Origin of the sequence: Pseudomonas idahonensis (genome assembly GCF_037903935.1) — a bacterium.
Lineage (GTDB): Bacteria > Pseudomonadota > Gammaproteobacteria > Pseudomonadales > Pseudomonadaceae > Aquipseudomonas > Aquipseudomonas danubii.
This window is the reverse complement of sequence record NZ_CP149586.1, coordinates 352,490-409,163: the sequence shown is the minus strand read 5'-3', so window position 1 is coordinate 409,163 and position 56,674 is coordinate 352,490. Positions and strand designations below refer to the sequence as shown.

The following is a 56,674-nucleotide window of genomic DNA, read 5'->3' as shown; positions in this document are numbered from 1 at the left end:
AACGCAGACAGGCGCGGAATCCCGCTTCGACGCAGCCCTTGATGGAGCTGAAGAACACCGTGTTCTCACGCTTGGGCTTGCGCGCGGCACAGGTCAAGCGACAGAACACACCGGTACTTTTCACCCCGACAAAGGCAAAGCCTTCATAGGCCGGGTCGCGATCCAAAAGGGCCTGGTACAGGGTGTCGTCATCGGGGAGCTGGAACAGCAGAGGGGCGTTTTCCATGGCCGCATCCTAAACCTTGAAGCATTAGGTTCGAGCACTTTAAACCCGCTTCCTGACAGCGGCCGCTGAAAAACGGGCGTTGATTCCCACACCGTCGAGCACCGCGCAAGCACCATGCAGATTCATGCACTATATTGGTGCAGCAAGTTGCACCCAGAGACCATTTACAGCCCATTTTGGTTCGAAAATACCCGCCGGGGCTGGCAAAGCGCCACGCAATCGAGCTTCAAACGGCTGTTTCAGGGCTTGGACGCTTCTTTTCGGAGCCTTGGTTTGGTTTTTGCATTTTCTCCACATCAGCGCCTTACCCGCGCGCGCAATTCGGGACCGGCCCCGGATTGTCTTGCTTCAAAAGAGGTCACCACTTACCCATGACCATCAGCGACCCACTGCACCGTCTGCTTCTGGACAACCTGACCACCGCCACCATCCTGCTCAACGCCGACCTGCGCCTTGAGTACATGAACCCGGCGGCGGAGATGCTCCTGGCCATCAGCGGCCAGCGCAGCCATGGGCAATTCATCAGCGAGCTGTTCACCGAATCCGCCGAGGCCCTGAGCTCCCTGCGCCAGGCGGTGGAACAGGCGCACCCCTTCACCAAGCGCGAAGCCATGCTCACCGCCCTGACCGGCCAGACCCTGACCGTCGACTACGCGGTAACGCCGATCCTCAGCAATGGCGATACCTTGCTGCTGCTGGAGGTCCACCCCCGCGACCGGCTGCTGCGCATTACCAAGGAAGAGGCCCAGCTGTCCAAGCAGGAAACCAGCAAGATGCTGGTGCGCGGCCTGGCCCACGAGATCAAGAACCCCTTGGGAGGGATTCGCGGCGCCGCACAATTGCTGGCCCGGGAGCTGCCCGAGGAAAGCCTCAAGGACTACACCAACGTCATCATCGAAGAGGCCGACCGCCTGCGAAACCTGGTGGACCGCATGCTGGGCTCGAACAAGCTGCCGTCCCTGGCTCTGACCAACATCCATGAAGTGCTGGAGCGGGTCAGCAGCCTGGTGGAAGCCGAAAGCCAGGGCTGCATCACCCTGGTACGCGATTACGACCCGAGCATTCCCGACGTTTTGATCGACCGCGAGCAGATGATCCAGGCGGTGCTCAACATCGTGCGCAACGCCATGCAAGCCATCAGCAGCCAGAACGAAATGCGCCTGGGGCGCATCACCCTGCGCAGCCGCACCATGCGCCAGTTCACCATCGGCCATGTGCGCCATCGCCTGGTGACCAAGATCGAGATCATCGACAACGGCCCGGGCATCCCTGCCGAGCTGCAGGACACCCTCTTCTTCCCCATGGTCAGCGGCCGCCCGGACGGCACCGGGCTGGGTCTGGCCATTACTCAGAACATCATCAGCCAGCACCAGGGCCTGATCGAATGTGACAGCCATCCCGGCCACACCACCTTCTCGATCTTTCTGCCTCTGGAACAAGGAGCCCATCGACATGAGCCGTAGTGAAACCGTGTGGATCGTCGATGACGACCGTTCTATCCGTTGGGTCCTGGAGAAAGCCTTGCAACAAGAAGGCATGACCACCCAGAGCTTCGACAGCGCCGACGGGGTGATGAGTCGCCTGGCACGCCAGCAGCCAGACGTGATCATCTCCGACATCCGTATGCCCGGTGCCAGCGGCCTCGACCTGCTAGCGCGGATTCGCGAGCTGCACCCGCGCCTGCCGGTGATCATCATGACCGCGCATTCGGACCTGGACAGCGCTGTCGCCTCCTACCAGGGCGGGGCCTTCGAGTACCTGCCCAAGCCATTCGATGTGGATGAGGCGGTGTCCCTGGTCAAGCGCGCCAACCAGCATGCCCAGGAGCAGCAGGGCCTGGAAGTGGCCCCGACCCTGGCCCGCACCCCGGAGATCATCGGCGAAGCGCCGGCGATGCAGGAGGTGTTCCGCGCCATCGGGCGCCTGAGTCACTCCAACATCACGGTGTTGATCAACGGCGAGTCGGGCACCGGCAAGGAACTGGTGGCCCACGCCCTGCATCGCCACAGCCCGCGGGCGGCTTCGCCGTTCATCGCCCTGAACATGGCGGCTATCCCTAAGGACCTGATGGAGTCCGAGCTGTTCGGCCATGAAAAAGGCGCCTTCACCGGTGCTGCCAACCTGCGCCGTGGACGTTTCGAGCAAGCCGATGGCGGCACCCTGTTCCTCGACGAAATCGGCGACATGCCGGCCGACACCCAGACTCGTCTGCTGCGGGTTCTGGCCGATGGCGAGTTCTACCGGGTCGGTGGACATACTCCAGTCAAGGTCGATGTACGGATCATCGCCGCCACCCACCAGAACCTGGAAACCCTGGTGCACGCCGGCAAGTTTCGTGAGGACCTGTTCCACCGCCTCAACGTGATCCGCATCCATATCCCGCGCCTGTCGGACCGTCGCGAAGACATCCCGACCCTGGCCAAGCACTTCCTCAGCCGTGCCGCCCAGGAGCTGGCGGTGGAACCCAAGCTGCTGAAGAACGAAACCGAGGAATACCTGAAGAACCTGCCCTGGCCGGGCAACGTTCGCCAGCTGGAGAACACCTGCCGCTGGATCACCGTCATGGCGTCGGGGCGCGAGGTGCACATCAGCGACCTGCCGCCGGAGCTGTTGAGCCTGCCCCAGGATTCGGCGCCGGTAACCAACTGGGAACAGGCCCTGCGCCAGTGGGCCGACCAGGCCCTGGCCCGCGGCCAGTCAAGCCTTTTGGACAGCGCGGTGCCGAGTTTCGAACGGATCATGATCGAGACCGCCCTCAAGCACACCGCCGGCCGCCGCCGCGACGCCGCAGTGCTGTTGGGCTGGGGCCGCAACACCCTGACCCGCAAGATCAAGGAGTTGGGGATGAAGGTGGACGGTGGCGACGAGGACGAAAGCGAAGAAGGCTGAAGCCCTCCCCCCAACAACGAGGATGTGCGTGCACCAGGATGGGGTGCATGCACTGCCCGAAGGCGCGATGAACCGCAATCGAGCACCGCGCCATCATCCAAGGCCTGGCCTTCAAATCTGAAAATTATCCCTTCGAAAACGCAAAAGCCCCGGATTCCGGGGCTTTTGGCTTTTTGTCCAGGCAATTCATGCAGCACTAGCCAGAGTTGGCACGGCCCCTGCAATAACCCCATCACTACCCAGTTTAGGGGACCTTGGTACAGGCAGGCCGGGGATTCCCCTCTTTAATACCCGGCCCATCACGCTCACAGCGACGGGCCACGTTTTCGGGAACCTCGGTACAGGCAGGCCGGGAATTCCCTCTTTAACACCGGGCTCATCACGCGCATCGCGACGAGCCCAAGGTTTCGGGAACCTCGGTACAGGCAGGCTGGGGCTTCCCTCTTTAACACCGGGCTCATCACGCTTTGAGCGACGCGCCCACAACCCTTTCGGGGACCCTGGTACAGGCAGGCCGGGAATCCCCTTCTTTACACCGGGACTCATCGCCCCCAAGGCGATCAGCCCCTCCCACTTTTGGGGGCCTTGGTACAGGCAGGCCGGGGTTTCCCTCTTTTATTCCTCCCGCAGGTGGATCGCCAGGCGCCAGCGCCCCTCCACCTCGCTACCCGCCCAGTCGCCCCGCAGCGGCCGGGCGGCCACCAGATTCAGCAGCAAGCCCCGGTCCGCCAGGCGCACCCGCCAGTTCACATTCTTCTGATTGACCTGTAGCTGACCGTTCTGCCCGCGCCCCTGGGCGTCGAACAGCAACGCCACGGCGCCGTCGATATGTTCGCCGTGAACCTTGGGCTCATGGTTGAACCACAGCACCAGGCCATCAGCGGCCACCTCGACCTGCTGCAACTCCACAGGATCGGGCTGGGTCAGGCGGCCAATCATCAGCCCCACCATCACCCCGACAATCGCCAGGGAGCCGAATACCTTCGGCATTAGCTTCGGTCGCGGGTCTTCTTCAGGCGTAGAATGCAGCCTGTCTTTCTCTTCGGAGCCGTGCATGTTTCACGTCATCCTCTTTCAACCAGAAATACCGCCGAATACCGGCAACGTTATCAGGCTATGCGCCAACAGCGGCTGCCACCTGCATTTGATCGAGCCGCTGGGTTTCGAAATGGACGACAAGCGCCTGCGCCGCGCCGGCCTCGACTATCACGAATACGCCACCTTGCAACGCCATGCCGACCTCGCCAGTTGCCTGGAAAGCCTCGGCCATCCGCGCCTGTTCGCCTTCACCACCAAGGGCTCGCGGCCCTTCCATGACGCCAGCTTCAAGGAGGGCGACGCCTTCCTGTTCGGCCCGGAAAGCCGTGGCCTGCCGGCGGACGTACTGGACGCCCTGCCCGGCGAACAACGCCTGCGCCTGCCCATGCGCGAAGGCTGCCGCAGCCTGAACCTGTCCAACACCGTGGCCGTGGCCGTCTATGAAGGCTGGCGGCAACTGGGCTTCAAGTAACCCTTCTCTGTAGCCGCTGCCGCAGACTGCGACAAGGCCCGAAGGGCCTTCTTGCATGCGCGATCACGGCGCCCACTTAGTGGTCGATCGCAGCCTGCGGCAGCGGCTACAGGGTTGGGACAGCTGACGCCCGAGCATGAAAAAAGCGCCGTTACAGGCGCTTTTTTCGTACCGCAACCCGTACTTACTGAACGGTGTTTTCGCCGGCGGACTGCAGGCGTTGCAGTTCCTGGGCGTACAGCGCGTCGAAGTTCACCGGAGCCAGCATCAGCGCCGGGAACGAACCACGGGTCACCAGGCTGTCCAGCGCTTCGCGAGCGTAAGGGAACAGGATGTTCGGGCAGAAGGCACCCAGGGTGTGGCTCATGGAAGCCTCGTCCAGGTTCTTGATCAGGAAGATACCGGCTTGTTGCACTTCAGCGATGAAAGCCACTTCGTCGCCGTTCTTCACGGTCACGGACAGGGTCAGCACCACTTCGTGGAAGTCGGCTTCCAGGGCTTTCTGGCGGGTGTTCAGGTCCAGGCCGACGCTTGGTTCCCACTGCTGGCGGAAGATGGCCGGGCTTTTCGGCGCTTCGAAGGACAGGTCACGCACATAGATGCGCTGCAGGGAGAATTGCGGTGCGCTTTCGTCTTCGGCAGCAGCAGTGTTCTGTTGGTCAGTCATCTCAGATCCTTCTTGATCTTGGGGTCTATAGGGTTAGGAATTTCAGGCCGCCAGCAGCGCGTCGAGCTTGCCGGCGCGCTCCAGGGCAAACAAATCATCACAACCACCTACATGGGTGGCACCGATCCAGATCTGCGGTACGGACGTGCGTCCGGCCTTCTGAGCCATATCGGCGCGCACCTGCGGCTTGCCATCGACCTTGATCTCTTCGAAGGCTACGCCTTTGCTCCCGAGCAGATGCTTGGCCCGCGAGCAATAAGGGCAGTAATCACTGGAGTAGACGATGACCTTGGGCATTACTTCACCAATGGCAGGTTGTCGGCTTTCCAGCTGGACACACCGCCAGACAGTTTGGCCGCGGTGAAACCGGACTTCAGCAGCTCACGGGCGTGGGTGCCGGCGTGCTGGCCTTGGGCATCCACCAGGATGATGGTCTTGGCCTTGTGCTTCTCCAGCTCGCCGACGCGGGCGGCCAGCTTGTCCTGGGGAATGTTCAGCGCGCCGACGATATGGCCGGCGGCGAAGTCCTTGGACGGACGGATATCGATCACTACGCCCTGCTCGCTGTTGACCAGCGCAGTCAGTTCACGGGTGCTGAGGCTGCGGCCACCGCGGCTCAATTCATGAGCGATCAACAGAGCCAGCAGGATGGCGAAGGCGCCGACGAGCAAGTAGTGTTCAGTGGCGAATTGAATCAGGTGAGCAACCATCTAAGGAGGTTCCAGGGCGTTAAAATGTCGGCCAGTATACACAGCCCTCAAGGTCGGCCAAACCCCGCCCGGCGGTGACGCCATTGGAACTTCGCTTTAAACTGCCACTCCGTTTTTCCACACCTCCTTTTTCAACACTTCCCTATCCAGCCACGAGTGGACGCCATGACTACCACGCCTAAACCTTTGGTCCTGATGATTCTGGATGGCTTCGGTCACAGCGAGAGCCACGAATCCAATGCCGTCTATGCGGCCAAGAAGCCAGTCCTGGACCGCTTGTGCGCCAGCATGCCCAACGGCCTGATCTCCGGTTCGGGCATGGACGTCGGCCTGCCGGACGGACAGATGGGCAACTCCGAAGTCGGCCACATGAACCTGGGCGCCGGTCGCGTGGTGTATCAGGACTTCACCCGGGTGACCAAGGCCATCCGTGACGGTGAGTTCTTCGAGAATCCGACCATTTGCGCGGCCGTGGACAAGGCCGTGGCCGCCGACAAGGCCGTGCACATCCTCGGCCTGCTGTCGGACGGCGGCGTGCACAGCCATCAGGACCACCTGATCGCCATGGCCGAACTGGCCTTCAAGCGCGGCGCCGAAAAGATCTACCTGCACGCCTTCCTCGATGGTCGCGACACGCCGCCAAAAAGCGCCCAGTCGTCCATCGAACTGCTGGACGAGACCTTCAAGACCCTGGGCAAGGGCCGCATCGCCAGCCTGATCGGCCGTTACTTCGCCATGGACCGCGACAATCGCTGGGACCGTGTGGCCCAGGCCTACAACCTGATCGTCGACGGCCAGGGCCAGTTCAACGCCGCCACCGCCCAGCAAGGCCTGCAAACCGCCTATGCCCGTGAAGAGAGCGACGAATTCGTCAAGGCCACCACCATCGGCGAACCGGTCAAGGTCGAAGACGGCGATGCCGTGGTGTTCATGAACTTCCGCGCCGACCGCGCCCGCGAGCTGACCCGGGTCTTCGTCGAGGACGACTTCAAGGACTTCGCACGCGCGCGCCAGCCCAAGCTGGCCGGCTTCGTCATGCTCACCCAGTATGCCGCCAGCATCCCCGCGCCGGCGGCCTTCGCTCCAGGCAGCCTGGAAAACGTGCTGGGCGACTATCTGGCGAAAAACGGCAAGACCCAGCTGCGCATCGCCGAAACCGAAAAGTACGCTCACGTGACCTTCTTCTTCTCCGGCGGCCGTGAAGAACCGTTCCCGGGTGAAGAACGCATCCTGATTCCGTCGCCGAAAGTCGCCACCTACGACCTGCAGCCAGAGATGAGCGCTCCTGAAGTCACCGACAAGATCGTCGATGCCATCGAGCACCAGCGCTACGACGTGATCATCGTCAACTACGCCAACGGCGACATGGTCGGCCACAGCGGTGTGTTCGCAGCTGCGGTGAAAGCCGTGGAATGCCTGGACCTGTGTGTCGGGCGCATCGTCGATGCCCTGGAAAAGGTCGGCGGCGAAGCCTTGATCACCGCCGACCACGGCAACGTCGAGCAAATGTCCGACGAGTCCACCGGTCAGGCCCACACCGCTCACACCACCGAGCCGGTGCCTTTCATCTATGTGGGCAAGCGTGCGCTGAAAGTCCGTGAAGGCGGGGTCCTGGCGGACGTGGCGCCCACCATGCTCAAACTGCTGGGCCTGGCGCAGCCTGAAGAGATGACCGGCAAGTCGATACTGCTGGACGCCTGAAACTGAAGCTGGCTGTTTCCTGCACAAACGCCCGATACGCCGTATCGGGCGTTTGCGTATCAGCAGCAGCCTTTGCCTCGCAGCCTCTCCAGCTGATGAGCGCACCCAGGCAGCACCACCCGCAGCACTGCCGCACAAATAGTAATAATTATCAGTTACGATTGTGCAGCATCTGGAGAAACCGAATGAACAAGACCGCTGTATTTTTTTTAGCCTCCGTTCTCGCAGGTTGCGCCAGCCCCGCTCCTGTTGAACACAAACACACAGCTGAAGTGGCTGCGTTCGAAGATCAGCGCCCCTCGGTAGAAATGGACAGCTACACCGCCGAGAAACTGAACGCCCTGCTCAAGGTTCGCCAACAGGCCGGGGCGCAAAGCACGGGCCAACTGAGCGAGGAGATTTCACGGGCGTTCATGCACACGCCTTACGCAGCGAACATGTTGCAGGGCTCGGCGACCCTGGCAGAGAAGCTGGTCGTCGACTTCAGGGGCCTGGATTGCTTCACCTACCTGGATTACGTCGAGGCCCTGCGAAAATCCACCGATCAGGACAGCTTCATCAAGAACCTCATCCAGACCCGCTATACCGGCGACGGCGTGCACTATGCAGACCGCCGGCACTTCTTCACGGACTGGGCGCATGCCGGGCAACCGCTGACCGAAGACCTGACTGCGCAGTTGAGCGCGGATGCGGTGACCGTGACCAAACACCTCAACCAAAAGGCCAACGGGGACCTGTACCTGCCAGGCCTGCCCCTGGTCGACCGCGACATTACCTACATACCCAGCACGTCGATTGACGAGCAGGTGCTCAGCCGCCTGCAGACTGGCGACTACATCGGCATCTACACCCATCTTGCGGGCCTGGACGTCACCCATACCGGGCTCTTCATCAACACCGCCAACGGCCCCGTGCTGCGCAATGCATCGTCCAAGAAGATGCAACGCGAGGTCATGGATTCACCCTTCATGGAATACGTGCAGAACATCCCGGGCATCGTGGTGTTGCGAACCCGACAAGACGGCCAGGCTTTCACACCGCAATCGGCGCCGGAAATCGACGCGCAATCAGCACGGCAACCCAGCCAGGCGCTCACCCACGGCTGATTGCCAACGGCGATCAGCCGCCAGCCACGCCAGCGAACGGGCCTTGCTTGATCGAGGTTTGCGGCAATAACCACCTGCACCCTGATAGCAAATGGCCCAATAACCGCCCGGAAACGGCTTTTTATGACGAACGCCGCAAAGCAGTTGGCTTTGAGGCGTTTTTTTTGCAGCGATGGGCGGGCATACTAGACCGTCCCTTTCCCTGGTGTCGCCCGCCTCTATGCTTCGCGCCCTGATTGCCCTTGCTCTGATCTGCCTGCTCCAACCGGCTTTTGCCGATGAGCGCGCGCAAACCCAACAACAGTTGGACGCCACGCGTCAGGACATTGCCGAGCTGAAAAAGCTGCTGGGCAAGCTGCAGGAAGAAAAGTCCGGGGTGCAGAAAGAACTGCGCGGCACCGAGACCGAGATGGGCAAGCTTGAGAAGCAGGTCGAAGCCCTGCAGAAAGAGCTGAAGAAAAGCGAATCCGAGCTGCAGCGACTCGATGAGGAGAAAAAAAAACTCCAGAGCGCGCGCACTGAACAGCAACGACTGATCGCCATCCAGGCCCGCGCGGCCTACCAGAACGGGCGCCAGGAATACCTCAAGCTGCTGCTCAACCAGCAGAATCCGGAAAAATTCGCCCGCACCCTGACCTATTACGACTACCTGAGCCAAGCGCGCCTGGAGCAGTTGAAGAATTTCAACGAGACCCTGCGTCAGCTGGCCAATGTGGAAAAGGACATTTCCCTGCAACAGGCCCAGTTGCTGGTGCAGAAGAGCAGCCTCGACAGCCAGCGTGAAGAACTCGACAAAGTGCGCAAGGAGCGCCAGCTGGCCCTGGCCAAGCTGAACAACGACGTGAAGGCCCGGGACGACAAGCTCAAGGCCCGCGAACAGGACCAGGCCGACCTGGCCAAAGTCCTGAAAACCATTGAAGAAACCCTGGCTCGCCAGGCTCGCGAGGCAGAAGAGGCGCGTCAGAAAGCGCTGATCGCCCAGCAGGAAGCCGAAAAAAAGCGTTTACGTGAGGCCCAGGCCGACGCCAGCGATGCCCCGCGCAAGCCCGTCAGATCAAGCCCCGGCGCCTTGGTTTCCAGCGCCGGCCCTTCCTTCGGCGGTGCATTTGCTGCAGCCCGGGGAAAACTTCCATGGCCAGTTGATGGTCGACTGCTGGCACGCTTTGGTGAAACCCGTGGCGACGACTCCCGTTCCAAGTGGGACGGGGTGATGATCAGCGCCGCCGCCGGCAGCCAGGTGCACGCCGTACATGGTGGCCGGGTAGTGTTCGCCGACTGGCTGCGCGGCGCCGGGCTGCTGGTGATCCTCGATCATGGCAACGGTTACCTGAGTCTCTACGGACATAACCAGACACTGCTCAAAGAAGCCGGTGATGTGGTCAAGGCCGGAGAGTCCATCTCCACAGTGGGCAATAGTGGCGGACAGGACACTCCTGCGCTGTACTTTGCAATTCGTCAGCAGGGCCGCCCCAGCGACCCGGCACAGTGGTGCCACGCGCAAGGATAAGCGCTGCATCTAAATTAGGAGTTCGTTCGACATGCTGCATTTGTCCCGCCTTACCTCGCTGGCCCTGACGATCGCCCTGGTGATCGGAGCGCCTCTGGCGTTTGCCGCCGAAACCGCTCAATCGGCGACCGCCGCGACCACCAAGGCACCTTTGCCGCTGGAAGAACTGCGCACCTTTGCCGAGGTCATGGACCGGATCAAGGCGGCCTATGTCGAACCCGTGGATGACAAGACCCTGCTGGAGAATGCCATCAAGGGCATGCTCAGCAACCTCGACCCGCACTCGGCCTACCTGGGGCCGGAAGACTTCGCCGAACTGCAGGAAAGCACCAGCGGCGAGTTCGGCGGCCTGGGCATCGAAGTCGGCGCCGAAGACGGCTTTATCAAAGTGGTCTCGCCCATCGACGACACTCCAGCGTCCAAGGCCGGCATCCAGGCCGGCGACCTGATCGTCAAGATCAACGGCCAGCCGACCCGTGGCCAGACCATGACCGAAGCCGTGGACAAGATGCGCGGCAAGATCGGCCAGAAAATCACCCTGACCCTGGTGCGCGACGGCGGCACGCCGTTCGACGTGACCCTGGCCCGCGCCACCATCCAGGTGAAGAGCGTGAAGAGCCAGCTGCTGGAGTCGGGCTACGGCTACATCCGCATCACCCAGTTCCAGGTCAAGACCGGCGAGGAAGTCTCCAAGGCCCTGGCCAAGCTGCGCAAGGACAACGGCAAGAAGCTCAACGGCATCATCCTCGACCTGCGCAACAACCCGGGCGGCGTGCTGCAGGCTGCGGTGGAAGTGGTCGACCACTTCATCACCAAGGGCCTGATCGTCTACACCAAAGGCCGCATCGCCAACTCCGAGCTGCGCTTCTCCGCCACCGGCAAGGACGAAAGCGAAGCCGTGCCGATGGTGGTGCTGATCAACGGCGGTAGCGCCTCGGCATCGGAAATCGTCGCCGGCGCCCTGCAGGACCAGAAACGCGCGGTGCTGATGGGCACCACCAGCTTCGGTAAAGGCTCGGTGCAGACCGTGCTGCCGCTGAACAACGACCGCGCGCTGAAGATCACCACCGCCCTGTACTTCACCCCCAACGGCCGCTCGATCCAGGCCCAGGGCATCGTTCCGGACATCGAAGTGCGCCGCGCCAAGATCACCAGCGAGGCCCAGGACGGCGAGTACTTCAAGGAAGCTGACCTGCAGGGCCACCTGGGCAACGGCAACGGTGGTGCCGACAAGCCGAGCGGCTCGTCGAGCAAGGCCAAGCCAATGCCGCAGGATGACGACTACCAGCTGGCCCAGGCCCTGAGCCTGCTCAAAGGGCTGAGCATCACTCGCGGCAAGTGATTGAACCCTTCGCCGGCAAGCCGGCTCCTACAGGAGCTGGCTTGTGTAGGAGCTGGCTTGCCAGCGAAGCGCCTGCCAGGGCGCCCATTCCCCTATAAGGCCCGACCCCGACCCTCATGATTTCCCACCGCCACACTCTGTTCCGCTCGCTCTTGGCTCCGCTGTTCGCCCTGCTGTGCCTGGCCCCCCTTTCCCAGGCCCGCGCTACCGAACCCGCAGTACCAGCTGCGCCCAAGGCCTACCTGAGCCTGATCATCGACGACCTCGGCCAGAACCTGCCCCGTGACCGCCGCGTACTGGCCCTGCCCGGCCCGGTCACCACGGCGATCATGCCCGACACGCCCCACGCTGCCGAATTCGCCCGTGAGGCCCATCGCGCCGGCAAGATCATCATCCTGCACATGCCCATGGACCCGGCCACCGGCCCCTTCGCCTGGCACCCCGAGCTGCCCATCGAAGAGCTGCAAAAACGCCTGGACGCCGCCTTCCAGGCCGTGCCCTACACCAGTGGCATCAACAACCATATGGGCAGCCGCATGACCGCCCAGCCCCAGGCCATGGCCTGGCTGATGGCCGACTTGCAGCGCCGCCACAAATTCTTCGTCGACAGCCGCACCAGCGCCCAGACGGTCGCCGCCGCACAAGCGCAGAAGATCGGTCTGGCCAGTGTTTCCCGGGATGTGTTCCTGGATGACGAGCGCACCGAGGCGGCGATTGCCCAGCAATTGCAGACGGCGATCAAGCTGGCGCGCAAACAGGGTTCGGCGGTGATGATCGGCCACCCTTATCCCCAGACCCTGGCCGTGCTCGAACGCGAACTGCCCAAGCTCAAGGCCCAGGGCATCGAATGGATCGATATCAAGTCGATGATCAGTCTGCGCAGCAACGAAGCCATGGCCGGGCATGGCAAGAACGGCAAGTACAGATAGGGCGGCGGCAAGCCTCAAGCTGCAAGCCAACGCGCCGCCGACCTGCTGTTACTTGTAGCTTGCCACTTGCAACTTGCCGCTGATCTAGAGATAGCGCCCCATGATCTCCTCCACCATCCCCTCTTTGCGCATCTGCTCCAGGGCAGCCTGAAGCTTGTCCACTACCTCGTCAGGCACGTCCTTGTTCAGGGCCAGGTACAGCTCGGCGCTATTGAAGCGCAGCACGGTCTTGAGACCGGTGATGCCTGCCTGCTTGGCCAGGTAACGTCCGGCCGGGTCGCCAGTGGCCCAGAGGTCGATCTGACCCGCCACCAGCTTCTTGGCATTGTCCTGGTCGCGCAGCACCACCTGGGGTGCCAGGCCCTGCTTGGTCAGCGTCTCGGCAATGGCATCGCCCTTGTAGGCGCCGATCTTGTATTTGCGCGCCTGCTCCAGGGATTCGAGGGTGATCTTGCTGCCGGCCTTGGCCAGCATGATCCAGTCATCCGGGCCGATGGGGCCGACCCACTTGAACAGCCGTTCGCGGTCCGGCAGACGCGCCATGACGAACACGCCATAGCCGGGTTGCTCCAGAGCCATCTTGTAGATGCGTTCCCAGGGGAAGCGCAGGGTCAGGCTGTAATTGACCCCGGCACGCTTGAACATTTCGCGGACGATATCCACGGCAATACCGTCGATATTCTCGCCTTGAGCGAAGTTCTTGCCGTTCTTGGCCATGTTGTAGGGGGGGAAGTTTTCCGTCAGCAGCACCAGGGAGGTGTCGGCGGTTTCAGCGGCGCGGGCCAAGCTGCCAAGGAGCAGAGAAGCGCTGGCGACAACCACAAGAAGACGTTTGAACATGACCGGTTACCAGAATCCATGGCGTGCCCAAGAGTGCCGCGAGCACGCCATGCTGTCCAGTGGCTATCGCACAACAATCCCGCGCTGAGCCATATAGGCCTTGGCCTCGGGAACCGTGTATTCGCCGAAGTGGAAAATGCTCGCCGCCAGCACCGCGCTGGCGTGACCTTCGATGATGCCGTCGGCCAGATGCTGGAGGTTGCCAACGCCGCCGGAAGCAATCACCGGAATCCCCAGCGCATCGCTGATGGCCCGGGTCACGCCCAGGTCAAAGCCGTTTTTCATGCCGTCCTGATCCATGCTGGTCAGGAGGATTTCGCCAGCACCCAGGCCTTCCATCTTCTTCGCCCACTCCACCGCATCCAGCCCGGTGGGCTTGCGTCCGCCATGGGTGAAGATCTCCCAGCGCGGGGTTTCGCCCGGACCGGAGACCTTCTTCGCATCGATGGCCACCACGATGCACTGGGAGCCGAAATGCTGCGCCGCTTCGCCGACGAACTCGGGGTTGAACACCGCCGCGGTGTTGATCGAGACCTTGTCCGCGCCGGCATTGAGCAGGTTGCGGATGTCCTGCACGGTGCGCACGCCACCGCCCACGGTCAGCGGGATGAACACCTGGCTGGCCATGCGCTCGACGGTATGCAGGGTGGTATCGCGCCCATCGACGCTGGCGGTGATGTCGAGGAAGGTGATCTCGTCGGCGCCCTGCTCGTCGTAGCGACGAGCGATTTCCACCGGATCACCAGCGTCACGGATGTTCTCGAACTTGACGCCCTTGACCACCCGGCCGTTATCCACGTCCAGGCAAGGGATGATGCGTTTGGCCAGTGCCATGGCGAGTCCTCAGCCTTGGTACGAATCGCAGAAAGCCTGGGCTTCTGCGACATCGAGGGTGCCTTCATAGATCGCGCGACCAGTAATGGCGCCGATGATTCCCGGAGCCTTGGCATCCAGCAGGGCCTTGATGTCGCCCAGGTTGTGGATACCGCCGGAAGCGATCACCGGGATCTTGGTGGCCGCCGCCAGGGCCGCGGTGAACGGCACGTTGCAGCCCTGCATCATGCCGTCTTTGGCGATGTCGGTATAAACGATGGCGGACACGCCGTCGGCTTCGAAGCGCTTGGCCAGGTCGATCACTTGCACGCTGCTGACTTCAGCCCAGCCGTCGGTGGCGACGAAACCGTCCTTGGCGTCCAGGCCAACGATGACCTTGCCCGGAAAAGCGCGGCAGGCTTCTGCCACGAACTCCGGCTCCTTGACCGCCTTGGTGCCGATGATCACGTAGCTCACGCCAGCCTTCACATAGTGTTCGATGGTTTCCAGGGAGCGGATGCCGCCACCGATCTGGATCGGCAGGTTCGGGTAACGCTTGGCGATCGCGGTAACCACCTCGCCGTTCACCGGCTGACCTTCGAAGGCACCGTTCAGGTCCACCAGATGCAGACGACGGCAACCGCCTTCAACCCACTTGGCAGCCATGCTCACCGGGTCGTCGGAGAACACCGTGGAATCTTCCATGCGGCCCTGGCGCAGACGTACACAGGCACCGTCTTTAAGATCGATAGCGGGAATAATCAGCATCTGGCAAACCTTCAAATTCGATTGTTCAGCTTCACTCGAAAATCAATTTTTCTCGAGCGCCCACAGATCGCTTTCGATGCTCTCGAACCTCTCCTTGAGGTGCGTCTGCACATCGAAAATCGCCCTGTTGTAATAGTGCGGAGCAATTTCGCGAGTAAAGAGTTCAAGAATCTCCGCCGCCTCGAACGAGCCCAGGTCGAGCTCGAAGCGCTCCTCCATGAAGCGCTTGATCTTGTGCGTCGCCTCACTTTCCTGTTCGGCAGTGAGGCGCAGTATCGGCGGCTTGGATTTCTTGATCGCCATTTACCAGCGACCGTCCCAGGCAGCGAAGTTCTGCAGCAACTGCAGGCCGTGGGTATGGCTCTTTTCCGGGTGGAACTGCACGGCGAAACGCGAGCCTTCGGCCAGCGCTGCTGCGAAGTCCACGCCATAGTGACCGCTGCCTACCACCTGCCGGGCATTGCCGGCATGGATGTAGTAGCTGTGCACGAAGTAGAAGCGCGCCCGGTCCGCAATGTTGTGCCACAGCGGATGGTCCACCGCCTGCTTCACTTCGTTCCAGCCCATGTGCGGCACCTTCAGGTGCTCGCCGTCCTCGATCAGGCCCTTGCCGAAGAACTTCACCTGGCCGGCAAACAGGCCGATGCAGTCAACGCCCTCATTCTCTTCGCTGTGGTCGAGCAAGGCTTGCATGCCCACGCAGATTCCGAGGAAAGGACGATCCTGGCTGACTTCGCGCACCAGGGTGTCGAAGCCCAGGCGACGGATCTCGGCCATGCAATCGCGAATGGCGCCCACGCCGGGAAAGACCACCCGGTCGGCTTCGCGAATCACGTTGGCATCGCTGGTGATCAGCACCTTGCCGGCGCCCACGTGCTCCAGGGCCTTGGCCACCGAGTGCAGGTTGCCCATGCCGTAGTCGATAACGGCGACGGTCTGCATTACAGCACGCCCTTGGTGGACGGCATCTGGCCGGCCATGCGCTCGTCCAGCTCCACCGCCATGCGCAGTGCGCGGCCGAAGGCCTTGAACACGGTCTCGATCTGGTGGTGTGTGTTGGTGCCGCGCAGGGTATCGATGTGCAGGGTCACGTTGGCATGGTTGACGAAGCCCTGGAAGAATTCCTGGAACAGGTCAACGTCGAAACCGCCGACAGTGGCGCGGGTGAAGGGTACGTGCATCTGCAGGCCGGGGCGGCCGGAGAAGTCGATCACCACGCGGGACAGGGCTTCATCCAGCGGCACATAGGCGTGACCGTAGCGACGGATGCCCTTCTTGTCGCCGATGGCCTTGCTGAACGCCTGGCCGAGGGTGATACCGACATCCTCCACGGTGTGGTGGTCGTCGATATGCAGGTCGCCCTTGCTTTCGATGTCCAGGTCGATCAGCCCGTGCCGGGCGATCTGGTCCAGCATGTGCTCAAGGAAGGGCACGCCGATATCGAATCGGGCCTTTCCGGTGCCATCCAGGTTGATCGAGGCTTTGATCTGGGTTTCCAGAGTGTCGCGCTCGACAGATGCCTTACGTTCGGCCATCACCAGCTCCGCAAAATCATTGGGCGAAAAAGGCGGATAGTATAGGCCCGACGGCGGCCAAACAGAAACACGCTGGACAATATCCTGACGGGCGCCAGCCAATGGCTACGGGGCTGTACCTGTCATGACAACTGTAGAAACTGACTTGCTGGTGAAGGTGCCAGGCCTACAAGACCGAGGCACCTTGTGCACCGGCAAGCCGGCTCCTGAGCAGGAGCGGGCTTGCCGGCGAAGCCATCAATGGAACAGCACCGCCGTCTTCTGCAAGGTCACCCACACCCCCCAGGCCAGGGGAATGCCCACCACCAGCCAGGCAGCGATCACCACCGGCAAGCTGGCGGACGAAGCTTTCCACTCCAGCACGACACTGCTGTCAGCGCCCTTGTCATGGCCCAGGGCCTGCTCGGCCGCCAGTTGCTCGTCGGTCATGAAGTACTTGTCGGCCACCGGGCGCACCAGCAGGTTGCACAGGAAACCCAGCACCAGCAGACCGGCCAGGATGTACAGCGTGATGTCATACGCCGCGGCGCGTTCAACGCCGATGCTCAACTGATACTCGCGCAGGTAGTTCACCAGCACTGGCCCCAGCACTCCGGCCGCCGCCCAGGCGGTCAGCAGGCGACCGTGGATCGCGCCTACCATCTGGGTGCCGAACAGGTCTGCCAGGTAGGCCGGCACTGTGGCGAAACCGCCGCCGTACATCGACAGGATGATGCAGAACGCCGCCACGAACAGAGCGATATTGCCCAGATGGCCGAGGTTCGGAATCAGCGCGTACAGGGCAAAGCCCAGGGCGAAGAACACGAAGTAGGTGTTCTTGCGACCCAGGTAGTCGGAGAACGACGCCCAGAAGAACCGCCCGCCGATGTTGAACAAGCTCAACAGTCCGGTGAAGCCGGCGGCAATCGCGGCGATCTGCGCCAGTTGCCCGGCGTCCAGCTGGCTGAAGCTCAGATCGTTGCCCAATAACTTGCCGGCGAACACTTCCTGCAACAGCGGCGAGGCCATGCCGAGGATGCCGATACCGGCCGATACGTTGAGGCACAGCACCAGCCACACCAGGCGGAACTGCGGGGTCTTCCAGGCCACGTTCACGTGCACGTGGCGGTGAGTGATCATCGCATTGGCGGCTTTTTTCGCCGGAGCGGTCCAGCCCTCAGGCTTCCAGCCGGTAGGCGGAACCCGGTAGGCCAGGGCGCCACCGATCATGAACACGAAGTAGATGGCGGCCATCACCAAAAAGCTCTGCCACACGCCGACGCTGGTGGGCGTGGCGAAATGGCTCATCAGGGCTGCGGCCAGAGGTGCGCCGACCATGGCGCCACCGCCAAAGCCCATGATCGCCATGCCGGTGGCCATGCCGCGCTTGTCCGGGAACCACTTGATCAGGGTCGACACCGGGGAGATGTAGCCCAGGCCCAGGCCGATACCGCCGATGACCCCGGAGCCGATCCACATCAGCCAGATCTGGTGGGTATAGACCCCCAGCGCCGAGATCAGCAGGCCGCCGCACCAGCACAGCGCCGATACCACACCGGCCTTGCGCGGCCCGGCATGTTCCAGCCAGCCACCCCAGATCGCTGCCGAGCAGCCTAGGAAGATGAAGAACAGGGTGTAGATCCAGCCGAGCATGGAAATCGGCCAGTCACACTGGGACGAAAAGACCTGCTCGATAAAGCCCATGCCCGGCGCGCACGCCACTGGCGCGCTGATGCCCAGCGCCTTGGACAGTGGCAGCCAGAACACCGAGAAGCCGTAGGCCATGCCGATGCACAGGTGAATGGCCAGAGCGGCCGGTGGGACCAGCCAGCGGTTGAAACCGGGCTTGGCAATGATGCGCTCTTTGGACAAGAACGCTGGCTGAGCGGCCGGGCTGGCCACCGCAGTGCTAGAGCTCATGGATGTTTCCCCCAATTATTAGAATTGTTCATCGGCCACTCCCCTGCGACGACCTTGGCACGCAGGCGCGGTCGTTTTATGAGTAAAGCTCCCTTTGGGCAGGCGCGACATTCAGTCGCAGAAGGACGGACGAACCGCGAGAGGTTACCATTTGCGACAAACTAAATACCCAAACTGGCATCACCTTTTTTCCCGCGACTGCTTCGCCCGCAGGCCAGGCCACTGGCAAAAAAATGGCCGTTACAACGAAAAAACCTCTAACAGCAATGGGTGACCAGTCGCCAGGTTCAGAGCGTTATACTCCCTGGCTAAATTTTGAATTCGACACACAAGGACTCGCCCATGAAAGCGTTCGGCAAAATCCTGGGTCTGGTAATTCTCGGGCTGTTGCTGATCATCGTGGCTCTGGGCTTCGCCCTGACCCACCTGTTTGATCCCAACGACTACAAAGAAGAGATTCGCCAGATTGCCCGCGACAAGGCCCACATCGAGCTGACGCTCAATGGCGACATCGGCTGGAGCCTGTTCCCCTGGCTCGGCCTGGAACTGCACGACGCCGGCGTAGCCACCCTGGCCAACCCGACCCAACCTTTCGCCGACCTGCAGATGCTTGGCCTGTCGGTCCGGGTATTGCCGCTGCTGCGCCGTGAAGTGCAGATGAGCGATGTGCGGGTCGAAGGCCTCAACCTGCGCCTGAGCCGCGACAAGGATGGCCACGGTAACTGGCAGGACATCGGCAAGGCCGCCCCTACCGACAAGCAGGCCGACACCCCGGCCACCAGCACCGGCGAAGCGGGCCAGCCCAGCGTCGGCACAGACAAGCCTTCGCAGCCCATCCGCCTGGACATCGACAGCCTGACCGTGAACAACGCCCGGGTTGAGTACAACGATGAACAGACCGGCAAGCAGTTCACCGCCGAAAGCATCCAACTGAGCACCGGGCCAATTCACGAAGCCAGCAACACCCCGGTCAAGCTCACCGCATTCCTGGCCAGCAACCAGCCTGCCGTGCGGGTACGCACCGAGCTCAATGGCGAGCTGCGCTTCGATCGCGCCCTGCAGCGCTACCAGTTCGAAGACATGCGCCTGTCCGGCGAGGCCACCGGCGATCCGCTGCAAGGCAAGACCGTGACCTTCGCCGCCCAGGGCCAGCTGTTGCTGGACAAGGCCGCCAACGTCGGCCAGTGGACCGGTTTGAAAATATCCCTCAACCAGTTGCGCGCCCTGGGCGAACTCAAGGTCAATGATCTGGACAAGACCCCGCAGATCAGCGGCGGGCTCTCCATTGCCCAGTTCGACCTGGCGAAATTCGTCGACAGCATCGGCCAGACCCTGCCGGCCATGGCCGAAGGCAGTCTGAGCAAGGTCGAGCTGGTCAGCCGCCTGCAAGGCACGCCCAGCAGCCTGGCCCTGGAAGACCTGAACCTGAAGCTCGACGACAGCACCTTCAGCGGACGCCTGGCGATCGAGGATTTCGCCAAGCAATCCCTGCGCGCCCAACTCAAGGCCGACACCTTCAACGTCGACCGCTACCTGCCGCCCAAGTCGGCCGAAGCCAACAGTGCCGCCACGGCGCGCAAGGCCGAAGTGCAAAGCAGCGAAGCCGATGCCATGGCCGGGGCCGGCACCACGCCGCTGCCCAGCTCGCCGACCAAGGGCGCCTGGAGCACCGACAAGCTGCTACCGGTGGAACGCCTGAACAAGCTCGACGTCGACGCCGACCTGAGCTTCGGCCAACTGATCCTGGACAAGCTGCCGATTCAGAATGCCGCGCTCAAGGCCAGCGGCCAGGGCGGCCTGCTCAAACTGTCCAGCCTGCGCGGTGAGCTGTACAACGGCAGTTTCGAGGCCAGCGGCAATCTCGATGTGCGCCAGAGCACACCGCAGTTGAGCCTGCAGACCAAGATCAACCGCGTGCCGGTGGAACGCATCCTCGAAAGCCAGGGCCAGAATCCTCCGGTCAAAGGCCTGGTGACCCTGAACAGCAACCTCAGCGGCAGCGGCAACAGCCAGAAGGCGCTGATCGACAGCCTCAACGGTACTGCCAGCTTCGTGATCAACAACGGCGTGCTGCTCAACGCCAACATCGAACAGCAGCTGTGCCAGGGCATCGCGGTGCTCAACCGCAAGAACCTCAGCAGCACACCACGGGGCAAGGACACACCGTTCCAGGAGCTCAAGGGCAACCTGACGTTTCGCAACGGCGTGGCCAGCAACCCGGACCTGAAAGTGCGCATCCCCGGCATGACCGTCAACGGCAATGGTGATATCGACCTGCGGGTGCTGGGCATGGACTACCGGGTCGGCATCGTCGTCGAGGGTGACCTCAGCGATAACCCGGACCCGGCCTGCCAGGTCGGCCAACGCTTCGCCGGCGTTGAACTGCCCCTGCGCTGCCGCGGCCCACTGGAGCTGGGGGCCAAGGCCTGTCGTTTGGACAAGGACGGCCTGGGCCAGGTAGCCGCCAAGCTGGCCGGTGACCGCCTGCAACAGAAGATCGACGAAAAACTGGGTGACAAAGTCAGCCCGGAACTGAAGAACGCACTCAAGGGGCTGTTCAAGCGATGAAAGCCGAGGCCTTTGCACCGGCGGTGCTGGACTGGTACGACCGCCATGGTCGTCATGACCTGCCCTGGCAGCAGGACATCAACCCGTATCGAGTGTGGGTGTCGGAGATCATGCTGCAACAGACCCAGGTCAGCACCGTACTCAACTACTTCGACCGCTTCATGGCCTCGCTGCCCACGGTGCAGGCCCTGGCCGAAGCCCCGGAAGACGAAGTGCTGCACCTGTGGACTGGCCTGGGCTACTACACCCGGGCGCGCAACCTGCAAAAGACCGCGAAGATCGTCATGGCCGAGTACGGCGGCGAGTTTCCCCGGGACGTGGAAAAACTCACCGAGCTGCCGGGCATCGGCCTGTCCACCGCTGGCGCCATCGCCAGCATCAGCATGGGCCTGCGGGCGCCGATCCTCGACGGCAACGTCAAGCGGGTGCTGGCACGCTTCACAGCCCAGGAGGGCTACCCGGGCGAACCCAAGGTGGCCAAGCAGCTGTGGGCCACTGCGGAACGCTTCACCCCGCACAGCCGGGTCAACCACTACACCCAGGCGATGATGGACCTGGGGGCGACCCTCTGCACCCGGAGCAAGCCCAGCTGCCTGCTGTGCCCCCTGGAGCGCGGCTGCGAAGCCCACATGCTCGGCCTGGAAACCCGCTACCCGATTCCCAAGCCGCGCAAGGAGGTGCCGCAGAAGCGCACCTTGATGCCGTTGCTGGCCAACCGCGAAGGCGCCATCCTGCTTTACCGGCGCCCCTCCAGCGGCCTCTGGGGCGGCTTGTGGAGCCTGCCGGAACTGGATGGCCTGGACGACATCCCGCACCTGGCATCGCAGCACTCCCTGGAGCTGGGCCAGCAACAGCAGATGCCCGGCCTGGTCCACACCTTCAGTCACTTCCAGCTGGCCATCGAGCCCTGGCTGATCCGGGTCGAAGAGTCGGCGCTGCACGTCGCCGAGGCCGACTGGCTCTGGTATAACCTCGCCACCCCGCCGCGCCTGGGCCTTGCCGCCCCGGTGAAAACACTGCTCAAACGCGCGGCCGAAGTCTTGAATGCAGGAGAGTCGTCATGACCCGCACCGTAATGTGCCGCAAGTACCAGGAACAATTGCCGGGCCTGGAACGCCCCCCGTACCCGGGCGCCAAAGGCCAGGATATTTTCGAACACGTCTCGGCCAAGGCCTGGGCCGACTGGCAGAAACACCAGACCCTGCTGATCAACGAAAAGCGCCTGAACATGATGAATGCCGAAGACCGCAAATATCTGCAGGGCGAGATGGACAAATTTTTCTCCGGCGAGGAATACGCCAAGGCCGAAGGCTACGTGCCGCCGGCGGAGTAAACCCACGGAAAATCGGGGGCGGAACGTAAGCGGCGGTAATAATTAAACTTTTTTTCAAAACTTGCTTGACGCCCCCCTGAAAAACCCGTTTAATGCGCCCCGTTGCCCAGATAGCTCAGTCGGTAGAGCAGGGGATTGAAAATCCCCGTGTCGGCGGTTCGATTCCGTCTCTGGGCACCACCTTCAGCTTTCAGGTGGTGTTTACATCACGTGAAAGCAACCAAGAAACCCGCCTAGTGCGGGTTTTTTGTTGCCTGGAATTTGACCCTTCCCGCTCCCCGCGCGATACCCCCCGCTTTCTTTTCTGCACAACCAAGCCACTGCGCGACCATCACGCCGCCAATACAGCACATCTCGCCTCAGCTTTTCTCAAACATCCACTTAAATGAAGAACCATCTTGAGATAATCATCTTTTGATATTCGACCAAAACCCCTATAGAACAAGGCTTACAGCAAAAAAATCATAGATAATTTTTTCGGCTTTCGAGATGTTTGCACAATGCCTGCATTCTTCCATCACGATCTTGAGCTGCTAAACCCGTCCTTCGACTCCAATCTGGTGGACGTGCTCAGCGAGCTTGAGCACCTTCGGCGCTTGCGATTGGAAGGCGATACGCCTCCTGCGGTCTTCTATCAGCTGAAAACGATCTTCCACATCCTGGAAAGCCTGGGTTCGGCTCGCATCGAAGGCAACCACACAACACTTGCCGACTACATCGAGAGCAAGGTTGAAGGCACAGCCGAGGACACCGATCAGCTACGCGAAGTGGCGAACATCGAAAAAGCCTTGGACTACATCGAGCAAACCATTGGCCCGGGAACACCGATTACCGAGCTCACCATCAGAGAGCTGCACGCGATGACCGTCCAGGACCTGGAGCGAGAGGGCGATAAGACGCCTGGAGCTTATCGCCAGGGCGCAGTGCAGATCGCTCAGGCCGCCCACCTACCTCCTGATGCCCTGATGGTGCCCAGCTACATGCAAGAGCTGGTGGAGTTCGTCAATCGGGAGGACCTGCCCAAATACGACTTGATGAAAGTGGCCTTGACCCATCACCGGTTTGGCTGGATTCACCCCTTTGGCAACGGCAATGGTCGCGTGGTGCGCCTCCTGACTTACGCACAGCTGATGAAATATGGCTTCAACGTCGATACGGGTGGCCGCGTACTCAACCCTACCGCTGTTTTCTTCAACGATCGGGAACGTTACTACGCCATGCTCGCCACCGCGGACCAAGGAACCAAGGCCGGACTGGAGACCTGGTGTACCTATGCTCTAGAGGGCATTAGGGACGATCTGGAAAAGGTCAACCGCCTCACCGACTATCGCTACCTGACCCGGCACATCCTGGCTCCCGCCATTACCTTTGCTCGGGATCGACAATGGATCACTGCTGCGGAAGAAACTGTACTGACCACGGCGATCAAGTCAGGTGTTGTTAAATCGAGCGATATCGCCCAGGCGCTGCCCAAGCTGACTGCCGGGCAAAGGACCTATCAAATAAAGAAACTGGTGGACCAGGGCATGCTGTTACCCATCAGCACCAACGCCCGGCAGTACACCATCGGTTTCTCCAACAGCTACCTCATCAGAGGAATGATCAAGGCGCTTCGAGAGCAAGGGTTCATACCGGCACCGCTTGAAGCGCCATGACGCCAGCGAGCAGATCAACATCAGCCAGAAGCAAAATAAATCTTGAACGAATAATTGCGGCTTACTGCCAGGCTTCTATTGCGCACTGCACCCCGACAGAAATACCCCGATACCCCATGACCCAACTCAAGTCGTGACTTGCTGGCACTCTCCTCAGTTTGCCCATCCGTCAGGCTGCCCTCCGTGGAGGTTCATATGAGTCAGGCAATTACGGGGAACAATCCCGACATCCACCTTCTTCCGCTGATCGACAGCCTCGGCGAGCTGATCCGTCAATCGCGCCGACAGGCACTACGCACTGTCGATACGTTACAGGTACAAACCTGCTGGCAGATTGGCCGGCATATCGTAGAGTTCGAGCAAGGGGGTGCCGAGCGGGCAGCCTATGGAAAGCGACTGCTGCCAGAGCTGGCAAAAGTACTGAGCGCGGAGTTTGGCAAAGGCTTCGACGCTACCAACTTGCGGCATATGCGGGGATTCTTCCTGAGCTTCGAAAAATGCGACGCACTGCGTCGCGAATTGAGCTGGACCCACTATCGCTTGCTGCTAAGGGTCGAAAGCCAGCACGCTCGCCAGTGGTACATGCATGAAGCCGCGACACAGGGCTGGTCAACCCGAGCCCTGGAACGCCAGATCGGCACGCTCTATTACGAACGCCTCCTGAGTAGCCAGGATCGCGCACCCGTCGAGCAAGAGGCGGCCATCAAGATTCAAGCCCTGGGCAAGACTCCCAGAGAGTTTGTCCGCGATCCGGTACTGCTGGAGTTTCTTGGGGTACCCAACGCCGCCAGCCTGCTGGAGAACGATCTGGAGCAGGCGCTGATCAATCAGTTGCAAGCCTTCCTGCTTGAACTGGGCAAGGGCTTCGCCTTTGTTGCTCGCCAACAGCGCATCAGCACCGAGAGCAAAGACTTCTACCTCGATCTGGTGTTCTACAACTACCTGCTCAAATGTTTCGTGGTCTTCGACCTCAAGCGTGGCGAACTCAGCCATCAGGATATTGGCCAGATGGATATGTACGTGCGCCTTTACGATGAACTCAAGCGCGGGGCGGACGATGGACCTACAGTGGGCATCATTCTGTGCACACAAAAGGACGAATCCGTGGTTCGTTATTCCGTGCTGCACGGGCATGAACAACTGTTTGCCAGCAAGTACAAGCTGGTACTGCCCAGCGAAGAGCAACTGCGCGATGAACTGGACCGCGAGCGGGCCAGGATCGAAGAACACCTACTGGCGCAAACTGACCAAACGCTTCCCAGAAGTTCATAAGCGCCTCAGATGCTCTCAGGCCAGTTTGAAGGCAGCCAGAATCCTATCGATCCCGGCCGCCTTTACGCATTACCTGCATCCGCCAATCAGAAGGCCTTATCCGCCCGCTCCATCGCCTGCCCCTGGGCCACATCGAGCAGGGCCACGCCATCACCGAGCAGCAGCGCGGCGATGTCGGCGATCTGGAACAGGTCGCTGGCGTCAGCCGTTTGCGCGGTCATGCAGGACAGGCTGTTCATCAGTTTGTGAAGGGCACGTATGCGCTGATCGGCACAGGCCAGGAGATCGACCAGCGGCGCATGGGGATTGATCAGCAGGACGGGGTTGTCCGCTGGCGTGTGTTGAAGAGGGATATATCCGTTCATTGGTGTAGCTCCGTGCGTTAGGGAAGCTCCCCCCAAACTCTCCTACAAGCTGGGTGGCAACTGTACGCGGGGTAGGAGACCGGTCGCACAACCCGGCCACGCCGAAGCGTGCCCGCGCACAGCCGCCATAAAACACAGGGCAGCAAGAAGCGCCCAAGAAAAACAGGGCGCCTGTGCACGGTGCGACTCTCGGGCTCCTACACCCGGCCGCTGATTTGGCAGCGACCGGCGCAGAGTAAAGAGCAGGTCCGATCAGCGCAAGCCCTCACCTGGTGACTGAAAGTAACCGGCCCGCCCGCGCTCAAACCAACCCCAAAGAGGGCGCTGCAGCACTTCAGCCGCCCAACCACTTCACTGCGAACCGGCATCCATCAGCACCTTGAGCGCCGCATCGGCCTCGGCGCGTTGTGCCTGGGTGGGTTTGACGGCAAATTGGCTGCGCTGCTTGTTGAGGGTCAGGTAGGCGTTGTCGCCATCGCCCCAAATGTAGGAGTAGATCAGCAGGAAACTGTCGGACCCGGGCTGGCAGTAAGGGGCGACGCTGCGCAGCGGCGCCAGCAGTTGAATCATCTCGCCGTAGTTTTCAGTGAACTGCAGCAAGGCAAACTGCCAACGGCCTGTCTGCGGGTCGTAGTGAGAAGTGGCACCCTCCCCCACCCACATTTGCACCACTTCCTGCAGGCTGCGCGCACCGGAATCCGGCAACCACCCGGCATCGACCCGGGCCGAGCCGTACATGTCCTTGCTGTCGAACCACTTCTGCCAATCGTTGTAGAAGATCGCCGGGCGTGGCGCCGCCGCCATGGCCTTGGCGTACTGCTCGGGCGTCATGCTGCAACGCAGATACACCGAGGAAGGCTCGCTCGCCTGTGCCTGCCCGGTCGCAGCCAAAAGCGCTGCCAGCGCCAGCCCTGTCCATGAGCGAAATTGCATGGTTGTCGTTCCTGATCGTTCGAGAAAAGGCCGCCAGTCTACCGGCGCCGGCGCTAGCCCGAGAGAGGCGCTTGGCGGTAATCCAAGGCCAAGCAAGAACCATTAAAAGCCTGCTCTAGCCCAGCGCACTTGATGGAGTGGGACCGCAGCCCGCTACGGCTGGGCCTAACCGCGAACAGCCAACCGCCAGATCGACAGCAACGCGCAGATCAGGCAAAACGCAATGCGCTGCGCCGAAACAAGCCATACACCAGCCGATTGGACAGCTTCTCCTCCAATGCAAGCCAACGAAAATAGAAAACCTCCCGGCCCACGCAAGATTCTTCGAGCATTTATGAATTTATTAGAATAAACAACGACACTTCAACTATTCCTAATAAAACTTTGCAATTTTAATTGATCCACGCGCTGTTACCATAACTTAGGCAATCCAACGAACCGGATTACACAAACACCTAAAACAATAATTATTCCGTAAAGGAAACATCATGAATCCTAATAAAAAGAAAATACTTGTTACTGGGGGAACCCAGGGAATTGGTGCTGCAAGCGTGCATTTGCTAGTCAAAAACAATTATGAAGTACACATAACTTACAATAGCTCATCCCGTATTGCAGATGAGTTTTGCAGCCAGTATCCAGAACAGGTTTTTGCCTATCAGCTTGATCAGGGCGATCAACAATCCATAAGAAAAGCCAGCTTCCTTACAAAACACTCATGGGATGGAATCATTTTCAACGCAGCACTAGGCTCCGCCACGGTAAATCGCTACATCGACTCAAACACATCTGGCGGAACCAGTAGCGACGAGGCCATGCTCAAAGTCAACGCACTTGGACCACTATGGTTATATGAAACGGTTGAAGAGCAACTATTAAAAAGAACGGAACCTTCCAAGTTAATCTTTATATCTTCAGTAGGCGGAGGCATAGCTGCCTTTCCAAAATTCAAATTAAGCGACGGTATGAGCAAGGCTGCTGTAAGCTTCCTCGCTCGTCAGCTGGCGGTTGAAAACTCCCATACGCTTATCGATGTCTTTGTGATATGCCCAGGTGCTACAGAAACAGCCATGTTTACATCGAGCACTTTAGCTAACCTCAGCTTAGATGAACGAAAAGCATTCGAGAGTGGTATGGCAAAAAAACGCCTTATCCAACCTAAAGAAATTGCCTATTGGCTGCATCAACTTCTTCAGAGCGAATCCACTGTACTGCATGGATGTACCATTGATGCGTCTATGGGGCTGGGGGTTCGACCGGGAATATTGACAGAAAAATCAAACCAATAAACCAGTGCAACCGCCAGACAACCAGTAAAACACTCCATCAAGATAAAAGTTCGCAAAACACATATACAGACCAAGTATGGCTTGAATGCATCAGGACGGGGGTAGTTAACAACGCATTATAAGCCTCCCCTTGGCCTGTGACGCTACTTCATGCATCTGTAGCTTTCATTTAAAGGAGACGAGCCTTGATAACATCTCTGTCAAAACGTGGCCAAGCTAATGTCAAAGACATGCCGCCATTGGTTCACGCGCACTTCAGTACAGTCGGCGACATGTATACTCCCGATGAAAATCCCTATGGCTACATAAATATGGGAACCGCAGAAACACATTTGATTAATGATGAAATCATTGAGCTTTTACAAAAAAGCCATACCCGCACCAAGTTCAATGCAAAGCACATTCACTATGACCACTTCCATGGCAGTGAAGAATTCCGAACCGCTATAGCCAACTACTGGCAGACTGTCATCTTTGCAAAAGGCTCACCTCGCCACCTGACATCTGAGAATATTGTCGTAGGTGCGGGGTGCTCGCTGGCATTGGAAATGCTCGCAACAATGCTCGGAGACCCAGGTGACGTAATACTGATCCCTGCACCTTATTACTCCGGATTTATCGATGATATCAGTGCTCGAGCCGAGCTGACTGCTGTCGGAGTACATTGCTCTGAAAACCTAAGCCGCAACGCATTTGAATCTGCACTTTCAGCACAAAAGAGAAATGGAAAAACCGTTCGCGCGGTCCTTCTGTCATCACCCAACAACCCAATAGGAACGGTATACAGCGCCGCAGCACTGAAGACCCTTATAGATTTCTGCATGACGCATGATCTAGATATTATTTCCGATGAAATTTACGCACAGACAATCCACGATCCGGACACACAATGGACCAGCCTATTAAGTTTGGTTCCTGACGATTACTTGCATCGAGTTCACGTGACCAGCAGTTTCGCGAAAGACTTTGCCCTCTCCGGATTTCGCACCGGATTCGCCATTTCCTTTAACTCCGAACTACTTAAAGGGATGCAAGCACTGGCTTATTACTCTGCCGTATCGACACATACTCAAGCGCTCCTGACAGAATTCTTACAAGCACTAGAATTACCAAAAATCATAGAAAACAGCAAAATACAACTACACGAAGCTTATAAGAAAATAGAAAAAACCCTTAATGAGCTAGGAGTGAAGACATTACCAGCTCAAGGCGGTATTTTTATCCTCGCTGACTTCAGCTCTTTTCTGACGGAATCTACATTCGAGTCAGAAAACCATCTTTGGAAAAGAATATTTCAGGAGCTAAAGATCAATATTTCACCAGGACAATTATTCGATTGTGCAACTCCAGGTTGGTTTCGAATCTGTTATGCACATCCGCTTCCGATCATTGAGGAAGCCTGCAGGCGCCTAAAAAGCTTTGATAAATAACTATTTTCCATCACGTATTTTTTCACAGCACAGCGGTATTTCTTGAAGTAATCGCTTCTCCCCAAATAGCACACGAGAAAAGGAATCCACTATGTCTACTATTCCCTTGCTTTTACCTATCGAGCTCTGGCACGAGCGCCTGTTCACCGGCCACTGGCAACCAGGCATGAAACCTCCTACAGCCGTTACTGAGCCCTCTACTGGATCGGAGCTTGGGCGCGTGGGCAATGCTGATATTGGTCAAGTGTCCCGCGCCAGCCAGAACGCACGTGAAGCTCAGAAAAACTGGTACGAGCAACACTACGACGAACGCGCAGCGGTATTTCGCAAGGCCGCACAATTGGCCGAGATGCATTTCGACGAGATTGTTGACTGGCTTGTTCGTGAAACTGGATCAACTCGAACCAAGGCCAACTACGAAATGTCGCTCACTCTTAAAGCCTTACGCGAAAGTTCCAGCCTGCCCTCTAGCCAGCAAGGCCAAGTGCTTCCTTCAACCCCAGGGCGCTTAAGCATCGCCCGACGCAGGCCAATGGGCGTGGTAGGAGTAATCTCCCCATTCAACTTCCCTCTATACCTGGGCATGCGCGCAGTGGCTCCTGCCCTGGCGACGGGCAATGCCGTGGTCCTTAAGCCAGATCCCCGCACCACTATAAGCGGCGGTTTTGTACTTGCGCGGCTGTTCGAATCTGCAGGCCTGCCAGCGGGGCTACTGCATGTGCTACCGGGTGGGAAGGATATCGGGGCAGCCCTGACATCCGATCCTCATATTGCAATGATCCAATTTACCGGTTCCACAAACGCAGGCCGCCAGATTGGAGAAGCCGCCAGCCGTCATCTGAAAAAAGTTTCGTTGGAGTTAGGAGGTAAGAACTCACTGATCATTCTTGATGACGCCGACCTCGACCAAGCCATCTCCAACACGGCCTGGGGTTGCTATTTGCATCAGGGACAAATCTGCATGTCCTCCGGACGTGTACTGGTACAGCGCAAAATTTACGACAAGTTCCTCACGAAATTGGTGGCAAAGGCAAAAACTCTGACAGTTGGCGACCCAGCCAAAGAAAATGTTGCGCTTGGCCCCCTGATCAACGCAGAGCAACGTGATCGAGTTCATAAACTGATACAGGCTGCTCAACAGGCGGGAGCGCGAGTTGAAACCGGAGGCCAATATGATGGGTTATTTTTCCAGCCAACGGTGCTGACTGGCGTAACCGCAGAGAACCCAATATTTCACGAAGAAGTTTTTGGCCCTATCGCAATAGTGGTGCCCTTCGACACAGATGAAGAGGCCATACAGATGGCCAACAATACCGAGTACGGTTTGTCGGCGGCAATTTTGTCCAACAACGTAGGAAGAGCCTTAAAGCTCGGAGAACAACTGCAGGTCGGACTGCTTCACATCAACGATCAGACGGTCAATGAGGAAGCGATCAACCCACTGGGGGGCGTTGGCATTTCCGGCAATGGTTCCAGTATCGGCGGTACCGCTAACTGGGAAACGTTCACACAATGGCAATGGCTGACCTTGAAAGAAAAAGCCCCGACTTATCTGTTGTGAACACGCCCTCAAACCATGCGCAAGCTTCTGAAATGAGTGGTTATAGAGCTACAACGGCCCGATAAAAAGGGCCGTTGCACCTTCCTCGATCCAGAGTCAGTCACTCAAACCGCCGCCTGCCAATGCTTCATCTCCTCGGCAATAAAATGCTGCACCAGATCGCTGTACAGCTTCTCGATGGCATCCGCGCTCAGGCCCTCGGCCTCGGCCCATTCGCGGCGGGTGGCGAGCATCGCCTTGAAGCGCTCCTCGGCCCGCACCGTGGCCGCCGAGGTCTTGAACTTCGACGCCGCCAGCACGTACTTGAAACGCGCACCCAGCAGCGCGATTACCGTCCGATCCAGGGTGTCGATTTCCCGGCGGATATCTTCCATGCCCTGGCATTGTTCCGGGGTCATTTGCTGCTTCACTTCCATGCTCAACGCTCCATCGGGGTCAGGGGCCCGGCCGTGGCCGGGGCTCGGATTATTTCCACGGGCCGGCGCGGGAGTAAAGTCGCCGGCAACCAGGCATCCCCCAACGAGCGGACGCGCTGGCAGTTGCCGCACCCCGGATGGGCCGGGTATTAATGAACGCACAACAACTTCGTCGCTGAGCGAGGTGGCTTGCCCACTCCACACCAGCCGCCCAGGAACAACCGCCCATGTCCCTGCTGTCCTCCCCCGAACTGCCTGCCACCCGCCCCGCCGCTGCCGGTCCAGATTCAGGTGCAGATCCAGGCCCCAGCGCAACCTTCAGCGAACCGGCGGCGGATGGCGTTCTCCTTGGCGGCTTCACTTGGCGCCACCCATTAGCCGATCCGGCACGGCCGGTGGTGATCATCAACGCCGCGACCTCGGTGCGCTGCCGCTACTACTTTCGTTTCGCCGACTACCTGTTCGCCAATGGCTTCGACGTGATGACCTATGACTATCGCGGCATCGGCGAGTCGCGTCGGGGCTCGCTCCAGGGGTTCAAGGCGTCCTGGTCCGATTGGGGCGCACTGGATTTCGAAGCCATGCTGCAACGGGCCCAGCGCGAGTTTCCCGGACAGCCGATCGATGTGGTGGGCCACAGCTTCGGCGGCTGCGCCGTGGGCCTGGCCGCCTCCGCCGGGGTGATCCGTCGCGTGGCCACCATGGGCGCGCAATTCGCCTACTGGCGTGACTACGAGCCCCGGCTGCGCTGGCGCATGCTGGGCAAATGGCATGTGTTGATGCCCCTGCTGACGGGCCTCTACGGCTACTTCCCCGGCAAGCGCCTGGGCTGGATGGAGGACACACCTTCTGGGGTGGTCCGCGACTGGGCCACCCCGCACCCACGCTACGAAGGCCGCCCCAGCGGCCGCAGGCTGGCCGCAAAGCGTAGTGGGCAGCCCTTCGCCCAGGTCAGCGCAGCGATCCTCGCCATCAGTGTCAGCGACGACCCCTTTGGCACCGTGACGGCCATCGAGCGGCTACTGGGCTACTTCAGCAACAGCCCACGTACACATCTGCGCCTTCACCCCGAGGACATCGGCGAGGCCGAGATCGGCCATTTCGCCTTCTTCCACAGCCGCTTCGAAAGCCGGCTCTGGCCGCTGCTGCTGCACTGGCTGCAGCACGCCAGCCTGGCCCCGAACAGCCCCGGGCAACAGCTGATGCTGGAGCGCTGATCAGGCAAAGGCGTTGATGAACCAGGTGATCAGCGGGATCGCCACGATGTCGATCAACACCGCACCGCACAGCGGCACGATGATAAAAGCCTTGAAGGAAAAGACCTTGTAGTGATCACAGATCGCGCCCATGTTGGCCACCGCATTGGGCGTAGCGCCCAGGCCGTGCCCCATGAAGCCGGCACACAGCACCGCGGCGTCGTAGTTGCCGCCGAACAGGCGAAACAGCAGGAACACACACAGCAGCACCATCACCAGCACCTGCACCACCAGGATCACCAGCAGCGGCAGGCCGAGCTGTTCCAGCTCCCAGAACTTCAGACTCATCATGGCCATGGTCAGGAACACCCCCAGGCATACGTCGCCCAGGGTGTTCACTGCGCTGTCGGGGATGTCGATGATTCGCGCCCGGTCATTGAGGTTGCGCAGGATGATCGCCACGAACATCGCCCCCACGTAGCTCGGCAGCACAATGCCCAGGTGTTCGTTCAATGCGCTGCCGATCCAGAAGCCCAGCACCATGATCAGCAGGACGCAGGTCAGCAGGCGCAGCAAGGTCGGCGCATCCAGAGGCGCCACCGAGCCCTGGGCGGCGCTTTCCAGGTGCTGCAAAGTGCTGACCTGATCGGCCTGGATCTGCAGGCGGTTGCGCTCAATCAGCCAGCGCGCCAGCGGGCTGCCCAGCAGGCCACCGGCAACCATGCCGAAGGTGGCCGAAGCCAGGGCCGCCGTGGTGGCGCCCACCGCCCCGAGGTTTTCCGCGATGGGACCAAAGGCCGCCGCCGCGCCAAAGCCGCCCTCCAGGGACACCGCACCGGCCATGATGCCCAGCAGCGGATCGATGCCCAGCGCCTTGGCCGCACCGACACCCACCAGGTTCTGCAGCAGCGCCAGGGACCAGCAAGCCCCCAGGTAGACGAACAGGATCTTGCCGCCACGACGCAGCAGGCCGAGGCTGCCCCCCAGGCCCACGGTGGTGAAGAACGCCACCATCAGGGGCGTCTGGATCGCGGTGTCGAGCTTGATCGCCAGCAGTTGCTGGTCGCGCAGCAGCCAGACGATCAGGGCAAAGCCGAAACCGCCGATCACCGGCGCCGGGACACAGAGCTGGGTCAGCCAGCGGCTGCGTTTCTTCAGCTGGGCTCCCACCCCCAGCAGGATCAGGGCCAGCGCCAGGGTGGTCAGCGCGTCCAATTCAAAAGTCGGCATGGCAAACATCTCTTCTTGTCATTGTGGTGTTGCGCGGCGAGGGGCGTGCCCCTCAGTGAATCAGGCTGGCCAATAGGCGCGCGGCCACGCGGGCGGTGCGCTGGTCCTGGTCGAGCCCGGGATTGAGTTCGGCAATGTCGGCTACGCGCAATTTGCCGCTGGCCCGAGCGCGGCGTACCAGGTGCTCGACCACTTGCACGTCCACTCCGTGGGCCGAGGGTGCACTGACGCCGGGAGCCTGGCTGGCTGGCAGCACATCCAGGCAAATGGTCATGTACAGCACGTCGATACCGTCGAGAAAAGCGTCGAGGCAAGCCTCGATTGCCGGCAGGTTCCAGCCCTGCATCTGCCGGTCCAGCAGGTAGCGCACATTGAGCTCCCGGGCCTGCTCGAACAGCGCCTGGGTATTGCTCAACTCGCTGACCCCCAGGCAGCAATACTCGAAGGGCATGCCGGCCTGTCGGCAATACTCGGCGATCTGTCGGAACGGCGTGCCGGAACTGCTTTGCGGTGCATGACGCAGGTCGAAGTGAGCATCGAAATTGAGGATGCCGATCCGCGGACAGGGCTGTTGGCGGCGCAGGTAATCGGCCAGGCCACTGAAGCTGGCAAAGGCGATTTCATGACCACCACCCAGGCCCAGGGCCAAGTGCCCCTGTTCGAGCAACTGGCCGAGGCGATTGGCGTAGAGCTGCTGGGCGCTTTCCAGATGGTGGCCGTTACAGGCCACGTCCCCCGCGTCATACAGCGGGCCTTGGCCGTGCCAGGCCAGGTTGGCCAGGGCCGCGCGCAAGGCCGCCGGGCCCTGGCTGGCACCGGTACGCCCCTGGTTGCGCTTGACCCCTTCGTCACAGGCCAGCCCGAGCAAGGCAACACCCGCCGGCTGCTGTTCACACCAGGGTTGTACCCACTGGTGCCAGCGCCGGGCGGCCAGGCCTTCGGCCAGGTCGATACGACCCTGCCAGAGGTGCATGGGGGCGGTAGTGATCATGGTCTTGCTCCAGTCAATTCAATCCAGTCGGGCACTCAGACGCTGAGCGGCTTCGCGGGTCCAGCGAATCAGCCGCTCACTGCGCTGTTCGGCGCGGAACGCCGGGGCCATGAGGCTGATGGCGCCTTGCAGGCGGTCACGGCTATCGAGCAAGGGCGCGCTGACACCCCAGATGCCGTGGTCGATCTCGCTCAGGCTCACGGCATGCCCGGCTGCGCGAATCGTCGCGTAGCTTTCCAGGTACGTGGCCACATCCGCTTCCTCGACGCCGCGCTGGCGCAGGATCGACAAGCACAGCTCAGGCTCCATGTAGGCCAGCAACACCTTGGCCGAGGCGCCCAGCAGCAGCGGCTGCGCCAGGCCCTTCTGGTAGCAGCAGCGCAGGGGCTGCGGGCTGTCCACCAGTTCAATACAGATCGCCTGCCCGTTGCTGGGCACCATCAGCGCGACGCTTTCCTGGCTGAGCTCGGCCAGGCGGTTGAGCTCCGGTTTGGCCAGGGTCACCAGCAGGCCTTCGCGGTCGAACTTCTTCGCCAGTTGCAGGCAAGCAGGCCCGGGCAGGTAGCGGCCCTGGCCATTGTCCTGGGCCAGCCCCCAGCGCAACAGGGTCTTGAGATGGCGATAGGTACTGCTCAAGGGCTGCTGCAAGTTCAGCGACAGCTCCTTGGCGGACATGGCCTCCGGGGATTGCCCCAGGGCCACGAGTATTTGCAGCAGACGGTCAGTGGGCGTGTGGTAGTGCATAGCGGCCTCTTGCAGCCATGGTGCATGGAGTTTCCCGGCAAATGAAATCAGATTCCCAAGCAGTGGGAAAAGACTGCAAAAAACCTTCGGCAAAGGCGCACCGCTGCAATAGCCCGCGGCTCATACAGGATCGGCGGTGCCCGCCAAGAGACCATGGCGGGTGCCAGCGCGGAGATTTACTGGCATCCTCTCCCGCCTGACTGGCCGCTCGCCTGGTATCCGCGAGCGCCACCCTTTTGTGCAACAAGGTAAGACGCCCATGGCATCGATCGACAAACAACACAAACGTGCCGCCCGGGCAAAGGCCAAGGCCAAGCAAAACCGCGCCAAGCGCACAGCCCCCACCTCGGAGCTGGAACTGGACCCCAACGACAGCCGCATCGACTTCGAATCGGTAGACCTGACCGAGCTGTTCGTGAAAATGCGTGACGCTGAGAAAACCAGCCAGCAAGCGCTGTGCACGGTGTTCCTCTCGGACCCGCTGCTGGAGCTGGTCTACGAGCAGGAGGGCGAACAGGGCGCCACGGATTTCATCCTGGCGGCCCTGATCGAATACCGTAACTGGTCCACCGAGGCCGACGAGGCCACGGCCCTGGCCTGGATCGAGTCCGAGGCCTTCCAGGCCGACTACCTGGCCGCATCCCAGGCACTGTTCAGCGCCGAAGGCTGAGTTTCATTCGGGCATGAAAAAGGGCGCATTCAGCAATGAATGCGCCCTTTTCCGTTTCAGCTAAACAGCCTGGCGTGATGCTCAGGCCGCTTCCAGCCGAGGGATTTCCATGCCGATGCGCGAGCTGGCGAAGTTCAGGTCGCCGCTGGCGATGGACTGGGCCTTGAAGCCCGAGCCGATCAGGTCGCGTACATACAGCTTGTTGTAGATGAACATGAACACCAGGTTGCTCAGGCCGAAAGTGAACATGGCCAGCAGGAACATGATGGCGGCCCATTTCCAGTCGGCGCGGAACAGTGCCGGGATGAAGCCGAAGAAGAACACGGTCCAGGAGAAACCAACTGGCGCTTCCTTGATGGCTCCGGTGTTCGGGTTTTTGAAGATGATTTTAGTGAACGCCATGCGCGTCTCCTTGCCGCCCTTTCTTTAAGAGAGCAATGGCCGGGCGATCACCATTGAACCCTGAATGCTCGTTCTTCGAGCCGGGACCGTCAGCCATGCCAGGGGCAAGTGCGGACAATCAGGAGCATGGGCCGACGCAAATGGATCAAGGGAGAGAGACGAAAGGCGGATTCAGAGCCCCGACAAGCATTCAATCCCTTGCAATACAGCGCTATTCCCTAGCTCCTCTCACGCTGGCACGCAAGAGCTCTTATCGAAGAGCGCGCAGGCTACTATTTCGCCAGCGGGCTGTCCATGAAACGCCATGTAACAAGTCACAGATCCGATAAAAAAATCCGCCGTCAATGCTGACAGCAGCCTTTTTACCGTTCAAACAGCCAAATGTTCAGGGTCCCCGGCCAGGTCCTTCGTCGTTGCCTGGCAATACTGCTCGGCACTGATTTCGCTGAGCGTCGCGTAGCCGTCGTAATGGTAAAAACGCTGTTTGTCCCGTGCATAGCGGTCCGCGAGAAACTCCAGGCTGGCCAGGTCGATGCGCTTGGCACTCACCGGGCGCCGGCCACAGAACAGCTTGCGCGTGCCCAGCTGCAAGAAATCCGGATGGGGAACCCTCACTTCTTCCGGGCTGAACTCCACCTCCAGCGCCTTGCCGGCAGAAAACATCTGCGTCGTGCTGAAGGCGTAGCTGCCCATGAAGCGCGTGTGGACCGGGTCGAGGTTCCGTTTTCTTTCGCTGTAGTAGTACACCGCGCCCTTATCCCTGGCCCAGCCATGCCCACAAGACTCGAAGCTGGCCAGATCCGCCTTACCCAGCGGCTCAGGCGCCTGATAAAAGACCCTGTGGCAAAAAACCGTCTGGCCATCGGTCAGGTAGGGCCCACCCAGGGCACGGTACTGGTCGACGGAGGCTGAAGAAAATCGCTCCGGCACCTGGGTCTCGGCACGATGAAAGGGGATCAGGTACAAGCCGTTGGCATCACCGCACAGGTGTGTGTCCAGCAGCTTGAAACTGCCGGCATCCAGACCATTGATAGCGCGACCATGAAAGTGCACCTGGTGCCCCAGCTCAAACCCCAAGCCGATGGAGCGCAGGACGGGCATTGTCGCCGCTGGCTCACAGGGCTTTTGCAAACGGTGCCACCAGTAGCCCTGCAACTGCGGGTGAGCCTCGAAGAACCCGGCCCACTCCTGCAGCATCCCGTCATCAATCACCCCAGCCGAACCGAGAGGGCCGTGCTTGTCGCCCACCAGTACCGGTGAATGGTTGTACTCACCGCGCTCCAGCCGGGCCACCACAAAACTCTGCACATCCACGTCCAGCGGCTTGTTGAACAGATAGGCACGCTGCTCGTCGGCGTAGTAATGAAACCCCAGGTGGCGAAAACTCGGAGCATGGGCCCCGCGCAAGCGGTTGCCATTGCAGTAGACAAACTGGTCGTCCACGGCCACGTACGGGTCCGGTGTTTCACTGCGACTCAAGACTCGCCCCGCAGCATCGAACACCGACTCAACGCGGTTCAGCAAGCGAAAGTCGCCGACATAACGCAGGGTTTTCCCGGTCAGGAAGTAGGCCCGTTGGGCGTCCTTGGCGTAGCGCTCATTGAGCACACAAAACGTCGCCAGATCGGCCTTGTCGATGCGGTAGAAATACTCGTAGGCAATGCTGGAGCCCTGCTGCGCCTGGACGATCACCGAATGCCCGTCGGTGCCCCAGCGCCGGGCCAGCATGTGAAAACCGTCCGGATTGGCAATCGGCAACGGCGAACCGTCCTTCTGGTGCAGCGGCACGCCGCCCCGGCAGACCTGATCATTGATCACCTGATAAGCCGGATGGTTGGTGCCACGCACCCGGTCCTCGGCGCTGGCGATCGCCCGTGCGCCCAGGAAGACCTTGGCGCCGTCACTGAACAGCACCGCAGATGAAGGCCAATCCTCCGGCACCGGGTGCAGCAGCGCCAGACGCTCGGGGTGTGCGTCCTCGATCAGCGCCAGCCCATAGTCGTGACAGAAGTAGGCCCGCTGGTGATCGCTCCAATGGTCATGGCCCAGGCTTCGCAACCCGCGACACACACGCATCGGCAACGCCTGCAACGGGTGGTAGCCGTAACGTTCGAAGTAACGGGGCAAGGCATAGTAATCGGCCCGGGCATCACGCAGCAGGTGCCGATGAACACGATGGCGCCAGAGCGGTTCGCCCTCTACCAGCGGGGAAACCGGGTATTGCTCGGCCGCGGCCTGAGAAGCCTGCTCAGCCGGCGTCCGCCCCTCACGCTGCAGCATGAGGTACACATCCCGGGCCCGCTCCTCCACCAACAGCGCCCCCTCCACGAAAGCAAACCCCTGATGCCATTCAAGGTCGAGCTTTTCCCACTCGGCAAAATCCATGTCCAAGCCCTTCATCGCTGCATCCCAAGCTGACCGAGCGGTGGATTATCAGCAGGCGACCTGCGAGCGTAAAGCGCCCCGACGCCAGACCGCGACTGAGCATCAGCCCGCCACAAGCAGACGTGCCACCTTGCATCCGGACATGAAAAAGGCCGCGGTCATCTCTGAGCGCAGCCTTTTTCCACAAGCAGTGAATCAAACCGTCAGTTCAGCGCCAGAGCCCCACTGCGCTCGGCCTTGCGCCGACGGGCCACCAACAGGCCCGCAGCGATGACGATGACACTGAGCAGGCCAGTGGCGAGGATCTCCACCCGATGCTCTTCCTGGAACAGCATGATGCCCAGGATCGCGACGATGAACACGATCACCGCGTAGGTCAGGCCGGGGAACAGCCACATGCGGAAGGCGATCTTCTCGCCGGCGGCCATGCGTTTCTGGCGCATGCGCAGTTGCGATACGGCAATCACCAGGTACACCAGCAAGGCGATGGCGCCGGAACTGGCCAGGAGGAACTCGAACACCGCAGCCGGCGCTACATAGTTGGCGAACACCGCAAGGAAAGCCGCAGCGGTGGACAGGATCACCGCCCAATATGGCGTGCCGCTGGCATTGGTGCGCTTGGCGACCGCTGGAGCATCGCCCCGCTTGCCCAGGGAGAAGAGCATGCGCGAGGCGGTGTAGAGCGCCGAGTTCAGGCAACTGGTCACCGCCACCAGCACCACCAGATCGACGATCAGCTTGGCGTTGGGAATGCCCATGCGATCGAGCACGGTCTGGTAGGAACCGACCTGGGCCAGGCTTGGGTCGTTCCACGGCACCAGGGCCACGACGATGAAGATCGACACCAGATAGAACAGACCAATCCGCCAGATCACCGAATTGGTGGCTTTGGAAATCTGTTTGCCCGGGTTGTGGGATTCCGCCGCAGCGATGGTGACGATCTCGGTACCCATGAAGGAGAACATGGTGGTCAGCATGGCGGCCAACACCGCGCCCATGCCATTGGGCATGAAGCCCTGGGTGTCCACCAGGTGCGAGACGCCGCTGACCTGGCTGTTGGGCAGCAAGCCACAGATGGCAGCGAGGCCGAGGATCACGAAACCGATGATGGCCACCACCTTGATCAGGGCGAACCAGAACTCGAATTCACCGTAGTTCTTCACGCTGAACAGGTTGGTGGCGGTCAGCAGCAGGGTGATCACCAGGGTAAAGACCCAGATCGCCACGTTGGGGAACCAGGCATGCAGGATGGTTGCAGCGGCGTTGGCTTCCAGCGGGATCACCAGCACCCAGAACCACCAGTACAGCCAACCGATGGTGAAACCGGCCCAATGGCCAATGGCGCGATCGGCGTAGGTCGAGAACGACCCGGTGTCCGGCGAGGCGACGGCCATTTCCGCCAGCATGCGCATCACCAGCACCACCAGGGTGCCGGCGGCGGCGTAAGCCAGCAGCACGGCCGGACCGGCCTCGGCAATGGCGTGGCCGGAGCCGACGAAGAGACCCGCGCCGATAACGCCGGCGATCGACAGCATGGTCACATGCCGTGGTTTGAGCCCCTGTTCGAGGTCATTGGAGAGTTGCGTACCGCTCATGAAAAGCACCTTTGCAACGAAAAAAGAGTCACTCCACCCGGTCTGCATTCGTTCTCGTAAAAAGAATTCAACAGGGCGTTCTTTATTTCGCACGCAAGAATTGTGCCAAAATGTTACAGAGTCCCGGACAACAGGGGTTGGCGAGCCGACCGATGGAAATCCCAAGTCATTGAGAACAATGGTATTTCGCCACTTCGTTACCGGGCGACTCACTTTGTAGGACGAAACAGCGCACCAGAAACACACCCCCAAAGTGCGTGATGCACAATTAGGAAGCAGATCCATGACCTTTGGCCCGTTAACCCTTCCAACACCCGGCCAAAGCTGGCACCATCGCGCCTTTTTTTACGCGACACCTACCGGATTTCAGGCGAATTCAGGGTTCAAACGGGCGTTCGGTTGTTGATGGGGCGACAGTCTTCTGTGCTGATGCGACAACCTGCCACATACCCTCTATTTACCTCCGGTAGCGCTGTTGGCTGCGATTCGAACCCTATGCTAGCTTGGCGCCTCGCCAGGAAGGCCGCCAACAGCAGGAGCACAATGAACTCTATGAGGACCGCACATGGCTGAGGCCACGCCCGCGCTTGAAATCCGCAACTTGCACAAACGCTACGGCACTCAGGAGGTACTCAAAGGTATCTCGCTGACCGCACGCGACGGTGACGTGATATCGATCCTGGGTTCCTCCGGCTCCGGCAAGTCCACTTTCCTGCGTTGCATCAACCTGCTGGAAAACCCGCACCAGGGCCAGATCCTGGTGGCCGGCGAAGAGCTCAAGCTCAAGGCCGCGAAAAACGGCGAGCTGGTGGCCGCCGACGGCAAGCAGATCAACCGCCTGCGCAGCGAAATCGGGTTCGTCTTCCAGAATTTCAATCTCTGGCCGCACATGAGCGTGCTCGACAACATCATCGAGGCACCGCGCCGGGTGCTGGGCCAGAGCAAGGCCGAGGCCATCGAAGTGGCCGAAGCGCTGCTGGCCAAGGTCGGTATCGCCGACAAGCGCCACGCCTACCCGGCCCAGCTGTCCGGCGGCCAGCAGCAACGCGCCGCCATCGCCCGCACCCTGGCGATGCAACCCAAAGTCATCCTGTTCGACGAGCCGACCTCGGCCCTGGACCCGGAAATGGTCCAGGAAGTCCTCAACGTGATCCGCGCCCTGGCCGACGAAGGCCGTACCATGCTGCTGGTCACCCATGAAATGAGCTTTGCCCGCCAGGTCTCCAGTGAAGTGGTATTCCTTCACCAGGGCCTGATCGAAGAGCAGGGATCGCCACAGCAGGTCTTCGAGAACCCGCTTTCGGCACGCTGCAAACAATTCATGTCCAGCAACCGCTAACGGAGCTACACGCATGCAGAGCTATAAGAAGATCCTCCTGGCCGCTGCCGTCACTCTGGCTTTCAGCGCCAGCGCTGCCGCCGAGACCCTGAAAATGGGCATCGAGGCCGCCTACCCACCGTTCAACAACAAGGATGCCAGCGGCCAAGTGGTCGGCTTCGACAAGGACATCGGCGACGCCCTGTGCGCCAAGATGAAAGTCGAATGCACCGTGGTCACTTCCGACTGGGACGGCATCATTCCGGCCCTGAACGCGAAGAAGTTCGACTTCCTGATCTCCTCGCTGTCGATCACCGACGAGCGCAAGCAGGCGGTGGACTTCACCGACCCGTACTACTCCAACAAGCTGCAGTTCATCGCGCCCAAGGCCAAGACCGACTTCAAGACCGACAAGGCCTCGCTCAAGGGCAAGATCATCGGCGCGCAACGGGCGACCCTGGCCGGTACCTGGCTGGAAGACAACCTGGGTGACGACATCACCATCAAGCTCTACGACACCCAGGAAAACGCCTACCTGGACCTGACGTCCGGCCGCCTGGACGCGATCCTGGCCGACAAGTACGTCAACTACGAGTGGCTGAAAAGCGAAGCCGGCAAGCCTTACGAGTTCAAGGGCGACCCGGTTGAAGAAAGCGACAAGATCGGGATTGCCGTGCGCAAGAAAGATCCACTGCGCGAGAAGCTGAACGCCGCCCTGAAAGAAATCGTGGCCGACGGCACTTACAAGAAGATCAACGACAAGTACTTCCCGTTCAGCATCTATTGATACTGACTTGCCTGACCGGCGCCTGCCCCCTGGGCGCCGGTCCTTAGCAAAGCCATCCAGACCCCATGAATATCGATCTCTACGGATTCGGCCCGGCGCTCGCCGCCGGTGCGCTGATGACCGTCAAGCTGGCCCTCTCGGCGTTATGCCTGGGACTGGTGCTCGGTCTGCTCGGCGCCTTGGCCAAGACTTCTCCGTACAAGCCGTTGCAATGGCTTGGCGGCGCTTATTCGACCCTGGTGCGCGGCGTTCCCGAGCTGCTCTGGGTCCTGCTCATCTACTTCGGTACGGTCAACCTGATGCGTGCCCTGGGCGAGTTCTTCGGCAACCCCGACCTTGAACTCAATGCCTTCGCCGCCGGGGTGATCGCCCTTGGCCTGTGCTTCGGCGCCTACGCCACTGAAGTGTTCCGCGGCGCGATCCTGGCCATTCCCAAGGGCCACCGCGAGGCCGGCATGGCCCTGGGCCTGTCGAAATGGCGGATCTTCACCCGGCTGATCATGCCGCAGATGTGGCGCATCGCCCTGCCGGGCCTGGGCAACCTGTTCATGATCCTGATGAAGGACACCGCCCTGGTGTCGGTGATCGGCCTGGAAGAAATCATGCGTCACTCGCAGATTGCCGTGACCGTTTCCAAGCAGCCGTTCACCTTCTATATGGTCGCCGCCTTCATGTACCTGGGCCTGACCGTGCTGGCCATGACCGGCATGCACTTCCTGGAAAAACGCGCCGCTCGCGGCTTCGCAAGGAGCGCCCAATGAACTGGGAAGTGATCATCAAATGGCTGCCAAAGCTGGCTCAGGGTGCAACCCTGACCATGGAGCTGGTGGCCATCGCGGTCATCGCCGGCCTGCTGCTGGCGATCCCCCTGGGCATCGCCCGCTCATCACGGCTGTGGTACGTGCGCGCCCTGCCCTACGCCTACATTTTCTTCTTCCGCGGCACACCGCTGCTGGTGCAGCTGTTCCTGGTGTACTACGGGCTGGCGCAGTTCGATGCGGTACGTGAAAGCGCACTGTGGCCTTATCTGCGCGATCCGTTCTGGTGCGCCACCGTGACCATGACCCTGCACACCGCGGCCTACATCGCCGAGATCCTGCGCGGTGCGATCCAGGCCATCCCGCCGGGTGAAATCGAGGCCGCGCGGGCCCTGGGCATGTCCCGACCCAAGACGCTGTTCTACATCATCCTGCCGCGCGCTGCGCGCATCGGCCTACCGGCCTACAGCAACGAAGTGATCCTGATGCTCAAGGCCAGTGCCCTGGCCAGCACCGTAACCCTGCTGGAACTGACCGGCATGGCACGCACCATCATTGCCCGCACCTACCTGCCGGTGGAGATCTTCTTCGCCGCCGGGCTGTTCTACCTGGTGATGGCCTACGTCCTGGTACGCGGCTTCAAGCTGCTGGAACGCTGGCTGCGAGTCGACGCCTGCCAGGGACGCTGACCTTCCCCCGCTCCCACCCGGGAGCGGGCCTGCCCGGACCCACCGCCCATGCCCTCGATCCTCCAAGGCCACGCGCTGCTCGATCGCTTCCAGGCCCTGGACGGCTTCCTGCTTGAACACCAGGCGCTCTGGCGCCCGCGCCCGTTCCACCATCTGCAACTGCCGTGGGAAACCGCTCATCCCGAACTGGCCCAGTGGCTACGCCAACGCTCCCTGGAAGACGCCGAAGCCGCCCACAACCAGCCGCAGCAACTCCAGGCACCGGCGCCCTTTGCCCCACTGGCGGAGCAGGCCCGAGCGCTCGGCGCGCTGGGCGAACTCCCCATAAAGGCACTGCCCGCGCCTCACCCACGCCTCAATGTCGACGTGCCCGGGCGCAAGTGGCAGCAGATCGAAGCCTTCGCCGCCTGCCTGCAATTCGACCGCACACCGACTCACTGGCTCGACTGGTGCTCCGGCAAGGGCCACCTCGGCAGGCGCCTGCTGCAACCCGGGCAGCAACTGACCTGCCTGGAATACGACCCGGCGCTGATCGACAGTGGCGAGCAACTGAGCCGGCACCACGGTTTGCCCGCCCGCCATGTGCAACAGGACGTGCTGGCCGATGACACAGCCCAGCACCTCTGCGCCGAGCACAGTCCGGTGGCCCTGCATGCGTGCGGCGATCTGCATGTGCGCTTGATCCAGCTGGCCAGCCAGCAGGGTTGTCCACAGCTGGCCATTGCCCCGTGCTGCTACAACCGCACCCGCGCCAGCCACTACCGGGGCTTATCCACAGCGGCCCAGGCCTCGCGCCTGGAACTGTCCCTGGAGGACCTGGCCCTGCCCATGAGCGAAACCGTCACCGCCGGCGCCCGGGTCCGGCGTCAGCGCGACACCTCCATGGCCCGGCGCCTGGCCTTCGATCTGCTGCAACGGCAAGTGCGGGGCCTCGACGAATACCTGCCGACACCTTCGCTGCCCAGCCACTGGCTGGACAAACCCTTCGCCGACTACTGCCGCGACCTGGCCGCCCTCAAGGACTTATCCACAGTTGATTGCCAGGATTGGGCCGCGCTCGAAGCCGCCGGCTGGCAGCGCCTGGCCCAGGTGCGCAACCTGGAACTGCTGCGCGGCCTGTTCCGCCGCCCGCTGGAATTGTGGCTGGCCCTGGATCGCGGACTGTTCCTGCAAGAGCAGGGCTATGCCGTGCGCCTCGGAACCTTCTGCAAGGCCCCCTTGACCCCCCGCAATCTGCTCCTGCTGGCAGAACGCCCGTAACCTGCCGCTGCACCGGCTCTAGCCGAAGTTCGTCGTGCAGGCCCCTGCGGCCAGTGACCTTGAAAAACGGACATCGGACACCCCATGGGAAACCCACAACCCATTGAAAGTCGCCGATCAAGCCGGGGGATGTCCGCAACTTCACAAAAGAAAAAAACCAAGCTCATGACGCCTACTAGTCTCTAAGGCGTGCAGGGCATATGCCGCACTCAAGCCACAGCTCTGGCGCAACTCAAGCGGTCATGTTTCGACAGGAAGTCACCAAGTTCACCATCACTGACAGGGAGTTAACCATGAACATCATCGACCCTCAGGCACACACCTACGAAACCCTGCAAAAGGGTTTCAACTTGCGTTGGCCACCCAGTATCGAACAGGGCGCGAACCGAATTTATGTGTGTACAACACCTGATGAAGTTCTGACGGCAGCCAATACAGCACTGCATGATGGCTATCGCATTACGGTGCGCAGTGGCGGCCACTGCTACGAGGGTTTTGTTTCCAACAAGTTGAGCGGCGAGACACAAAACCTGGCGATTATCGACATCGGTGAAATGAAAGGCCTGAAGTACGACGAGAGCCAAACCATCACTTCTCCCTGGGATAGCCAGAACAAGAAGTATCGTTTCATGGCATTGACCGGCAATCAGAACTGGGACGGTTACCTGTCGCTGTACAAGCAGGCCGGGCGCACCCTTCCTGGCGGCTCGTGTTATTCGGTCGGTTTGGGCGGGCACATCAGCGGCGGCGGTTACGGTTTGTTATCGCGCCTTCAGGGCTTGACCGTGGACTGGGTCACCGGCGTCGACATGCTTGTGCCTGTGGAAAACTCACAGCAACTGGAGTTCCGGCATGTTCGCGCGGACAGCCCCTCGAACAACGACAAGGCATTGTTCACCGCCTGTTGCGGGGCCGGCGGTGGCAACTTCGGCATCATCATCGGCTACTACTTCGACCAACTCCCCCAAGCCCCGCAACAAGCCTACTGGATTCCCCTGGCCTACCCGTGGAAAGAACTGATTCCCAACTTCTCGAACTTCCTGCGAGCCTATTGGCAATGGTTCTCGGATAACGACGCCAACGCGACCAGCCTGGTGGAAGGCGTAGGCAACGGCGGCTTGTTCACCCTGCTGAAACTCAACCATGTGGATACCTCCGACCATGTGGTGCTGGCGATCCAGTACACCGGCCCTAATGGCCGGGTCGGCGGCGCCAACGATATCCCGCTCAACGACTTCATCAGCAAGATGAATGCCGCGGCGGGCATCACGCCAACCCTGCATGACGGCTTCATCGCCCCCAACATTGCCCCGCTCAGGCACCCGCTTGCCGGCAGGAAATTCAAAGGGGCGGTGGCTGAACACACGGCAATGGATTGGCTGTACGTCACTCAAATGATCAACGGCTCGGGCAACAATCAGCGGGGCAAATACAAGTCTGACTATCAGGTCGAACAATTCTCCGATCAGGCCTGCAACGCCTTGCTGACGCACTTGACCGAAGCTACGCCAGACAAACGCTTCAGCCAGTCACTGGTACAGATTGACTCCTACGGCGGGGCGATCAATAAAAAGGGCATGGGCACCACCGCGGTTCCGCAAAGAAGCTCACTGCTCAAAGCCCAGTACCAAACGTACTGGACCCACGCTGCCGACGACGCGGTGCAAATCGCCTGGATTCGCAACATCTTCACCGCCGTGCACGGCGGCAAGCCAAAGCGCCCTGCCTACGATGGCTGCTACATCAACTACCCCGATGTGGACATGAAGTACACCGCCACCGGCGCGGTAGACCCCGACTGGTTGAACTTGTACTACGGCTGGAATAGCGAACTCATCAACAGACTGTCCAACTTGAAAGCCGCCATCGACCCCAACAACCTGTTTCGTCATGAACTGTCCATCCCGACCACAAAGGCCGAGTAGGTCGCAGCCTGGCCACCCACCGGCAGCATGACCACAGCCTGCTCGGCTGAGCCTGCGTCGCAGGTTCGATGAGCAGGCTGTGGAGCCGTGCGACAGGCTGTCGCGACCTGTGGATAAGTCTGTTGATGGAATTCTGGCAAAGCCTTGGATTGCATGGCGCTGGAGGACTTTCTCGGACTGGTCATTTTTTGTTCACAAAATAAAATCCCGAAAAAACAGCCAGTTGCATAAAGATGAGAACGGCTCCACAAATTCGACAGTTTCCGGCCCTGGCAACCCATCCGTTGTGCATAAACACCTGAGCGAACGGGCATAACGCCCCTCGCCCAAGTGCCTTGGAGCGACCTCAGGCAAGGGCCTGATAGCGGCTGCCCCTACTCGTCGGCCCGCGCCGGAATCCACCACTCTTCGCCCCGGGCGGTGCTGATGTACTCCGGCCAACGGAAATCATGGGGCACCTTGAAGTCCTCGGGCAGAAGCGGCGCCTGCCAGCGGCTGCCGCCGATGCCGCCGCCGGTGCGCTCGACAAACTCGGCCTTGGCCGCGCTGAGCAACGCCTCGTCGGTCAGCAGGTCCACCAGGGTCGCGGCGATGGTCTTGGCGGCGACCTCGATCATCGGGTCGATGGTCTGGCGAATGCCGCCCAAAGCGTTGGACACCCAGTCCGGATAGACCGTGCCCGGCGGCGCGCTGAGCATCGGCCGGGCCACCAGCAGGCGCACGGTCGGGCAGTGCCAGGTGTATTCCGGGTAGTCGTCGGAGGTCAGGTAGTTCTGCCAGGCCGGCATTTGCAGGCGCATCTGGCGTTCGCATTCCTGGGGCTCGATCAGTTCTTCGGTGGCCGGCAGGAAGGGCTTGTCCATGGCTTCAAGGCCGAGGTTGCGCTGGATCTCGCGTGCGATTTCCCGCGCTTCTTCGTCCCACTGCGGGGCCCCTACTGCCGCCAGGTTGTCGTAGGTGGCCTGGGCCATGACGTGGTTGGGCAGGCCGCCCCGGGACTTGCAGACCCAGGTCTTTTTCCAGCGACAACCGGTGGCCATGGCCGCCGCCGCAGCGTTGTTGTCCATGACCTGGGAGATGGTTTCGGCCTGCTCGATGGAGTCGCAACGCAGCAGGTACTGGATCTGTGACAGGTGCGGCGGCAGGTTGTCGGCGGTGGCCTGGCCGGCGGTGAGAATCGCCTCGTTGTAGCTCCACAGGCCGGTGAACGGCAGGGTCGAGCGACGCAGGCTTTCGTTGAGGGTGTAGAAATGCACCAGGGCGTCGTTGGCCCCCGGCGCTCGGGCCGCCAGGTGGTTCTGCGGAATCGGGCTGTAACGATCGGCGGCGATCCAGTTCTGCGGGTCCTCGCAGGTGAAGCTGTAGATGTAGGCGTAGGCAATGCCGCAGTGCGTGTCCCAGGTGGTGGTGTTGTTCAGCGGCAGCATGTAGGTGGGGTGGAAGCTGATGGCCGCGTCGAGGTCGTCGTAGTAGCCCTTGGCGGCGTGGACCGGCTTGGAGGCGCGGAGTTTTTCCGCCGGCTCGCCGAAGAACCTGATGCTGCCCTGCAGGCCGAATTCCACCATGGTCGCCTTGGCCGCCAGGGCCCCGCCGAGGGCGCTGATGCCCAGGGCCGAATGCGGGTCGGTGTGCCCCGGCGCAAAGCGCGACAACCCATCGCGCGGCTGCTTGCGGGTGGTGGCCGCCTGGCAGTTGCCGGGCACCGCATCGTACTCGCCGTAGGTGGCCAGCAGCGGGCCCTGACCCTGGGTGAAGGTGGCGCAGAAGGCCGTGGGCATGCCGCCGCTGCCGCGCTCGACGGTGAAGCCCTCGGCTTCCAGCAGCTGCACATACCAGGCACAGGACTTGTATTCACGGAACGCCGGCTCGGCGTAATGCCAGATGATCTGGTGCCAGTCCGACAGTTGCTGGCGGTGGCGCTCAACCCAATCGAGAGCGAATGCTTTGTAGCGGGACATGCGCGGCACTCCTGGTTATCCAGGTTCCGGCCGGCCGCTGCCCGGACGCCTCGGCACCCGTGCAAGACCTGCAGGACCTCTTGTTGTTATAGGGATGGTCCGGTCGGTTGCGGCCCGGATCGAGGTCCAGTATTGGTGAAGCGGCTGCGACATCAATCGAATTTTTTCGCCAGCAATGTCAAAGAAAATTGACCAGTTCGGCGCCGTCGCGGCCCATACTGCGACGCGGCCGGCCCCTCCTCGGGGTCCTGCCTGGGCAGCATCCAGGTACCGGCCGGTCCCCTTCGAAGACAGGTTTCCTTGACCCGGAGTTTGCATGCGCTATCCCTCGATCACTGCCCTGCGCGCCCTCGACGCCGTGGCCCGGCTCGGTAGCGTGACCGCCGCCGCCCAGCAACTGAGCCTGACCCGCAGCGCCATCAGCCACCAGATCATCAGCCTGGAACAGAGCCTGGGTTTTGCCCTCACCGAACGGGTCGGGCGCGGCATCGGCCTGACCTACCAGGGCGAGTGCTACGCCCGGGAAGTGCGGCGCATCCTCGCGGACATCCAGGACGCCGGACGGCGCTTCGACGACCAGGCGGTGTCGGGCAAATTGCGCATCAGCTGCAACCCGGGCTTTGCCAGTTTCTGGCTGTGCAACCACATCAACGGCTTCCTGCGCCAATACCCCCAAGTGCAGCTGCAAGTGGTCAGCCCTCGTGCCCAGGACGACACCAGCGACGCCGAGGCCGACCTGTTCATCGCCTATGGCATCGGCGACTGGCCGGGGCTGCTGGTGGAGCAGATCGTCACCCTGCGCTTTTCACCGGTGTGCAGTCCGCGCCTGATCAACGCCATCGGCGGTTTGAAGAGCCCGCTGGACCTCAAGGACTTTCCGTTGATCCACATGAGCGACAGCAGCGACTGGCGGGTCTGGCTGGCGGCCGCCGGTGCCAGTCAGGTCAACCCCGACCGTGGCATTACCTTCTCCGACGCCCATTGCGCGCAGTCCGCCTGCATCGCCGCCCAGGGCGTGGCCATTGGCGACAATCTGCTCAGCGGCGACGCCCTGGCCCGGGGGCTGCTGGTGCGCCCGTTCGACATCAGCATCAGCGCCCTGCGCGGTTATTTCCTGGTGATCGATCCGGCCAAGGCCGAACGGCCGGCGGTCCAGGCGTTCAGCGACTGGCTGAAAAACCAGCTGCTGGTCAGTGCCCAAAGCATCAGCGACAACCCGCTGAGCGAGCCGTGAAAGCCGGGTCGAATGGGAAATTTCACTCACCAATGAGGCAAAAATTATTCCATTGATGTGGCGTTGCTTTTCACAATAATGAGTTCACCACCTGCTGCACACACAATAAAAACTCAATCGTGCAGGTGGGTTTCCGGGAGATCTCTGTAGTGTCCAGCAGCCCCTCGACTCAACTCAGCGCCCAAGGAATCAGCCAGTATTACGGCAACTTCACTGCCCTGGACGGCATCGATCTGGACGTTCGCCAAGGCGAATTCCTCACCCTGCTGGGCCCCTCCGGCTCAGGCAAGACCACCCTGTTGATGATCCTCGCGGGCTTTCTCAGCCCCAGCGCCGGCAAGCTGCTGGAGCGTGGCGTCGACATCAGCCGGCGCCCGGCGGAAAAACGCAACTACGGCATGGTGTTCCAGGGCTACGCCCTGTTCCCGCACATGAGCGTGGCCGACAACGTCGCCTACCCGCTGCGCATTCGTGGGGTGAAGGCCGAGGAGCGCCAGCGCCGGGTCAAGCACATCCTCGAGGTGGTGGGCCTGGGGGCTCACCTGCACAAGAAGCCTTCCGAGCTTTCCGGTGGTCAGCAACAGCGCGTGGCCATTGCCCGGGCCCTGGTGTTCGAACCGGACATGTTGCTGCTGGACGAGCCGCTGTCGGCCCTGGACAAGAACCTGCGCGAGCAACTGCAGACCGAGCTGCAGCGCATTCACCGCCAGGTCGGCACCAGCTTCGTCTTCGTCACCCATGACCAGGGTGAAGCCCTGGCCCTGTCGACCCGAATCGCCATCTTCAACCAGGGACGGCTGGCACAGATCGACACCCCGGAAACCATCTACGACCGGCCGAAAAACCGCTTCGTCGCCGAGTTCCTCGGCAAGATGAACCTGTTCCCGCTGCAGGGCCTTTCCCGCAACGGCAGCCAGGCCAGCGGGCGCTTTGGCGACAGCCCGCTGCACGCCACCACGACCGGGGACATCAGCAACCAGCCGCAGTTGCTGGCGGTGCGTCCGGAACACATGACCCTGCACACCGAGCGTCCGCAAGCCGGCGAACACAACGTGCTGCACGCCTGCCTTGGCGAGCGGGTCTACCAGGGCTCCAGCACCCACCTGGCGCTGAACATCAGCCCGGAACTGGCACCGGTCAACCTCTCGGTGCCCGGCGATCACCCCGGCGCCCGATTGCCCAGCGGCACCCCGGTGTGGCTGAGCTGGCCGGTGCGCCACAGCTTCCTGCTGGAAGCCTGAGCCGACCACGCTCGCTGTCGAGCGTTTGCGTAGAAAGCCAATCACACTATCGGCCGGCGCCTGGCGCATCGGCCTCGCGAGGACTTGCCCCATGAGCCAGCACCATCAACGCGACTGCATCGAAATCCTCATCGAAAAAGCCCGTGGCGGGCAGGTCAGCCGCCGCACCTTCCTCCAGGCCATGGGCCTGCTGGCCGCGGTGCCCCTGGCGCTGCGCAGTGGCATCAGTTGGGCGGCGGACAAACCGCTGGTGGTGGTCAACTGGGGCGGCGATGCGCTCAACGCCTTCCGCAGCGCCTGGACCGACAGCTTCACCAAAAGCACCGGCATCCCGGTGCGCATCGACGGCGCCGGCCCCACCGAAGGGGCGATCCGCTCTCAGCTGGCCAGCGGCCGGCCGAGCTGGGACGTGGTGGATGTGGACAGCTACAGCGCCATGACCCTGGGCCGCGACAAGGTCCTCCAGCCCCTGGACTACAGCGTGGTGCAACGGGATCTGGTGGCCCCGGAGCTGTCCCACGAACACGGCGTCGCCGGCTACCTGTTCAGCTACGTGATCGCCTGGGACAGCCAGAAATACGGCAACAACGGCCCCAAGAACTGGGCCGATTTCTGGAACGTAGAGCAATTCCCCGGCAAGCGCACCCTCTACAAGTGGATGAACGGCATGCTCGAAGCCGCGCTGCTGGCCGACGGCGTGGCCGCTGACCAGCTGTACCCGCTGGACGTGCCTCGGGCCTTGCGCAAGATCGATGAGCTCAAGCCCCACGTCCTGTCGTTCTGGGGCTCGGGCGCCGAAAGCCAGCAGCTGATGATCGAAGGCGAAGCCTCCATGGGCGCCATCTGGCACACCCGCGCCACCCTGCTCCACGAGGACAGCGAGGGCCGCATCCAGTGGGGCTTCGACCATGCCTTCCTCAACGCCAGCAGTTGGGGCGTGCTCAAGGAAAACCCGGCAGGCGCCGCGCCGGCCATGCAGTTCATCCAGCACGCCTTGCAGCCCGCCGGGCAGCTGAAGCTGTTCGAAGCCCTGGGCAACGGCCCGTCCAACGCCGCCACCCAGCAACTGATGAGCGCCGAACAGCGGGAGATCAACTGCGCCTCCGAAGCCAACATGAAGAAGCAGATCTTCCTCAACACCCAGTGGTACGCCGACCACTACTCCAGCACCCTGGAGCAGTACCTGACCCACCTGTCCAAGTGAGCCGTCGACCATGAGTGCAACCCGAACCGCACGCCTGGAACGCAGCCTGCTGCTGTTTCCCCTGCCGTTGCTGCTGGTGGTGTTCTACCTGCTGCCGTTCTTCGGCGTGGTGAGCTGGAGCTTCACCCTGCCCGAGCCCGGGATCGAGCAATACCAGCGCATTGCCACGGACCCGGCGATCCACGACATGCTCCTGCGCACCTTGCGCCTGTGCCTGACCGTGAGCCTTCTGGCCCTGGTGATCGGCTACCTGCTGGCCTATTGCTGGGTGTTCAGCCCGCCGTTCTGGCAGCGCATGGTGGAGATCTGCGTGTTCATCCCGTTCTGGATCTCGGTGCTGGTGCGGGCCTTCGGCTGGCTGATCGCCCTGCGCAGCAATGGCGTGGTCAACGACAGCCTGCTGTCCCTGGGCTGGATCGATCATCCGTTGCAGCTGACCCGCAACGAGCTGGGGGTGGTGATCGGCATGCTGCACTTCATGATCCCCTATGCGCTGTTCCCGTTGCTGTCGAGCATGCGCCAGCTGGATCAACGGGTGCTGCTGGCCTCCCGCGGACTGGGGGCCGGCGCGCTGCGGACCTTCTGGCAAGTGCTGCTGCCCCAGACTCTGCCAGGGCTGCTGGGGGCCTTCATCATGGTCTTCGTGTTCTGCCTGGGCTTCTTCATCACCCCGGTGCTGCTGGGCGGCGGGCAGACGGTGATGATCGCCGAGTACGTGTTCCTGCAGATGTTCCAGACCAGTAACTGGGGCCTGGGCGCGGCCCTGAGCCTGGTGCTGCTGACCCTGGTCAGCGCGCTGATCTGGCTGCTGCTGCGCATCACCCGTGTCAATCGACTGGTGGGTTGAGGTCACTATGAATACACATCGCACTGCCCTGAGTACCCGCTTGATCGCCGTGATCGCCATGGCCTTCATGCTGTTCCCGCTGCTGACGGTGATCCCGGTGTCGTTCACCGCCAAGCGCTACCTGTCGATGCCGGACGGCAACTGGTCGCTGCGCCACTACGAGGCGCTGCTGAGCAACCCCGACTGGCTGTCGAGCATCGGCCAGAGCCTGGCCATTGCCAGCGCCACCAGCCTGATCGCCACCGTGCTGGCGGTGAGCTTCAGCCTCGGCATCTGGTACCTGCGCTCGCGCCTGGCGACCCTGCTGATCGGTCTGGTGCTGCTGCCCATGGCCATTCCGCCGGTGATCTCGGCGCTGGTGCTGTATTTCATGGAAACCAACCTGGGGCGCATCGCCCCGGGCTGGGGCTACGACACCCTGCCCGGGGTGGTGATCGCCCACGTGGTGATGGTGGTGCCCTACGGCGTGGTGACCATGCTGGTGGCCCTGAGCCAGGTGGACCGGCGCATCGAGCTGGCCTCGCGCAACCTGGGAGCGAGCCTGATGCAGACCACCTTCCTGGTGATGCTGCCCAACCTCAAGCTGGGGATCTTCTCCACCGCGCTACTGAGCTTTGCCCTGTCCTGGGAGGAGGTGGCGGTGACCCTGTTCATCACCAGCGTCGACGTCAACACCCTGCCGCGGCGGATCTGGAGCGGCCTGCGGGACAACGTCGACCCCAGCGTGGCGGCGATCTCGGTGCTGCTGATCGGCCTGACCCTGCTGGTGCTCATGGGCCGCCTGGCCTTGCAGTACGCCGCCCAGCGCCGCGCCCGCACCTGACAGCCCCCTGTGGCGAGGGAGCTTGCTCGCTCGCCCCACCCCCTTTTTCGCGCTCGTGACTAATCGCCTTCTAGCTGACCGACGTCATGCCCCGCACCCCGCGTTTTATCCGATAGTGCGCAGCTCGCTCCAACGGCCTGCCCGGGCTCTTCTAGACTCGATGGGTGGTCGTATTCGGAACCGAACGGGTCGCTTTCGTGCGGTTCAATCAGAGGCAGCGTGTCAAGCTGCCCTTTATGCCCTGAACAGGTGCGGCAACGACCGTACCGGGTACAACAAGATACCCATTCAGGGTGCATGGCCAACGGCCTGAAACGCCGCGCTACCGTGACGTGGCAACCAGTGCCGCAGCCGACACTTTCGGACAGCCGACAACCACCAGGTTCGTCCGTGACCGTGAGGAATTGCTGTATGCCTGATGAAACACTGCATCTGCCGTTGATCCACACCCTGCTGGAGCGTCACAAAGGCTCCCCGGGTGCGCTGTTGCCGATTCTCCATCAGATTCAGGAAGAGCTCGGCTACATCCCCGATCTGGCCGTCCCCGACATCGCCCATGCGCTCAATCAAAGCCAGGCGGAAGTGCGCGGGGTGATCAGCTTCTACCATGATTTTCGTACCGCGCCACCGGCGCGGCACATCCTGCGCCTGTGCCGTGCCGAGTCCTGCCAGAGCCGCGGCGCCGAGCAACTGGCGGCGCAACTGCGCGCACGCCTGCAACTGGATGACCACGGCAGCAGCGCCGACGGTTCCATCAGCCTGCGGCCGGTGTACTGCCTGGGAGCCTGTGCCTGCTCGCCGGCCCTGGAGCTGGATGGACAGTTGCATGCCCGAGTCAGCGCCGAACACCTGGACGCGCTGCTGGACAGTTGCCGGGAGGACGCGTGATGCCGAGCCTCTATCTGCCCTGTGATTCCCTGGCCCGGGCCGTGGGCGCCGACGCGGTGGCCGACGCCATCGCCGCCCAGGCCGAGCAGCACCAACTGCCGCTGCAACTGCAACGCACCAGCTCCCGAGGCCTGTACTGGCTGGAACCATTGCTGGAAGTCGATACCCCGGACGGACGCCTGGGCTTCGGCCCGGTGAGCGTCGCCGACGTGCCCTCGCTGCTGAAAGCCCTGCAAGACGCCCCCACCAGCCATCCCCTGGCCCTGGGCCGAGTCGAAGACCTGCCCTACCTGAAGAGCCAGCAACGCCTGCTGTTCGCCCGCGCCGGTATCACCCGGCCGCTGTCCCTGGCGGACTATCGGGCCCACGGCGGCTTCGAGGGCCTGAGCCGCGCCATCGCCCTGGGCGGTGAGCAGACCGTGACCGCGGTGCTCGACTCCGGCCTGCGCGGCCGCGGCGGCGCGGCCTTCCCCGCCGGGATCAAATGGCGCACCGTGCGCGACACGCCGCAGCAGCAGAAGTACGTGGTGTGCAACGCCGACGAAGGCGACTCCGGCACCTTCGCCGACCGCATGCTGATGGAAGGCGACCCGTTCCTGCTGATCGAAGGCATGGCCATTGCCGGCATCGCGGTCGGCGCCAGCTACGGCTACATCTACGTGCGCTCGGAATATCCCCAGGCGGTGGCGACCCTGCGCGAGGCCCTGGACATCGCCCGGGATGCCGGTTACCTCGGGGCCAATGCCGGCGGTAGCGGCCAGGCGTTCGACATGGAGGTACGGGTCGGCGCCGGGGCCTATATCTGCGGCGAGGAAACCGCGCTGCTGGACTCCCTGGAAGGCAAGCGCGGCATCGTTCGCGCCAAGCCACCGATACCGGCGCTGCAAGGCCTGTTCGGCCAGCCGACCCTGGTGCACAACGTGCTGACCCTGGCCTCGGTGCCGCTGATCCTGGAAAAGGGCGCGGCGTTCTATCGCGACTACGGCATGGGTCGCTCCCTGGGCACCATGCCCTTCCAACTGGCGGGCAATGTGCGTCACGGCGGCCTGGTGGAACGGGCCTTCGGCCTGACCCTGCGCGAGCTGGTGGAAGGCTACGGCGGCGGCACCGCCAGCGGCCGGCCGCTGAAGGCTGCGCAAGTCGGCGGCCCGCTGGGCGCCTGGGTGCCACCGGCGCAGTTCGATACACCGCTGGATTACGAAGCCTTCGCCGCCATGGGCGCGATGCTCGGCCACGGCGGCGTGGTGGTGGCCGATGACAGCCTG

General features: G+C 61.5%; 53 protein-coding genes and 1 tRNA gene (2 of these 54 cut by a window edge). 32 read left to right on the top strand and 22 right to left on the bottom strand.

The window, feature by feature from the left end; translation table 11 throughout:
• Positions 1–226, bottom strand: partial view of a trifunctional transcriptional activator/DNA repair protein Ada/methylated-DNA--[protein]-cysteine S-methyltransferase gene (locus tag WIN67_RS01885; protein ID WP_339070562.1) — the 5' end (the start) only. The gene continues 857 nt to the left of window position 1, outside the view; only the first 226 of its 1,083 coding nucleotides appear in the window; the start codon lies at positions 224–226; the stop codon falls past the left edge of the window.
• 371 nt (positions 227–597) lie between these two features.
• On the opposite strand from WIN67_RS01885, the gene glnL reads away from it, so the two are divergent.
• Together glnL and ntrC are read left to right on the top strand one after the other, a co-directional pair.
• Complete coding sequence (gene glnL / locus WIN67_RS01880; RefSeq protein WP_102862743.1) at positions 598–1,689, top strand: nitrogen regulation protein NR(II); 1,092 nt, start codon at positions 598–600, stop codon at positions 1,687–1,689.
• A complete protein-coding gene (gene ntrC, locus WIN67_RS01875) occupies positions 1,679–3,115 on the top strand; it encodes a nitrogen regulation protein NR(I) (protein ID WP_016963311.1) in 1,437 nt (478 codons plus the stop codon). Before glnL ends, ntrC begins: the two co-directional genes overlap by 11 nt.
• A 615-nt stretch (positions 3,116–3,730) precedes the next feature.
• Here the strand turns inward: ntrC and WIN67_RS01870 are convergent.
• On the bottom strand, positions 3,731–4,171 hold the full coding sequence (locus WIN67_RS01870; RefSeq protein WP_102862742.1) for a hypothetical protein: 441 nt from the start codon (positions 4,169–4,171) through the stop codon (positions 3,731–3,733).
• Here WIN67_RS01870 and trmL point away from each other — a divergent pair.
• Positions 4,170–4,625, top strand: coding sequence for a tRNA (uridine(34)/cytosine(34)/5-carboxymethylaminomethyluridine(34)-2'-O)-methyltransferase TrmL (gene trmL, locus WIN67_RS01865; protein WP_016963309.1), 456 nt, complete (start codon positions 4,170–4,172; stop codon positions 4,623–4,625). The genes WIN67_RS01870 and trmL overlap by 2 nt on opposite strands.
• 184 nt (positions 4,626–4,809) lie before the next feature.
• On the opposite strand, the gene secB is transcribed toward trmL, so the two are convergent.
• The 3 genes from secB to WIN67_RS01850 are packed head-to-tail and all read right to left on the bottom strand — an operon-like array spanning position 4,810 to position 6,002.
• Positions 4,810–5,292 carry a protein-export chaperone SecB gene (gene secB, locus WIN67_RS01860; protein WP_016963308.1) on the bottom strand — a complete coding sequence of 161 codons (483 nt, stop codon included), beginning with the start codon at positions 5,290–5,292 and terminating at the stop codon, positions 4,810–4,812.
• Between the two features lie 42 nt (positions 5,293–5,334).
• Positions 5,335–5,589 (bottom strand): glutaredoxin 3, encoded by a 255-nt coding sequence (gene grxC, locus WIN67_RS01855; protein ID WP_102882126.1) that lies wholly within the window; start codon positions 5,587–5,589, stop codon positions 5,335–5,337.
• The gene (locus WIN67_RS01850; protein ID WP_102862740.1) at positions 5,589–6,002 is read right to left on the bottom strand and encodes a rhodanese-like domain-containing protein; all 414 of its coding nucleotides are present in this window, start codon (positions 6,000–6,002) and stop codon (positions 5,589–5,591) included. The genes grxC and WIN67_RS01850 overlap by 1 nt, the downstream gene beginning before the upstream one ends.
• Before the next feature lie 165 nt (positions 6,003–6,167).
• On the opposite strand from WIN67_RS01850, the gene gpmI reads away from it, so the two are divergent.
• The 5 genes from gpmI (at position 6,168) to WIN67_RS01825 (ending at position 12,587) form a co-directional block, all read left to right on the top strand.
• Positions 6,168–7,703, top strand: coding sequence for a 2,3-bisphosphoglycerate-independent phosphoglycerate mutase (gene gpmI, locus WIN67_RS01845; RefSeq protein ID WP_339070561.1), 1,536 nt, complete (start codon positions 6,168–6,170; stop codon positions 7,701–7,703).
• 185 nt (positions 7,704–7,888) lie between these two features.
• A complete protein-coding gene (locus WIN67_RS01840; protein WP_339070560.1) occupies positions 7,889–8,809 on the top strand; it encodes a DUF1460 domain-containing protein in 921 nt (306 codons plus the stop codon).
• Positions 8,810–9,029: 220 nt separating this feature from the next.
• Positions 9,030–10,316, top strand: a complete 1,287-nt coding sequence (locus WIN67_RS01835) for a murein hydrolase activator EnvC family protein (protein ID WP_102862737.1) — start codon at positions 9,030–9,032, stop codon at positions 10,314–10,316.
• A gap of 31 nt (positions 10,317–10,347) precedes the next feature.
• Positions 10,348–11,658: a S41 family peptidase gene (locus WIN67_RS01830; protein WP_110595366.1), complete on the top strand. Its 1,311-nt coding sequence runs from the start codon at positions 10,348–10,350 to the stop codon at positions 11,656–11,658.
• Between the two features lie 116 nt (positions 11,659–11,774).
• Positions 11,775–12,587 carry a divergent polysaccharide deacetylase family protein gene (locus WIN67_RS01825; protein WP_339070559.1) on the top strand — a complete coding sequence of 271 codons (813 nt, stop codon included), beginning with the start codon at positions 11,775–11,777 and terminating at the stop codon, positions 12,585–12,587.
• An 84-nt stretch (positions 12,588–12,671) separates the two neighbouring features.
• Here the strand turns inward: WIN67_RS01825 and WIN67_RS01820 are convergent, their stop codons facing one another.
• From WIN67_RS01820 to WIN67_RS01790, 7 genes are all read right to left on the bottom strand, one after another.
• A complete protein-coding gene (locus WIN67_RS01820) occupies positions 12,672–13,427 on the bottom strand; it encodes a substrate-binding periplasmic protein (protein ID WP_102882132.1) in 756 nt (251 codons plus the stop codon).
• Positions 13,428–13,490: 63 nt separating this feature from the next.
• Positions 13,491–14,261: an imidazole glycerol phosphate synthase subunit HisF gene (gene hisF, locus WIN67_RS01815; RefSeq protein WP_015633827.1), complete on the bottom strand. Its 771-nt coding sequence runs from the start codon at positions 14,259–14,261 to the stop codon at positions 13,491–13,493.
• Between the two features lie 9 nt (positions 14,262–14,270).
• Positions 14,271–15,008, bottom strand: a complete 738-nt coding sequence (gene hisA, locus WIN67_RS01810; protein WP_007921811.1) for a 1-(5-phosphoribosyl)-5-[(5-phosphoribosylamino)methylideneamino]imidazole-4-carboxamide isomerase — start codon at positions 15,006–15,008, stop codon at positions 14,271–14,273.
• A 42-nt stretch (positions 15,009–15,050) separates the two neighbouring features.
• Positions 15,051–15,311 carry a DUF2164 domain-containing protein gene (locus WIN67_RS01805; RefSeq protein ID WP_102862732.1) on the bottom strand — a complete coding sequence of 87 codons (261 nt, stop codon included), beginning with the start codon at positions 15,309–15,311 and terminating at the stop codon, positions 15,051–15,053.
• Positions 15,312–15,950 carry an imidazole glycerol phosphate synthase subunit HisH gene (gene hisH / locus WIN67_RS01800; RefSeq protein ID WP_339070558.1) on the bottom strand — a complete coding sequence of 213 codons (639 nt, stop codon included), beginning with the start codon at positions 15,948–15,950 and terminating at the stop codon, positions 15,312–15,314.
• Positions 15,950–16,543, bottom strand: coding sequence for an imidazoleglycerol-phosphate dehydratase HisB (gene hisB / locus WIN67_RS01795; protein WP_011058736.1), 594 nt, complete (start codon positions 16,541–16,543; stop codon positions 15,950–15,952). The genes hisH and hisB overlap by 1 nt, the downstream gene beginning before the upstream one ends.
• A 237-nt stretch (positions 16,544–16,780) precedes the next feature.
• A complete protein-coding gene (locus WIN67_RS01790) occupies positions 16,781–18,442 on the bottom strand; it encodes an OFA family MFS transporter (RefSeq protein ID WP_102882134.1) in 1,662 nt (553 codons plus the stop codon).
• 342 nt (positions 18,443–18,784) lie between these two features.
• Here WIN67_RS01790 and WIN67_RS01785 point away from each other — a divergent pair, with 342 nt between their 5' ends.
• From WIN67_RS01785 to WIN67_RS01760, 6 genes are all read left to right on the top strand, one after another.
• Entirely contained in the window at positions 18,785–21,010 is a 2,226-nt protein-coding gene (locus tag WIN67_RS01785; protein WP_339070557.1) for an AsmA family protein, read from the top strand.
• Complete coding sequence (gene mutY / locus WIN67_RS01780; RefSeq protein WP_339070556.1) at positions 21,007–22,074, top strand: A/G-specific adenine glycosylase; 1,068 nt, start codon at positions 21,007–21,009, stop codon at positions 22,072–22,074. Before WIN67_RS01785 ends, mutY begins: the two co-directional genes overlap by 4 nt.
• On the top strand, positions 22,071–22,343 hold the full coding sequence (locus WIN67_RS01775) for an oxidative damage protection protein (protein WP_016963290.1): 273 nt from the start codon (positions 22,071–22,073) through the stop codon (positions 22,341–22,343). The genes mutY and WIN67_RS01775 overlap by 4 nt, the downstream gene beginning before the upstream one ends.
• Before the next feature lie 104 nt (positions 22,344–22,447).
• Positions 22,448–22,523: transfer RNA gene (locus WIN67_RS01770), tRNA-Phe, on the top strand.
• A 320-nt stretch (positions 22,524–22,843) separates the two neighbouring features.
• On the top strand, positions 22,844–23,998 hold the full coding sequence (locus WIN67_RS01765; protein WP_110595360.1) for a Fic family protein: 1,155 nt from the start codon (positions 22,844–22,846) through the stop codon (positions 23,996–23,998).
• Between the two features lie 195 nt (positions 23,999–24,193).
• Positions 24,194–25,270, top strand: coding sequence for a PDDEXK nuclease domain-containing protein (locus WIN67_RS01760; protein WP_339070555.1), 1,077 nt, complete (start codon positions 24,194–24,196; stop codon positions 25,268–25,270).
• A gap of 86 nt (positions 25,271–25,356) precedes the next feature.
• Here the strand turns inward: WIN67_RS01760 and WIN67_RS01755 are convergent, their stop codons facing one another.
• A complete protein-coding gene (locus tag WIN67_RS01755) occupies positions 25,357–25,635 on the bottom strand; it encodes a hypothetical protein (protein WP_339070554.1) in 279 nt (92 codons plus the stop codon).
• Between the two features lie 351 nt (positions 25,636–25,986).
• Entirely contained in the window at positions 25,987–26,568 is a 582-nt protein-coding gene (locus tag WIN67_RS01750) for a hypothetical protein (protein ID WP_339070553.1), read from the bottom strand.
• Between the two features lie 488 nt (positions 26,569–27,056).
• On the opposite strand from WIN67_RS01750, the gene WIN67_RS01745 reads away from it, so the two are divergent.
• The 3 genes from WIN67_RS01745 (at position 27,057) to WIN67_RS01735 (ending at position 30,848) form a co-directional block, all read left to right on the top strand.
• Positions 27,057–27,857 (top strand): SDR family NAD(P)-dependent oxidoreductase, encoded by an 801-nt coding sequence (locus tag WIN67_RS01745; RefSeq protein WP_339070552.1) that lies wholly within the window; start codon positions 27,057–27,059, stop codon positions 27,855–27,857.
• Between the two features lie 185 nt (positions 27,858–28,042).
• Positions 28,043–29,287, top strand: a complete 1,245-nt coding sequence (locus WIN67_RS01740; protein ID WP_339070551.1) for an aminotransferase class I/II-fold pyridoxal phosphate-dependent enzyme — start codon at positions 28,043–28,045, stop codon at positions 29,285–29,287.
• Positions 29,288–29,378: 91 nt separating this feature from the next.
• Positions 29,379–30,848 (top strand): benzaldehyde dehydrogenase, encoded by a 1,470-nt coding sequence (locus WIN67_RS01735; RefSeq protein ID WP_339070550.1) that lies wholly within the window; start codon positions 29,379–29,381, stop codon positions 30,846–30,848.
• A 104-nt stretch (positions 30,849–30,952) separates the two neighbouring features.
• Here WIN67_RS01735 and WIN67_RS01730 read toward each other — a convergent pair whose 3' ends face one another.
• The gene (locus WIN67_RS01730) at positions 30,953–31,264 is read right to left on the bottom strand and encodes an isochorismate lyase (RefSeq protein WP_339070548.1); all 312 of its coding nucleotides are present in this window, start codon (positions 31,262–31,264) and stop codon (positions 30,953–30,955) included.
• Positions 31,265–31,491: 227 nt separating this feature from the next.
• Between WIN67_RS01730 and WIN67_RS01725 the strand changes: the two genes are divergently transcribed.
• Positions 31,492–32,481 (top strand): alpha/beta fold hydrolase, encoded by a 990-nt coding sequence (locus WIN67_RS01725; RefSeq protein ID WP_339070547.1) that lies wholly within the window; start codon positions 31,492–31,494, stop codon positions 32,479–32,481.
• On the opposite strand, the gene gltS is transcribed toward WIN67_RS01725, so the two are convergent.
• The 3 genes from gltS to WIN67_RS01710 are packed head-to-tail and all read right to left on the bottom strand — an operon-like array spanning position 32,482 to position 35,425.
• Positions 32,482–33,690 carry a sodium/glutamate symporter gene (gltS, locus tag WIN67_RS01720; protein ID WP_110595515.1) on the bottom strand — a complete coding sequence of 403 codons (1,209 nt, stop codon included), beginning with the start codon at positions 33,688–33,690 and terminating at the stop codon, positions 32,482–32,484.
• Between the two features lie 52 nt (positions 33,691–33,742).
• Positions 33,743–34,681: a formimidoylglutamase gene (gene hutG, locus WIN67_RS01715; protein ID WP_253084308.1), complete on the bottom strand. Its 939-nt coding sequence runs from the start codon at positions 34,679–34,681 to the stop codon at positions 33,743–33,745.
• A gap of 18 nt (positions 34,682–34,699) precedes the next feature.
• Positions 34,700–35,425, bottom strand: a complete 726-nt coding sequence (locus tag WIN67_RS01710; protein WP_110595355.1) for an IclR family transcriptional regulator — start codon at positions 35,423–35,425, stop codon at positions 34,700–34,702.
• Positions 35,426–35,684: 259 nt separating this feature from the next.
• On the opposite strand from WIN67_RS01710, the gene WIN67_RS01705 reads away from it, so the two are divergent.
• Positions 35,685–36,095 (top strand): hypothetical protein, encoded by a 411-nt coding sequence (locus WIN67_RS01705; protein ID WP_102882141.1) that lies wholly within the window; start codon positions 35,685–35,687, stop codon positions 36,093–36,095.
• A gap of 81 nt (positions 36,096–36,176) precedes the next feature.
• On the opposite strand, the gene WIN67_RS01700 is transcribed toward WIN67_RS01705, so the two are convergent.
• The 3 genes from WIN67_RS01700 to gabP all read right to left on the bottom strand — a co-directional run bounded on the left by WIN67_RS01700 (position 36,177) and on the right by gabP (position 40,477).
• Positions 36,177–36,497: a hypothetical protein gene (locus tag WIN67_RS01700; RefSeq protein WP_025128407.1), complete on the bottom strand. Its 321-nt coding sequence runs from the start codon at positions 36,495–36,497 to the stop codon at positions 36,177–36,179.
• Positions 36,498–36,866: 369 nt separating this feature from the next.
• Positions 36,867–38,897 (bottom strand): DKNYY domain-containing protein, encoded by a 2,031-nt coding sequence (locus WIN67_RS01695; protein WP_339070546.1) that lies wholly within the window; start codon positions 38,895–38,897, stop codon positions 36,867–36,869.
• Between the two features lie 188 nt (positions 38,898–39,085).
• On the bottom strand, positions 39,086–40,477 hold the full coding sequence (gabP, locus tag WIN67_RS01690; protein WP_102882143.1) for a GABA permease: 1,392 nt from the start codon (positions 40,475–40,477) through the stop codon (positions 39,086–39,088).
• Between the two features lie 565 nt (positions 40,478–41,042).
• Here gabP and WIN67_RS01685 point away from each other — a divergent pair.
• From WIN67_RS01685 to WIN67_RS01660, 6 genes are all read left to right on the top strand, one after another.
• Positions 41,043–41,816 carry an ABC transporter ATP-binding protein gene (locus WIN67_RS01685; protein WP_102862716.1) on the top strand — a complete coding sequence of 258 codons (774 nt, stop codon included), beginning with the start codon at positions 41,043–41,045 and terminating at the stop codon, positions 41,814–41,816.
• Between the two features lie 13 nt (positions 41,817–41,829).
• Positions 41,830–42,582, top strand: coding sequence for an ABC transporter substrate-binding protein (locus tag WIN67_RS01680; RefSeq protein ID WP_102882144.1), 753 nt, complete (start codon positions 41,830–41,832; stop codon positions 42,580–42,582).
• Positions 42,583–42,647: 65 nt separating this feature from the next.
• Complete coding sequence (locus WIN67_RS01675) at positions 42,648–43,343, top strand: ABC transporter permease (RefSeq protein WP_016963587.1); 696 nt, start codon at positions 42,648–42,650, stop codon at positions 43,341–43,343.
• Positions 43,340–44,029: an ABC transporter permease gene (locus tag WIN67_RS01670; RefSeq protein WP_102882145.1), complete on the top strand. Its 690-nt coding sequence runs from the start codon at positions 43,340–43,342 to the stop codon at positions 44,027–44,029. The genes WIN67_RS01675 and WIN67_RS01670 overlap by 4 nt, the downstream gene beginning before the upstream one ends.
• A 48-nt stretch (positions 44,030–44,077) precedes the next feature.
• Entirely contained in the window at positions 44,078–45,289 is a 1,212-nt protein-coding gene (locus WIN67_RS01665) for a methyltransferase (RefSeq protein ID WP_339070545.1), read from the top strand.
• A gap of 293 nt (positions 45,290–45,582) precedes the next feature.
• Complete coding sequence (locus WIN67_RS01660) at positions 45,583–47,214, top strand: BBE domain-containing protein (protein WP_170002023.1); 1,632 nt, start codon at positions 45,583–45,585, stop codon at positions 47,212–47,214.
• 374 nt (positions 47,215–47,588) lie between these two features.
• Here the strand turns inward: WIN67_RS01660 and WIN67_RS01655 are convergent, their stop codons facing one another.
• A complete protein-coding gene (locus WIN67_RS01655; RefSeq protein WP_102882147.1) occupies positions 47,589–49,172 on the bottom strand; it encodes a peptidase M20 in 1,584 nt (527 codons plus the stop codon).
• A gap of 316 nt (positions 49,173–49,488) precedes the next feature.
• Between WIN67_RS01655 and WIN67_RS01650 the strand changes: the two genes are divergently transcribed.
• The 7 genes from WIN67_RS01650 to WIN67_RS01620 all read left to right on the top strand — a co-directional run.
• Complete coding sequence (locus WIN67_RS01650) at positions 49,489–50,406, top strand: LysR substrate-binding domain-containing protein (RefSeq protein ID WP_102882148.1); 918 nt, start codon at positions 49,489–49,491, stop codon at positions 50,404–50,406.
• 149 nt (positions 50,407–50,555) lie between these two features.
• A complete protein-coding gene (locus tag WIN67_RS01645; RefSeq protein ID WP_339070544.1) occupies positions 50,556–51,647 on the top strand; it encodes an ABC transporter ATP-binding protein in 1,092 nt (363 codons plus the stop codon).
• A 91-nt stretch (positions 51,648–51,738) separates the two neighbouring features.
• On the top strand, positions 51,739–52,851 hold the full coding sequence (locus WIN67_RS01640; RefSeq protein WP_170002021.1) for an ABC transporter substrate-binding protein: 1,113 nt from the start codon (positions 51,739–51,741) through the stop codon (positions 52,849–52,851).
• A gap of 10 nt (positions 52,852–52,861) precedes the next feature.
• Entirely contained in the window at positions 52,862–53,698 is an 837-nt protein-coding gene (locus WIN67_RS01635) for an ABC transporter permease (RefSeq protein ID WP_102882151.1), read from the top strand.
• Positions 53,699–53,705: 7 nt separating this feature from the next.
• Positions 53,706–54,521: an ABC transporter permease gene (locus WIN67_RS01630; RefSeq protein WP_102882152.1), complete on the top strand. Its 816-nt coding sequence runs from the start codon at positions 53,706–53,708 to the stop codon at positions 54,519–54,521.
• 411 nt (positions 54,522–54,932) lie between these two features.
• Entirely contained in the window at positions 54,933–55,409 is a 477-nt protein-coding gene (locus tag WIN67_RS01625) for a formate dehydrogenase subunit gamma (RefSeq protein WP_110651103.1), read from the top strand.
• Positions 55,409–56,674, top strand: partial view of an NADH-ubiquinone oxidoreductase-F iron-sulfur binding region domain-containing protein gene (locus tag WIN67_RS01620; RefSeq protein ID WP_339070542.1) — the 5' portion only. It continues 294 nt past the right edge of the window; only the first 1,266 of its 1,560 coding nucleotides appear in the window; it begins with the start codon at positions 55,409–55,411; its stop codon lies off the right edge, out of view. The genes WIN67_RS01625 and WIN67_RS01620 overlap by 1 nt, the downstream gene beginning before the upstream one ends.

Coding starts and splice junctions, on each gene's coding strand:
- WIN67_RS01735 (WP_339070550.1), top strand. CDS start 29,379: ATGTCTACTATTCCCTTGCTTTTACCTATCGAGCTCTGGCACGAGCGC.
- gpmI (WP_339070561.1), top strand. CDS start 6,168: ATGACTACCACGCCTAAACCTTTGGTCCTGATGATTCTGGATGGCTTC.
- WIN67_RS01730 (WP_339070548.1), bottom strand. CDS start 31,264: ATGGAAGTGAAGCAGCAAATGACCCCGGAACAATGCCAGGGCATGGAA.
- WIN67_RS01625 (WP_110651103.1), top strand. CDS start 54,933: ATGCCTGATGAAACACTGCATCTGCCGTTGATCCACACCCTGCTGGAG.
- WIN67_RS01750 (WP_339070553.1), bottom strand. CDS start 26,568: ATGCAATTTCGCTCATGGACAGGGCTGGCGCTGGCAGCGCTTTTGGCT.
- WIN67_RS01640 (WP_170002021.1), top strand. CDS start 51,739: ATGAGCCAGCACCATCAACGCGACTGCATCGAAATCCTCATCGAAAAA.
- gltS (WP_110595515.1), bottom strand. CDS start 33,690: ATGCCGACTTTTGAATTGGACGCGCTGACCACCCTGGCGCTGGCCCTG.
- WIN67_RS01670 (WP_102882145.1), top strand. CDS start 43,340: ATGAACTGGGAAGTGATCATCAAATGGCTGCCAAAGCTGGCTCAGGGT.
- gabP (WP_102882143.1), bottom strand. CDS start 40,477: ATGAGCGGTACGCAACTCTCCAATGACCTCGAACAGGGGCTCAAACCA.
- WIN67_RS01785 (WP_339070557.1), top strand. CDS start 18,785: ATGAAAGCGTTCGGCAAAATCCTGGGTCTGGTAATTCTCGGGCTGTTG.
- hisA (WP_007921811.1), bottom strand. CDS start 15,008: ATGCTGATTATTCCCGCTATCGATCTTAAAGACGGTGCCTGTGTACGT.
- grxC (WP_102882126.1), bottom strand. CDS start 5,589: ATGCCCAAGGTCATCGTCTACTCCAGTGATTACTGCCCTTATTGCTCG.
- WIN67_RS01745 (WP_339070552.1), top strand. CDS start 27,057: ATGAATCCTAATAAAAAGAAAATACTTGTTACTGGGGGAACCCAGGGA.
- glnL (WP_102862743.1), top strand. CDS start 598: ATGACCATCAGCGACCCACTGCACCGTCTGCTTCTGGACAACCTGACC.
- hisF (WP_015633827.1), bottom strand. CDS start 14,261: ATGGCACTGGCCAAACGCATCATCCCTTGCCTGGACGTGGATAACGGC.
- WIN67_RS01705 (WP_102882141.1), top strand. CDS start 35,685: ATGGCATCGATCGACAAACAACACAAACGTGCCGCCCGGGCAAAGGCC.
- hisH (WP_339070558.1), bottom strand. CDS start 15,950: ATGCAGACCGTCGCCGTTATCGACTACGGCATGGGCAACCTGCACTCG.
- WIN67_RS01790 (WP_102882134.1), bottom strand. CDS start 18,442: ATGAGCTCTAGCACTGCGGTGGCCAGCCCGGCCGCTCAGCCAGCGTTC.
- WIN67_RS01665 (WP_339070545.1), top strand. CDS start 44,078: ATGCCCTCGATCCTCCAAGGCCACGCGCTGCTCGATCGCTTCCAGGCC.
- secB (WP_016963308.1), bottom strand. CDS start 5,292: ATGACTGACCAACAGAACACTGCTGCTGCCGAAGACGAAAGCGCACCG.
- WIN67_RS01870 (WP_102862742.1), bottom strand. CDS start 4,171: ATGCACGGCTCCGAAGAGAAAGACAGGCTGCATTCTACGCCTGAAGAA.
- WIN67_RS01830 (WP_110595366.1), top strand. CDS start 10,348: ATGCTGCATTTGTCCCGCCTTACCTCGCTGGCCCTGACGATCGCCCTG.
- WIN67_RS01700 (WP_025128407.1), bottom strand. CDS start 36,497: ATGGCGTTCACTAAAATCATCTTCAAAAACCCGAACACCGGAGCCATC.
- WIN67_RS01680 (WP_102882144.1), top strand. CDS start 41,830: ATGCAGAGCTATAAGAAGATCCTCCTGGCCGCTGCCGTCACTCTGGCT.
- WIN67_RS01630 (WP_102882152.1), top strand. CDS start 53,706: ATGAATACACATCGCACTGCCCTGAGTACCCGCTTGATCGCCGTGATC.
- WIN67_RS01675 (WP_016963587.1), top strand. CDS start 42,648: ATGAATATCGATCTCTACGGATTCGGCCCGGCGCTCGCCGCCGGTGCG.
- WIN67_RS01850 (WP_102862740.1), bottom strand. CDS start 6,002: ATGGTTGCTCACCTGATTCAATTCGCCACTGAACACTACTTGCTCGTC.
- WIN67_RS01775 (WP_016963290.1), top strand. CDS start 22,071: ATGACCCGCACCGTAATGTGCCGCAAGTACCAGGAACAATTGCCGGGC.
- WIN67_RS01660 (WP_170002023.1), top strand. CDS start 45,583: ATGAACATCATCGACCCTCAGGCACACACCTACGAAACCCTGCAAAAG.
- hisB (WP_011058736.1), bottom strand. CDS start 16,543: ATGGCCGAACGTAAGGCATCTGTCGAGCGCGACACTCTGGAAACCCAG.
- WIN67_RS01635 (WP_102882151.1), top strand. CDS start 52,862: ATGAGTGCAACCCGAACCGCACGCCTGGAACGCAGCCTGCTGCTGTTT.
- WIN67_RS01765 (WP_110595360.1), top strand. CDS start 22,844: ATGCCTGCATTCTTCCATCACGATCTTGAGCTGCTAAACCCGTCCTTC.
- hutG (WP_253084308.1), bottom strand. CDS start 34,681: ATGATCACTACCGCCCCCATGCACCTCTGGCAGGGTCGTATCGACCTG.
- WIN67_RS01655 (WP_102882147.1), bottom strand. CDS start 49,172: ATGTCCCGCTACAAAGCATTCGCTCTCGATTGGGTTGAGCGCCACCGC.
- WIN67_RS01725 (WP_339070547.1), top strand. CDS start 31,492: ATGTCCCTGCTGTCCTCCCCCGAACTGCCTGCCACCCGCCCCGCCGCT.
- WIN67_RS01695 (WP_339070546.1), bottom strand. CDS start 38,897: ATGAAGGGCTTGGACATGGATTTTGCCGAGTGGGAAAAGCTCGACCTT.
- WIN67_RS01840 (WP_339070560.1), top strand. CDS start 7,889: ATGAACAAGACCGCTGTATTTTTTTTAGCCTCCGTTCTCGCAGGTTGC.
- WIN67_RS01685 (WP_102862716.1), top strand. CDS start 41,043: ATGGCTGAGGCCACGCCCGCGCTTGAAATCCGCAACTTGCACAAACGC.
- WIN67_RS01820 (WP_102882132.1), bottom strand. CDS start 13,427: ATGTTCAAACGTCTTCTTGTGGTTGTCGCCAGCGCTTCTCTGCTCCTT.
- trmL (WP_016963309.1), top strand. CDS start 4,170: ATGTTTCACGTCATCCTCTTTCAACCAGAAATACCGCCGAATACCGGC.
- WIN67_RS01805 (WP_102862732.1), bottom strand. CDS start 15,311: ATGGCGATCAAGAAATCCAAGCCGCCGATACTGCGCCTCACTGCCGAA.
- WIN67_RS01755 (WP_339070554.1), bottom strand. CDS start 25,635: ATGAACGGATATATCCCTCTTCAACACACGCCAGCGGACAACCCCGTC.
- WIN67_RS01835 (WP_102862737.1), top strand. CDS start 9,030: ATGCTTCGCGCCCTGATTGCCCTTGCTCTGATCTGCCTGCTCCAACCG.
- WIN67_RS01710 (WP_110595355.1), bottom strand. CDS start 35,425: ATGCACTACCACACGCCCACTGACCGTCTGCTGCAAATACTCGTGGCC.
- ntrC (WP_016963311.1), top strand. CDS start 1,679: ATGAGCCGTAGTGAAACCGTGTGGATCGTCGATGACGACCGTTCTATC.
- WIN67_RS01760 (WP_339070555.1), top strand. CDS start 24,194: ATGAGTCAGGCAATTACGGGGAACAATCCCGACATCCACCTTCTTCCG.
- WIN67_RS01650 (WP_102882148.1), top strand. CDS start 49,489: ATGCGCTATCCCTCGATCACTGCCCTGCGCGCCCTCGACGCCGTGGCC.
- WIN67_RS01825 (WP_339070559.1), top strand. CDS start 11,775: ATGATTTCCCACCGCCACACTCTGTTCCGCTCGCTCTTGGCTCCGCTG.
- mutY (WP_339070556.1), top strand. CDS start 21,007: ATGAAAGCCGAGGCCTTTGCACCGGCGGTGCTGGACTGGTACGACCGC.